The organism is Lysinibacillus sp. G1-3 (assembly GCF_056322905.1).
Genome location: NZ_JBWHYQ010000012.1, coordinates 1 through 57,671, shown reverse-complemented (window position 1 = coordinate 57,671; position 57,671 = coordinate 1). Strand labels below are relative to the sequence as shown.

Below are 57,671 nucleotides of genomic sequence, written 5' to 3'. Positions count from 1 at the left end.
AAATGTATGATCGATACCTAGAACAATATATCCTTGACTAGCCAACTCCTCAACTTCAAACGTGTTTTGATTACGAAAACCACTTAAACCATGGGAGAAAACTAGTATCGGATAATGATTCTCTGAGTCTGATAGTTGTACATCCTTAAACGAATGCGATTTTACCAAGCCCAGGTGGCTGAATGCAAATGCAGGAATGGACAATGCTTTTTCCAGTCCGTTAGCAAGCTCTGTCATGTTCCCAATATAAGGTTCTCGATTTCCATTGCTTTTTTCAGCTGCAGGATACCAAATTTGCACCATCAGTTCACGTCGGTCAGTTGGATTTTTTGAATATGGTTCACTTCTCTGATCATCGACCCAATGATATAGTTTCGTACCGACCGTATGTGGGCCAGTTGGTTCTTCAAATGAAAATACTGGCATTAGTAAGGGTAATGTAACTGCTACAGAAATATAGATAAACAACAACAAAGACTTAACAATGAATATACCCCTGTTTCTGAACCCTTTTTTCCGCTCAGCTAATAAATAGCATATAATCAAGATAACCGGGGTTAAATAAACCGGAATCATCTGCCATCTAAAACCTTCTGCCAATAGCTGGATTATAACCATTCCAATAGCAACCAAAGATGCGAATTTAGACCACTTTTTTGTTTCCTTGCTCACTAACAAAATCCAACTTAATATACTAAAATTCACAACTATTAAAACAACTTCCCAGAAATTCATTGGCCTATCTCCTTTGAATGCATTTTACTTTTAAATATAGTGATTAAACATTTAAACGCTTTTTAATTCGGTTCTAACAGATTTCTTCTTATTCGGAATTTTACTCCAATATGTAAAATATCTTAATATCCATTCAACTGGTCCCATTTTAAAATACCTTAACCAAACAATACTAAAAGTAATTAAAATAACGTGGATTACGAAGCACACCATTAATGAATTAATAGGTGTAAAACCAATTATGATATTAAACACAATTAGTAAAACACTTTGTGCAAGATAATTTGTTAAAGACATTTGTCCATAGAACTTTAATGGTGTTAATATCACTTTTGCCTTGTCCCATTGTAAAATAATAAGAAAACTGCTAGTCATTATAAAAGCCACCAAATAATCTTCTAGCATTTCAGTTCCTGCAGGAGTAATGGCAATTAACTTCTTTACATAAAAAAAAGATACATAAGTACAAATATTAACGATTAAAAAAATCAAAATATACTTTAATTTTCCATAGACATTTTCAAAAAATTTAAATTGCCCCATCGTAAAACCTAGCATCATTAATACAAACCATTTACTTATGTTGGATAGCAATTCCATCCATACAATTCTCTCACCATAATACGGTTGACAAAAAGCAGTAACTATAGATAAGGCTATTAGTGTAATCGTTACGATTAAGTTGGTCCATTTACTTCTTTTGGAAAATATTACAATGAACAAGCCTAGTACAGCATAAAACATTAATACATCATTAATTCCTGGTGGTGCATAAAATGTATGGATAAGCCCTAGTACAAATAAAAATGAGATTCTGCGTAAAAACAAAAGGTATCTATTGTTTACTTTTTGTTTGGATCGATTCAAAAAAAGATAACACCCGAATCCAAATAAAAAGAATAAAATAGGATAAAATTTCCTGTTAAATATATCATATAATACTCCGTGTAACTCGCTAGAAGAAAAACCACTCAAAACCTGGTAACTATTTACAAGAAGTACCCCCAGCAAAGCAAAACCTCGTAAATAATCCATAGTATCTATTCTTGTATAAGAGTTTAATCTATTCATTCCAAGACTCCTAATATAAATATATTTTATAGCATTATTAGTAGATAACCTAGAAGCCAAGGAATATCCAATTGACAGGTAATTTTCAGTCTGAGCTAAAGCAGATGAAACCTAAATACCTTTGGAGTATTGCTACTAGTGAAGCTCAGGTATCGTTTCATCTGCCCCACTCCCTTCTTCCTATCAAAAACTTAAAATGCCCAGCTACCTTTACGGAAAATTGGCTCTACAGTTCCATCTGGTAAAATACCGTCAATGTCCATCTCACTGCTACCAATCATAAAGTCCTCATGTGTTACTGAAATATTTGCACCTAACGCTTCAAGCTGATCGTTTTCTAAATCTCTTCCACCCTCTAAGCAAGTTGGATAAGCTTTACCAATCGCTAAATGGTTCGATGCATTTTCATCAAACAATGTATTAAAATATAAAATCCCCGATGCTGAAATTGGCGATCCATGTGGTACAAGTGCTACCTCACCTAGATAGCAAGAGCCTTCATCCACATTCATAAGCTCCTGTAATAAATCATGTCCTATCTGTGCTTCAGCTTGAACAATTTTTCCCTCTTCGAGTGTCAGTTTAAAGCCATCGATAATATTCCCCTGATAAACTAATGGTTTAGTATTGCTGACATAGCCATTCACACCTTGTTTCATCGGTAACGTATAAACTTCTTCTGTCGGCATATTAGCCATAAAGATCGTATCATCTGGTGTTTTACCACCTCCAGTAATCCATTTATGCTGTGGCGCTAATGCAATTGTTAAATCCGTACCTGGCGCTGTATAGTGAAGCTTCGCATATTTTTTATTGTTCAGTAGGGCCGCACGAGATTCTAAATTTGTTACATGTTCACGCCAGTTTTCAACAACATTACCTTCACCGATATGAACAGTTTTAAAAATAGCCTCCCATAATGCTGGTACTTGATCCTCAGCCGCTAAGTTCGGGAACACCTTCGATGCCCACTTTGGTGAAGGAACTGCTATCATCGACCAGGCTATTAAATCCTTCATTACTGCGTTGCGATTGTTGCTCAGAGCAGCTCCTGATACCTTTTGATAGGTAGCTAGACGATCGGCTGAAATACCTGCAAATTTATCAGGGTCTGCAGCATCTATCATTAATAGTGCTCCTTTACGTTCGATCAGCTCATCATTCATTTTGACTGTCCATTCTGGGAAACGATTAAATTCTTCATCTGTGGCATGTTCAAAGTAAGCACGATCCATTTCATCATCCGATAAATTAACATGAACACGTCCTGCCCCAGCCTTATAAGCTTCTTTCACAACTAAACGGGCGAAATCCAATGCATCCACTGATGTATTGACTAATAAATATTGCCCTGGTTGAATATTGACACCGACTTTTACCGCAAGTTCTGCATACGCTTGTAATTTTTCTTCAAAAGTCATATTATTTACCTCACTTTTTTCTAATTGTTTATTATTACCTTAAAGATAAACATTTTCTATATTTAAATGAATAACTGTTCCCTTACAATTTGAAATATAATCTTACTAAATTGTAACTATAGAAGTTCCTTTAATATTTTTCCTAATCATGAAAAACTAAATCTCGAATTAAACCATGAAATTAATTGCTTATTTGCATCAAGAGTATGATAATGATGATTTTTGGTTTACCTAACTAAATTAGTTAGGTAATTGTTATTATAAATCTCACTCTTGTATCCTTTATAGTAAAGAGTCTCTAATACACTGCTGATACTTGAATATTAAAACTCACTTAATCTTTAATCAAAGGGGTAATACGGTACAACTTTTTTATAAATGGTTGCAAGGTTCGACATTTTTGACCATTCTGTACAACGATAACTTTGGTTTATTGATTTCACCTGTAATCTGGTATCCTATCCTCTGATACAATTTAATGGCAAGATGGTTCTCTTTCTTTACCGTCAAAGAGCATTTGGCAAAGCCTTGTAGACTGGCCTGTTCCTCGGCAAACTCAAGTAGCCTAGTACCTAACCCCAGTCCCCGGCTTTCGGGCAATAAGGCGATTGTTCCGATGTGAAACTCGTCATCTTCTCCCTCCTTCATGGTGATCATGGAATAAAACATTTTGAGATTCAGAATGTTATAAACAACAAGATCCAGCTTTCGGAATGAAAGCAACTGTTTAAAAGTGGGCCAGGCAAGACGATTTAAAACAGATATGGGATAGCAAGTAATCATCCCTAAAGTTTTCCCGTCCATTTGAGCTTCGTAAGCGTATTGATGACTAAAACGGTTGTTCTCCTGCTGCCATAGTGTACGAAATGTCCCTTCGATCGTGTTCTCCTCCTCAGATCCTGCAAGTGAAAACGCCATGTATTCCAATGCCATTACATTTAGCTTAGCGCTGACCATCGATCGATGATCAGCCTTTACAATAGATATTTGATTCATTTCCAAGCACTCCTTTTCTCTTTCTATATTATTGATGTTAATTATCATCCTTAGCTTTGAAACCGTAATAAAACGTATTTAAAACAAGCTCTGCAGCCGATTTTTTAGCCACGTTACCTTCTTGTACCTGTTCCCAAGTATGGAAAAGCAGGGCATAAAGCGTATTCAAAATCCATTCGCTGCTAACCGTTTGCTGAAAGTAACCTCTTTGTTGTAACAGCTCAATAACGCGTCGTAAGGGTTCCCTCAGCTTCTCTTCGGCTTCACCTAATTCTTTGTTGTTAAATACAGATGCATCATGACCTAGAAAATAGATTTTGTCACCTAAAGGGATTAACGCTTCAATGAGTTCCGGAATATAGTTTTCGCTTCTTTCCTCATCCAGTGGAATCTGGTTTACGGTATCACTTACCAGTTGTATAGCCCGATGGCCCAAGAACAGCATCAATTTCTCTCTGCTTTCGACGTAGCGATGAAGTGTAGCAATGCCAATTCCCGCATATTCCGCAATTTCATTCATCGAAGCAGTAGGATTTTCAACAAGCAATATAGTAGCCGCATCAAGAATTGCATTAAATCTCGCTTCCTTCAACGCTGACAAGCCTTTTCCCATTGTAAATCTCTCCCTCATTTGTATAAAGTAATTATTTTTGATAGATAAATGTATCATTTGATATTAATATAAACCATTTTATGCAAATTATCAAGCAGTTGAATGTATATTTTTCTAAAATTTTATAAAATAATGGCAAACACAATTTTACAGTAAATAAAAAATCCATTTTAACAAAGAGATTAATCAAAATGGATTCTTTTCTTTTTGAATGAACATTCCTTAAAAAGTTTGCAATATCACCTTGTCCGATATTCCAGAAAAAGGGTATTTATGAGAAAAAAGACGGTTGCAATGTAGACGGTAGAGTTAAGGTGTTTTGTTCAACTAACAGGTGGTTAGTTGAACAAGGTTCATTTAATTGATAGATGATAAAAATAACCTATTTAATAAAATTTAAAATTTAATAAAGGTAATAGTAAACTTTGTATAAACATTTTTCTCACTTTCAACTTTAATTAAGGCTTGATGCGCTTCAATAATCGCTTTTGTTAGAGCCAAGCCAATCCCAGTCGAGTCATGTTTTTTAGAAGTGCTTGCTTTGTAGAACCGATTAAAGATATGTGGTAAGTCTTCAGCAGTAATCCCTTCTCCAAAATCTTGAATTATGAGCTCTGTATAAATCGGTGTATCCTTAACTTGAATAGTGATTGTATCACCAGGCTTGGAATGCTCAATCGCATTCTTTAGCAAGTTCATCAAAGCTTCTTGCATCCATAATTTATCGTGGGTAACCACTACTTCCTCCGTCCCGTCCCAGTCAATTGACAAATTCCTTTCATTGATTATATTTTCCAAACGGTTCAAAACTTCATGAATGGTCTCCACCAAGTTTAAAGATTCTTTATCAAATGAAACTGCTTTGGCATCTATTTTCGCTACTTTTAATAAGTTTTGAATCAAGACATTCATTCTGGAGATTTGAACTTCATTATTTTGCAATAATTGAATTTGTTGCTGACGGGGCAAGTCTTCATTCAATAACAATTCATTATAGATTGATATAGTTGAAAGTGGCGTTTTTAATTGATGGGATATGTCTTGCAATATTTGTCCTAAGAATTCCTTCTCACCCAGTAAATCCTTTATATTTTTTCTAATTATGTCTTTCATAGAGCGAAATGAAACCGCTAATTTGGCGATATCCCCTTCTTTATTTTCATTTATTGAAACTGAGTAATCACCATCAATTATTTTCTTAGCAGTTGAAGTAAGTTGCTTGATTTTATTGAAAATAATCTTGTATTGCATATAGTTTGCCAAAAACAGTATAAATCCGAAACAAATCAATCCCCAAAATATTGTTTGATTAAAGCTAAAAATATGGTTATTTAAAAGTGGAAACAGTTTTGTCTCCAAATCTTCATATAATCCATACTGTCTAAAGATTTCTCGCCCTTTTTCCTGATACTCACTCGAATCAGAAGAATTACCTGTTAAGACTTTCATAATTTCTGCTTCATTCTCAGGATTTTGTTCAATTAATCTAGCGGTAATTTCCCCCCAGGCTGTAATAGAATCCGTTTTTAAATGATTGTAAAATATTTGGTGTGCAATTAACTGATAAACCATAAATAGAGAAAATAAAACCACCAGTATTATCATATAGCCTTTCAATTCGGTATTTTTCATCATCTATTCTCGGTTCACATCCTTATTCCAATGATATCCCAATCCTCTCTTAGTGATGATATACTGTGGATTTTTGGGGTCGTCTTCAATTTTTTCTCTTAAACGCATAATGTATACAGATAACGTATTTTCCCCAAAATAAACATCATCTTCTTCTGTTATTTTCAGTAGGATTTCATCTCTTTCTAATATTTTGTGAGCGTTTTTCATAAAAGTTAACAAAAGCTTATATTCTAAGCTTGTTAATGGAACCATTCCTTGATTTTTATATACCTTTACTTGGTTCATATCCACTTTTATATTTTCAGATATTAAAATCATTGAAATTTCTTCTATCCTAACTTGTTTGCGTAATTGTACTCTTACTCTAGACATAAGTTCTCTGACTCGAAAAGGTTTTGTTATATAATCATCTCCGCCAATATCTAGACCCATTACCACATTTGCTTCTTCATCAAGAGCCGTTAAGAAAATAATTGCTGTTGCATTATTTTGGTTTTTGAAGTGTAAACATAAGTCATAACCACTTCCATCTGGAAGGTTAATATCTAAAATAGCCAAGTCAAAAGTATTATCATTAAATTGGCTTTTTGCTTCTTTTACACTAGTAGCTCTAATCACCTCATACCCTTCATTTCTTAATGAAAATTCAATGGCTAGACCGAGTGCTTCATCGTCTTCTACAAGTAATATTTTATTCAAATATATCTTCTCCTTCCTCTCACTCCATATTAACATTTACCACCAAATCAGAATAACCTGACTATAAGTAGCCAGGCCATAGGTATTACTCTTCTCTTATCGTATCTATAATATTATCCTGTTGGATTCTTCTCAGCGGTAGCAGAACAGATAAATAACTGATTAACAATGCTGCAACAAACGTAATGATGCAAGCATTATAGGGAATAGACCATTCAACTTTAAAGAGACCCGATGCAGCAGTGTACAAAATATATGAAAGTATACAACCATAAAAAATGCCTTGCAAGCTTCCAGAAAAACCGTAAAACAGTGCTTCATAAATAATCATTTTTTTCAAATCCCTTTGGGACATGCCTATGGATTTTAATGCAGCCAGTTCTTTCCGTCTAATCATGATACTTATAGTAATTGTATTAAGTATATTTACACTGCCAATTAAAGAAATGACCACAATAAAAGCATATACAAGAACTTTGATCGTGAGAGCTTCTTCATGTTTGGCTTTATTCTCTTCAAAGTTATTGACCACTGCAATATCGTGTTTTTTTCCAATAGTCTTCTGGATGTCTTCAACAGTCGCGAGAGATTGATCTGTATCCTTCAATTTAATTTTAAAACCTATGTCTTGTTCGGAAGCCTCGGATACATTTTTAATCAACTTTAATTGTTCTAAAATTTCCAGATTCTCAGAAGAAACATTATTTTCTTCTTGTAGATAGATTGTAAGATCCGATTCGGACGGATCGTTTACAAGTTTGGATGAAAATGCGATATCCATTAGAGATGAAAAAGTAATAAACAATACACTACTTATAACGATCGATAAAATAGTTACGATATAACGATTTTTATTTCTTTTTACATTTTTAATGGCCAGGTTTAATGGGAATGAAAAAGGTTTTCTTAGCACCTTATTATTTTGTTTTTTGATTCTCTCTTTTTTTATTGACAATCTACTACTAATCGCCAACAATGGTGATATTCTTCCTGCGAAAAAAGCAGGGAAATAACTGGATACTAATACAGCTATCAGAGTAAGAATCGAACTGGCCAATAATATCTTCCAATCTATATTGAAAAAGAAAATATCTGAACCTTTGTCTAGTAAAATCACGAAAAAGGCTTGGAGAATAGCAAGCGCCAATAAACTGCATACAATTCCAATTGGTATGGCTATGAAAGCAAGCACGGCAGCTTCTTTCATTACAATTTGTCGAATTTGTTTTCGTGTAGCACCGATGCTTCTCAACAAACCGAACTGCTTCATTCGCTCTACGACACTGATTTGAAAAGCGTTGTAAATAACAACAATTGTAGAAATTACAACAATACTGACAACTATAACTAGCATAATCAGAAGCGATTGATTCGTTTCCGGTTTCAAAGCTTGAATCAATTGAGTATTAATAACAATGTTATTATCTTCAGTAATAGATTTAAGTTCGTCTATAACTTCGTTAAAGTCTGCCTTCTCGTTAATTTCAATTAATATCCTTCCCTCTCCAATAGCAAACTCACTTTTATATGTTAATAATCTCCCCTCTTTATTTTTTTGTGTAAACCCACTATTATTCAGTAAACCAACCAGCTGATATGTTTTTCCGCCCAGTTCAAATGAGTCACCGATTTGAAGATCTTCTTTAATATAAGGAATTAACCAGGAATCGATAGCTGCTTCATGAGCATTGGCTGGTAATTTTCCATCTAAAAGGCTGTAAGTTAGAAAGCTTAAGGCGTGATGATCCGCGAAATTCATACGCACAGATACCTCTCCAACCGGAACTGCGTCACCCTGAGACATCAGACCAAACGATTCAATTTGGGGATTAAATCTGACTTTATTTAAAATCGCCTCATCGTAGTTTGAAATGCCAACGTGAAAAGAAATTCCGTTTAACTTTTTGGTGCCTTCTATTTGAGAGAGTTGTGTTCCTTTCATAAACAGACCAATAGTTGAAATTAACGATACAGAGAGCACGATTCCAACCAAGGTCAGAATTGTTCGTTTCATATTCCCTTTTAAATACTTAGTACCAAGTTGCTTATAACTATTGATCAAAATCATTCCCTCCGGTCATTGACTCTTTCGCAGTCAGTCGTTGGTCAGAAATGATTTCACCGTCTTGTATTGTTATAATTCGATCCGAAGCTGATGCTATCGTTAGATCGTGAGTAATTATTACAATAGTTTGATTGTATTTTTTTGCAGTTATTCTTAATAGATCCATAACTTCTTTCGTATTTCGAGTATCCAGATTACCTGTAGGCTCATCAGCAAGTATCAAATGTGGACGATTAATTAGCGCCCTGCCAATTGAAACCCGTTGCTGTTGCCCTCCAGAAAGTTCAGAAGGCAAGTGATTCTTACGTTCTTGAAGCCCCAGGATAGTAATAATTTCATTTAAATACTCCATATCTATAGATTCACTGTCCAATAACGTAGGTAAAGCAATATTTTCTTGGACATTTAATACTGGTATCAAATTAAAGAATTGAAAAATGAACCCAACTTTTCTTCTTCTGAATACCGAAAGATCATTATCTGAATATTTATAAATATCATTATCCCCAATGAATACCTTCCCTGAACTAGGGCGATCCAACCCACCTAAAATATGTAGCAGTGTACTTTTTCCAGAACCAGAAGCACCGACGATTGAGACAAACTCGCCTTGCTGAATAGAAAGATCAATTCCTTTTAACGCATCTACCCTGTTATTGCCTTCCCCATAACTTTTCACTATATTCTCCATACGTACGACTTCCATATAACCCATCCTCTCACTATTAAAACTCAATCCTGTATGTCTACAAAATTCACTTTGCGTTTGCTATCTGGATAAACGTTCTCAATTGTTTTGAAAACTTGTTCTACTTCTTCTTTATCTTCTTTATAATCAAATTTATTATCCTTTAAGTGAATCACTGTCATAATGGAATCTGGGTCAGCTAACTCATCATAAGTTTTGTCATTTAGAATAACAAAATCCATACCCATATATCCGACCCATATTTGATTCTTAATATAACTTACAGGTATCATTTTTCCATTCAAATCTATCTGGCTATCTACCAAATCATAATCACTTATAGAATAGAACAAATTTAGTGAACCAGGTAATTCTTTAATTTCATTAACAGGTTCTGAAATGATAGATGCACTGCCTGGTTCTTTTCTTGCTCTAATAATTCCTTTCTTAACTAATTGTTCAGCAGTAGTTTTGTTAATAACCAAATACTCACTTTCTGATTCACCTTTTTTTGTTACTACGAACTTCGCTTTGTAATCAACAGTTCGTTCGGCTTTATGTTTATATTCCTGCTTAACTTTATTCACATCTTTTTCTGTGCCGATAACTAATATTCCATTGGCCGGTTGTGGTGGACCTCCAACATAACGTTTTACTCCGTATCCTACACCTAAAAAAATGGCGATAACTAAGGCTAATCCTATAATTTTTTTCATTATATATTTCTCCTTTTTTCTTAGTGTCTAAATTATAGACTAGATATACTTTATATTTGAATAACTGTTGTCTTACTATTTATTCTCTATTCTTACTCATTCGTAAGAATAAACATTTTCAAAATAGCAGTTCGCTTTTTGTAGGAAGAATTCCGATTGAAAGTGCTTTTGTAGATGCGAACAATCTTAATTTTCAACAGCGACTGCAAAAAAAAAAACTCCATTTCGAAAAAATTTAAATCAAAATGGAGTTTCTTTATTAGATTTTTATAAATGTCTTCACTGCCATACTTTTAACGAAAAAAGAATATCCTCCGAAGGGAACTTATCAGCGGAGTCCAATAGGAGTGCATCCTACAATAGGGAGCCAATGGGATTCCATTGTTCTTACCAAGTTGTCGTAATCCACCTAATTAAAATTTGTTAATGGTAAAAAGCTGTGGCAATTTCAAGAGCTTTAAGTGGCTCTTTGATTGAATCAAGCGTATAGACCAGTTTTTCGTTCTGCCAAACAATCGAATTCCCTGATTCATAAACATCTAAGCGCGCAAAACCGTTTTGTTTTGGAATTGGGAGCATATGTGTTTCTAGAAATTGGACTGCCTGTTTTGCAAGCTTCATACCTGCTTCTGGATTGTCTGTTCGTGTATGTGTCGCAATTGCCCATCTACCCTCATTCCAACCAGTCCATAAAGAACCAGCTCCTGCATCCTGATAACCTTTAATTTTATAGCCAAGATCAACCTCTTGACCACCATTTTGACTAAAGTTCACAAAAGAAATTTGCTCATTTGCTTCTTTAACATTCTGATATTGTTTTACCACTAGTCTTGCAATAACAGTAGCTGACTGTGAATTTTTAAGCTTCCCATCATTGATTGGCAAATACTTTTTACTTTCAAAAAATAGTATTTCAACTTGGTTAGCTTCAGCCTTCGTTATTGCAGATAAAAATGTACCTTCTGTTATCGGTAGCCCTTTTGGTAAAGTTATAGATAAATTAGTTTTAAGCTGGTTCTTAATATTTTTTAGTACATCAGCCTGTGTAAGAGATGCTTCTGTGTTTCCCTTATTTGTTTTGGACGACTCCTGATTTTCATGTGATTGATGCTCTTCTTGTGGCTTGTTCGCCACGTTAGATTCCTGTTCCTCTGGTGGCTTGTTCGCCACATTAGGTTTTTCTTCTTTATCAGAGCATGCACTTATTATACTGAAACTTAAAAGCATGGAGATAAAAAGTATTTTTTTCATGGCATTGCCCCCTAATTTCTTTCTTCCTGTCCTTAATCAACTGAAACTTTTTGTAATATAACCTTATTAATTAGTTTCGTCAAATCATTAAACTTTTGACCGAGCATACCATTGTTACTACCGCTAATGGAATTAGAGTTCTTGTAAAAGCTCACTTGTTTCTTCTCAGGTTACTCTATTCTTTCACTTCTTTTAGGGTTACTTTAATACGAGGATAATAGATACTCGTAACACCTTCAAACGCGGAATCTGTGCCAATAAATAACCACAATTCGCCTTTTTTATCAGTTTCAACAATAAACGGGCGTTGTTTATTATTAAAAGGTTTTAACTCATATTTCTTATCTATTGCCATTTTTGCCAAGTCACCAATCATAAATGCATCTTTACCTTCTTCTTTTTGATTTCCTTTATCAATATTCATCAAATAAAATCCCGTTTTATCTATAAATGGGATAGGTTCCGTATTGGTTGCACCAATTTTCACAAATACACTTTCACCAGGCGATCCACCTACGCCCATTTTATCTCCAGCATTAGTGGCAATATCGAAATCAAACGTCACACTATATTTTGTATTTGGTTTTAATCGATCATTTGTATCCAATTTCTTCTTAACAAACATAAATAAATCGTCACTTCCATTATATCCACTTAAGTAAAGACCTTTTTGTTTATTGTTTATCTCTTTAGGTAGTAACTTAAGTGAAAATCGGAGCTTATAACGAAGTTTATCTTTATATGGATAATCAGAAAACCCACCGATCCATCCATTTTTATCCTTGCTAAAAGTTGATTCAACAATGATATCATCGTAATTCGTTACTACCTGGTCTAAATCAATAAGTGTGACAAACGCATTTTTGTTTAACAATAAAATTTGCTCTTTGGTTAAATCTCCAGCAAAACCACTAATAACGCTATCATAAGTATATCTTCTTGAAAATTCACCAATTTCCTTTTCAAGTTTCGCATAGTCTTCTTTGTTGAGCATTTTATTAAAACTAACAATTACTGAGAATACATCCGATGTCGAAGCTCCCTCAATCTTTCGAGTAAGTTCTTCTGATATTTTATAAGGAAGAATATTTACAGCGTGTACATTACTGTGTGCTGCTAATGCTGGTTTAGTCAAATTTAACCCTGAAACTGATCCGCCAAATACGAACGTTGTTGCTACTACTAATGAAATTTTTTTAATATTCATTTATTTACCTCCTTAAATTAGATTCAGTTAATAGACGAGAATAAGATTGGATTTTTTTAATAAAAATCCAATCCAACTGTATTAAATGGAACCATAAAGTTATAGAACTCATTCACCTAACTAAATTAGTTAGGTGAATGCTATTATAAACATTTATTCTTGAAAATTCCCCAATTTTCTTTTCGACTCATAGTCACATAATCTTCTTTATGAGCGTTTTATCAAAATAACCATTACTGAGAATTTGTTTAATGTCGAATACTTTCTCGAGTTAGTTCTTCTTCTATTTAATAAGGGAGAATACTTAATCTTGAACCTTACTGTGTCTAATAGCGGCTCAGTCAAATTTAATCCTGAAACTGATCCGCAATATAATACATTGTTACAACTACTAAGGATTTATTTCAATTCATTATTTACCTCCTAAAATGATAATTCAATTATTAGACGAGAATCAATTACAATAAGTTTCAATGTTTTTCAAAAAAAACCAATTCAAGGATGTAAAACGCTAACATAAAGTTATAGAGTTCTTTATTGAAAGCCCACTCATTTCTTCCCAATTTTTAATGAGGCTGCGCCTAAAGGGGTTCTTTCATCAACCGGAGCCCACCTTCGAAGACATGGGTCAACATGTTTTTTGTAAGAAAGCAGATAATGGGCGTTTGCGTAAGCCTAAAATAGCTTTGTACATATTCTGTGCTTAAGACATGTATTGAAAATTAACTAGAGAAAGGATGTAAGTATTAGCTCAAATATTGACTATACTTCACCGTCAACACAGTTCACCTCTGATGTCAATGACAACACACTTTTTAAAAGAGATGATCGGAATTTTATAAACATTCTAGGTGTAGAACAATTAAATACGTTAGAAAATATATCTTTGCTTGATATTTTTCTAAGTAAGAATAAGATGATAGAGCCTCACTATCATCAAAATGCAGCAGAACTTGTTTATTGTATTTCCGGTGCCGCCATTGTTTCTATATTTAATCCCTTTACAAAAGAGATTAAAAACTATCCGATCGAGCCTGGCCAAGTCGCCAATGTACCGCAAGGATGGTGGCATTATGAAATAGCAACTGAGAATGACACGCATTTACTGGCCATTTTTGATGCTCCAACTCCTGATGTTATTTTAGGCTCAGATATATTGAAATTTACACCTTCCAATGTAATGGCTCACGCGTATTGTTTAGATGAAACTCAGTGGAAGAAAACAATTGCGCCTGTTGTACCATCAACATATATCGGTCCACCTAAAGACTGTAACCGTGTAAAATCAACCGCTGAAAATCAAAAAGATCAAAAGGAGCAAAAAGATCCTCATCATAAACATAAAAATAAATATATGCCTTTGAACCCATATCCGCCATATCGCTATCCAAATATGAATCCATATATGAATCCTTATGGCTCAAATCCTTATGGTTCATATTATTAATTAATAGTAAAAAAAAACGAAAAATCATAAATCGTTCATACGAGTGTTTGACTCGACATCATAAGCTCTACACCTTTCATTGCATAAAAATAAATAAAAAGGAAAATCTATATTTTAAGTCATAGCTTCGTTATTACTAAAAGAGGTGTAGAAAATGGAATTATTTCCAGTGATCCATACAAATTTTTGGGATGCTGTAATAGCCGTTCCAGCAGTGTTACTTATTACACAGCTAATTAAGGTATTTATGCGTGTTCAGCCTAAATATGTTCCTGCGATTGCCCTTGTTATTGGCTTGATTATTTCTATCTTCATTAGCCATAGACATAATCTTATTGCTGGAATATTTATGGGCTTTTTTTATGGTTACGCAGCTATCGGAAACTTTGCAGCATTAAAAACAACTATAAATAGCTATAAAAGCAAGAAATTAAAGGAATAAAACCTTAGCTCATAACGGGAAGCAACTGATCCACAGACAAACGTTTTTACAAAATGACTTCCAACTTTTTAGTTTTATCGGAACACTTTCAGAAATTATCGCCCAACTTTTGAATTTTATCGATCAACTTTCACATTTTATCACCCAACTTTCACATTTTATCACCCAACTTTTAATTTTTATCGACACCCCACCTTCTAAAGAGCAAAAAAAGGATTCATACACAAAACTGTCTGTGAATCCTTTTAATTTGTCATCTTTAGCAATAAGCCCTTTTATTGTAAAAGATGATTAGAATTTCATTTAATAACACATCCTAATCTCAAATAAATGAACGAGAACATGAGTTAGGATGTGTAATAATGGAATTGGCAAATGGAAATCTAACATCATTACGCTATAAGGAGATTTTTAAGATTTGGACGCAGATTGGCGTTAATAATGGCTATATAGCTTCAAATCATGCATTTTTCAAGCACGCTGTTGATAAAAAACTGAAGGCTATTATTGTGGATTTTGTGCAATGTTTAAAAGAGGAAAATAAACAACTAACATCGTTATTAAAGGAAAATGGGGTACTTGCCCCTACTACATCGATCGACTATGGAAAATTGAAAATGAAAAATATACGAGGGAAACGAGCTATTAATGATCCAGAAATCAGCACCATTTTATCGATGAATATAGCTTCTTCAGTTATTTCAGTCAGTCAGGCTTTAGAAATGTCTGTGAAGAAGAAGCATACAGCAAAATACGGAGAGCTTCATATGAGGTATGCGATACTTGGCGCAAAGCTAATACGGCTCAGTAACGACAAAGGCTGGCTACTAGCTCCTACAACAATTTAATGTTTCTTAAACGAGGGAGATTCCAGTTAAAAGCGTCTAGGAACGTAAATCAACCCCTCATTTTGCCCAAGACTATACCTTATTAAAGTAAGATATCTTCATTTCATTACACAATAGATTTTTAAGCGCCTCATTCAAAAAAATTTCTGGTTTTCAACACTAAAAAGCTCTCGTTTCAAAAAAAACGAGAGCTTCAATATTTATTCCTCATTATCGACTTCTCACGAACAACAGCTTGTACCATTGATTCACGATAAACGGTAACACAGACAAGCTATAAATAAAGCCTAATTGTGCGGTACTTAATGTGGCAACTTCAAACACACCTGTAAGCATTGGAATAAACAATACTGCGTGTAAACTTAAAAAACCAATTAAGAATGCAAGCCAAGTATATTTATTCGAAAATAGTCCAATGGCGAAGATAGATTCTTTAGCTCTGGAGTTAAAGCCATGCACTAATCGTGACAAGCATAATGTTGTAAATGCCATCGTACTTGCCGTTAAAGTATCTCCCGTTGACAAACCGATTTCAAAGGCAACCGTTGTCGAAATGGCAATTAATATTCCTTCGAGCACCACTTGAGTAGTAAATGCTTTATTTAATAATGGTGCATGAATATTTCGAGGTTTGTCCTTCATTGTTTTTTTATTATTCGGCTCTAAACCAATTGCAATCGCCGGTAAACTATCCGTTAGTAAGTTAATAAATAATAGATGCACAGGTGCAAAAGGAACTGGCAAACCTAATATTGTGGCATATAAAACAACAAAAATGGCACCCGCATTCCCAGATAATAAGAACAAAATAGCGTTTTTGATATTCGTATAAATACTTCTACCGTTTGCAATAGCCTTTACAATCGTTGAAAAATTATCATCCGTTAGTATCATAGAGGAGGCATCCTTCGCGACCTCTGTACCGGTAACTCCCATTGCCACACCAATGTCGGATTGTTTTAGTGCAGGACCATCATTAACACCATCTCCTGTCATTGCGACGACATGCCCTTTTTCTTGCCATGCTTTCACGATACGAATTTTTTGAGCAGGTGTTACTCGGGCATAAACAGAAAAATCGTTAACCTTTTCTTGAAGCTGCTGATCTGATAAGCCTTCTATTTCATGCCCTTCAATCGCTTCAGAGGGATCATTTAAAATCCCGATTTGATTGGCAATAGCCGTTGCCGTAATTTTATGATCACCTGTAATCATCACCGGCTTGATACCAGCTTTTATACATTTTTCAACCGCACCTTCTGATTCTTTTCTTGGAGGATCCATCATCGCGATTAAACCAACAAAGATTAAATCTTTTTCGGCTCTTACATCGATTGCTCGATGTCCCTTTACCTCTTTGTAGGCAACCGCTAGTACCCTTAACCCCTTCATAGAAAAATCACGATTTACTGCTTCGATTTTTTGGCGTTGTTGTTTTGTAATATTAAATATGCCTTTTGAAGTTTCAATCTTTACAATTTTAGGAAGAAGGACATCTAATGCTCCTTTTGTAATCATAATAGATTGCTGATTGATCGTATTCACAGTACTCATGAGCTTTCTATCTGAATCAAAAGGGATTTCGGCCACTCTTGGATAATAATCTCTTACTAATAATTCGTCAAAATCATATTGTTTCCCTAATTTTACGAGTGCAACCTCAGTAGGATCACCGATTTCCTTACCGTCCCTTTCCACTGCATCACTACATAATATTGCCTTTAACATAAGATCTTTCTCAACTGCATTTTCAGTGTATAGCTGATCATGTGGAATCACTTTTTCATCCACATAAACCTCTTGAACAACCATTTTATTTTCAGTTAAAGTTCCCGTTTTATCTGAACAAATGACAGATACACTTCCAAGACTTTCAACAGCATAAAGCTTTCGAATAATGGCATTTTCCTTGGCCATTTTCTGTGTCCCAAAAGCCAGCACAATAGTAACAATCGAGCTTAACGCTTCTGGAATTGCTGCCACGGCAAGTGAAACAGCAAACATAAACGATTCTACAAGCGCACGTCCTCTAACAAGGTCAATCACGAAAATAGCTAGACAGATTAACGTAATCCCTAAAGCTAATTTTTCTCCGAAATGATCTAAACTTACTTGTAACGGTGTTTTCTTCTCTTTGGCAGTATCTAGTAAATTTGCAATTTTGCCGATTTCAGTCTGCATACCGATAGCTGTAACCATGACAATACCACGACCAGTTGTCACATAGCTTCCAGAGTATACCATGTTCTTTTTATCAGCAACTGTTACATTGCTTTCCTTAATGGCATCAACACTTTTCCCTACAGCGATTGATTCACCTGTCAGCGAACTTTCATTGATATGCAAATTATGACTTTCTAATAATCTCCCATCTGCATTGATATAATCGCCAGCCTCCAAATAAAGAAGATCTCCAACGACTAGATCTTCTGAAGCAATCTCTATTAGCTGATTATTTCGCATTACTTTGGCAATTGGGGAGGTTAAGGCTTTTAAATTATCCAAAGACTGTTCTGCCTTGACATGCTGAACAGTACCTAGGATAGCGTTTAATATAACGACAACCATAATGACAACGGTGCTTCCTACTTCTCCTAATAGAAATGAAACGAAAGCAGCAATGATTAAAATAATGACTAATAAATCTTTAAACTGTCCAAAGAAAACGGCGAATGCACTTGTTTTTTTCCCTTCCGCTAATACATTATAGCCGTATACTTCCTGCCTCTTTTGAACGTCATAATCACTCAATCCTTGATCTGTCACGTTCAAAGTTTTCATCACTTCAGCTGATGATTGTTGATGATATTCTGACATTCGATTCCCCCTCCATGTGAAATTATTAGACAATCATGCCAATTAAGTAACTCACAGCATCCTCCCTTTCCTGAGAAAATGCTGTTATTAGTTAACAAGTTAGATTCCCATTAGTAGACCCCTTTGAATTATCTATCTTAGGCAGAGAGCACATAATATATCCTAAAAATAGTATTGAATCATCAGACTCCCGATCTATTGAGCCCCTAAAATACTTTAACTACAACAATCTATTCCTTGTCCTATTCCAGTATGATAATAATCGATATAGAAATTAAATATTTGTTTAATATTGAACATATAAAATAAATTGAAACTTGAATCAGTATGGTTTTACGGGTAGTCCATGCGAGATAAATCGCGATGAAAATGAAGCGATATCGAACATAATAACCTCCGCTTACTAGCTATGTGAGCAAAAAAAGACATTTGGAATATAACTATTCCAAATGTCCTTCACCACATGCATAGACTCCCGATAGGCCAGTCTTGCAAATATTATATTATTTTAGTTATCTTTCTTTATTTGCGGATAATAAATAATCGAGTGCATTACGAGTTGTTATGTGCCGATTTCATCCCTAACTCAGCCCCATCTGAAACTGGCGCTCTTTTTATAGAAAAAATTGCACAGCCTAGAGCACATAAAACTAAAATGGCACCGAAGCCAGCTAGATGCTTAGCGGATCCTGTAACAGCAAACATAGCCCCACCAACAGCTGAACCAATAGATATACCGATTTGTAATGCAGCAGTATTTAAGCTTTGTTGAATATCAGACGTTTTTGGATCAGTTTCTATTAAATAATTTTGTAATGGAGGGGTAAGTGCCCAGCTAAGTGCACCCCATAAAACTGTCACGACTAAAAAGAGTGGAAAAGCAACAATTGTGTAAGGAATACTAAACAATACAACGGCAAATGTAGAGACAACAATTAGAATGGCTTTACCGGTACCAATTTTGTCACTCAGCCAACCACCAAGAGCATTCCCACTGACGGACGCTATTCCGAAGATTAGATAACAGATACTAATCCAAGAAGCACTCATATCAAATGCTTCTACTAAAAATGGTGTTAAATATGCATAGAGCATATAATGACCAGCAAGCATAAACAGTGTTGTTAATTGTGCACTTAAGATTTTTAAATTCGCTAATGATTTAATTTGAGTCTTTAATGGGACAATTTCTACAACTGGCATTTTTTCAAGCAATAACGCAATAAGCATCATAGATATAGTTGAAAGAAGTGCGATTCCTAAAAATATAGCTCTCCATCCAAATGCTTCCGAAACAAATATCCCAATTGGTACACCGATGACAAGTGCCGAACTGACGCCTATGAAAACAAGCCCTAACGCTTTTGCACGATGTCTTGGTTCAACAATTTTTGTTGCAATCGTTAAGGATAAGACGATGACCAATGCAGTACTCATCGCCGTGAAAATTCTAGCAATCATGACGATCAAGAATGTCGTACTAAAATACGTCATAAGATTACCTAAAGTAAAAATAAATAAAGAAATAAGATAAAGGCGCTTCCGTTCCACTTTTGCGGTTAATGATAAAAGGACAGGCGCAGATATCGCATAGACGAGAGCAAATATTGTAATTAATTGTCCCGCTGTTGATAAGGACACATTTAAATCTTTTGCAATTGTTGGTAATATACCACCTACAATTAATTCCACCAATCCTACCCCAAAGGTAGTAACGGCCAGAATGTAAACTCTCCAATTCATAATTATCACCCTTCTGTTCCACTTTCATTTTTGTAGGGAGATAAAAGAAAAAAATCCTGACTACAAAAATGAAGCACGATTTTTGTAGTCAGGATTTTATGGTTCCTGGTAGAGACCCTCAATCCATATTATTGAGGTTATACATATCAAATATTTACGTTAGCTATATTAGCATATTGAATTTTGCATGACAACATTTTTTTATTATTTCTTTCTTGTCATCCATAAACTTAGTTCACTATAGCACTCTCATTCATTGAAGTACAACCGCTTACCTACTAAAAAATCATATTAAAAGAAAGAAATTTCAGATTTTACTTATATTTTTTCAAGTTTGACCATACATACTAATATAACAGAACATTGTGAGGTGATTGTTTGCGTATAGTAGGTTTAGTATGCTATTTTTTATTGTTGTTTTATGGTGTGGAACCAGTAACAGAAGAACTCTCAATCAATCAACAAGCAATCAATTCTCCTAGTCTGAGCGAACAGCAAATCCCGATAAAAGAAACGGTTGAAAATTCAACAGTTTGTACCTATTATTCCACTTATAAAGTATGCAAAGATTTATCAGCGAAATAAAAAAAAGAGGCTACTCAACGAAGGGCACTGAAAAACTTATGTTTTCATAAAAGCGAACTTTTTTCAGATAAAAATAAGGCACTTCTTGTTCAATTTTGAACAGGAAGTGCCTTATTTCTGTCTCTATTCCTTATTCATTTTCGTTTAGTAGCTTTAATATCCGTTTCAAATTGACAGCGAATATCGTTGTAGCAACTTGAATTTCCATGCTAAATAGACCCGCAGCCGATGCCGTATCGTACCCGTGTCCGTTTTTTAATTCACTATTCTTCGCTTCTACTTTGTAGCGATTTACGGCTAATTGCTTAAATGCTTCCGTATTTTGAAATGCCTCTTGTTCGGCATGTGTATCCGACTTAATTGTGACAGAATATGTTTTACTTTTTGCGCCTTCTTTATAACAGCCCTTTCGACTCCTGCGGGAAAGCGAGACAGACGAGACCCCGCACGAAGCGAAGCGTAGGAGGGGGCTCGGCGCTCGCCCGCGGAAAGCGAGCGGAATGCTACGGGGAAAACAACAGTAGAGTCACAGTGCCAAATGAAAAAAGCGAGGTATTCAACGATTTAATCGTTGAATACTTCGCAATGTGAGAAGATATAGACTTTTTCAGTGCCCTCTACTCAACGTAGCCTCTTTTTCACTGCAAGTCCAGATTTAATTTACTTTGAACCAATATGGAAACGATTAAACGGATATATTGTTAATTTAGCTTCACCATAGACGGCATCTTTAGAAATTAAGCCATAATGGCGGCTATCAGAACTTCTTAAACGGTTGTCCCCGAGTACAAGATACTTACCCTCAGGTACCTTTTTCTCATTTACTAATTGCTCTAACGTAAAATTTTCTGTAATTCGTAATTGCTTCGGATCATCTGTTTGACGATTCACATAATCCTCTTTATAAGCTTTTCCATTTACATACAAAACATCGTCTTTCATTTCAACTGTATCACCTGGTAGGCCAACTACTCGTTTAATATATAGCTCATCCTCTGTTGGTGATTGAAAGACAATTTGATCAAAGCGTTCAATTTTACTCATTTTACTTACAATAATAATATCCTTATCATGATAAGTTGGGTACATAGAAGCCCCTTGTACTTTAATCGGTGCAAATAAAAATTGCTTACAGCCTAAAACAACTATAGCGGTAATTACAATAATTTTAAGATAGGATATTATATCCTGTTTGAAACTACTTGTTTTCTCTTCTTGCATGCTCATACCCCGATACTGTTTTTTTATAGTATAACATTTTCTACAGTATATGGACGAATTTTCACATAAATTGTTTCATGTTCATAAAAAATAGACAAAGCTATTTTATAACTTTGCCTAGATGCATTTTCAATTATGAGTGGTTACTTTACGTAGTAGTAGAGTGTTGCTGATTATTTAATAAGTCAACTGTTAAAACAATACCTACATGTAATGCAACTGCTAAAAAAAATGTACCTATAATCATCACAATCACTCCTTCAACCATTTCTAACACAATTATACATCAATTTTCTGATATTTCAAATAAATAAATCGATAAATTAATTATGTCTCGGCATAATTGCGTTCGGTATCGGCTTTGTGCTTAGGCCTGCGTGAAGAAGGGCACGATGTCGGTCATTTCGGTATGCCACAGGACATGGCGTTCTTAGACTAAGTACCTCTATTTCAGCGAATCTCTTTTGTACCGAAAGCGTAGCTGCAGGTACAGGTGTTTGGACACCCACTGAAAGTAGTTAAAATAAAAAAACCATTCAACTAGGCATGCACCCTACCTGAATGATTTTTTATGTTTCACATGAAAATTTTTAAGCACAATAGTTGTAGATGACGCATAGCTGAACTGAATGAATTTTTTTGAACTTTATGCTTAGGCACATAGCTTTGCATGCAATTGTTTACAGCTGTATACCTAAGCACCTGGGTCCTTCCATTCATGTATCTCCCTCCCCTCATTGTCAAAAAGTTTACAACTATCGTACTCAAATTGTTACTCTTTTATTGCAAATGCGCTTTTAATTCCGATTTTATTTTTTCTAGTTCGGTCTCTTTAGGGATGAAATACCATATGTTATCAATTCTTTTGCCATCTCCCTCTTTAAATGACAATTGCTCAAGATTACCATCCATATTTTTATAAATACTTTGTAATTGAATTAAATCCTTCATCGTAAAATTCATACGAACATTATCTCCTACTACATCAAGCATATCTGAAGCCTTTAATAATATAGAAGATTTCGATGAGGCTTTTTTCAAAACCGCTTCAATAATTTGTCGTTGGCGAATTTGACGACCGAAATCACCACGAGGATCTTCATAACGAATACGTGAGAAGATCAGTGCATTATCACCATCTAAAGTTATCTCACCCTTCGGATAATGATAAGAATCAAAGGTTAAGTCCATGTCATTCTCAATGGTCACCCCACCAATCGTGTCAATAATTTGCAGGAAGCCATCCATATTAACAAACACATAATAATCAATAGGTATATCTAAAAAATGCTCCACCGTATCGACTGCCATTGGGACACCTCCAAATGCATAGGCATGGTTGATTTTATCGACGGAATTATGTCCAATAATTTCAGTACGAGTGTCTCGAGGTATACTGAGCATCTTCATCGTTTGTTTTTCAGGGTTCACTGTAATGACAATCATCGTGTCAGAACGTCCACTGTCATCTTTTCGTTCATCCACTCCAAGCATTAACACGGAAAACGGGTCTTTTTTCGTAACTATTTTTTGTTCTTTACTTTCATCTGTTGTTTCAATTAATGGTGTATTTATTTTATTCATTGTTTTTTGGATAGTGTAATAAGCAGTACCTATAAAAATTAAAAAAATCGTTAATAAGCCACCTACTATCCAAAGCAAAATTTTCTTCTTGCTCTTTTTTTCTTTAGTGCGTTTTGTGTTTTTTTCCATACATAAGTCCTCTCTTGCAAAAATTTACCCTACTTTTTGACGTATTAAGTTGGAAAAAAGTTAATATAGTCTAATTATATGCATATCGGACGAAAAAAAGACGTACACTAATATTTACTAATAACACATAATATTACTTTATTTGTAAAATAAACTTCGATTATTTAATACCAGCTAACATTACGATAAAAGGACTTATATGATGCCACTTTGTTTTTTTAACTAGCACTCTTAATCACCTTCAACCTTTATTTATCAACAAGTGCAAAAACTCCATTTAAAAAAATGGTAACAATAGAACAATTAAACCAATACGATAGTTACAGATACAGAAACCCCGATGATAAAAAAATTCTAGCACTCATTTTGGGTGGATATAGTGTATTTAATTTAGGCTCGCACTTAAAATCTGAACATGTTGAAAAGAAGAAAAAAGAAAAATAAAAGCTCTAGCATTTTTTTAAACTAGAGCTTTTATTTTTCTTTTGACTGTATAAGATGACACCGCTTTAAAGCTAATTCTTACGTGAATTCACCTACATCAAGTGATGTCAATACTCAACCGTTTTAAACCCATTTTTAGTCAACTATATTGCACTGTTAATTTAAACAGAACAGCGACGCTTATTAAACAATCGCGCCATTTAATGGAATATCTATAATTTGACCTCCGTCCTAAAATCACTAAGTTCCTCTTTTACTAAATCTACCATGAGTATATTGATTCACAGTCTTTAATTTCGAAACTTAATCTTGTTTATAAATTGACTGCCTTTTATAAATTAAATGCAGCAATTAGAATATTCTTCTTCTCCATAGTGCCAATCCAATCCAAATAACAAAAATTAATGCTATTACCAGAGTAATGATCCAAGACACTGGATCTTTATCAGCAATAGGTAAGGTAACATTCATACCAAAGAAACTAAATACAAGTGTTGGAAGAGTTAAAAAAACTGTAAATAACGTAAGAGTTTTCATTGTATTATTCAATTCATTAGATATTAGTGAAGAATACGACCCTGTTATACTGTTCAAAATTCTTGTATATAATTCTGTGGTTTCAATTCCTTGATTATTTTCAATTATTACATCTTCTAGAAGCTCTTTATCATTTTCATAAAACTTTATTGAATTGATACGAAACAGTTTGGTTAAAACATCCCCATTAGCCTTTAATGATGTGAGAAAATAAACTAAACTCTTTTCAATCTCCATTAAATTATAGAGTTGCTTATTCGTTAATGAATCACGTAAATTATTCTCTATTTTAAGACGTTGTTTGTTGACCTGTTTTAATTTTTCAATAAACAGAGTTGAAATTGACATTAATATTTCTAAAACAAAACGACTCTTCATTGAAGTATTAACATTTTTCTTGATTAATTGTTCTAAAAAGTCGCTCGCTCGGTTACATACTGTAACAATGTAATCCGTTCCTAAAACTATTCCAATAGGAATGGTAATATATGAATCAAATTGATCGTTATTAACATCTATAGTCGGAAAATCAGTAATAATTAATGTATTTTTCGTTACTTCATCATACTGAATTCGAGCGCTTTCTTCTAAATCCAACGGGTCCTCTAAAAATTCAATTGGGATATCACAAAGTTGTGATACCTCAATAAGTTCTTCTTTCGAAGGAGCAATAAGATTTATCCAGCAACCCATCTCAATTTGAGCAATCTCATTTGTTTTTCTAGCAAAATCAGTTTTATATATTTTCAACATGTTTTTTCCATCCTTTCGATTTATTAACGATTGTTTTAGATAAAAATTTCTTCCTGTAAACTGAGATCGTTGCTAAATCGAAAACTGCCATGTACCTTTAATATGTTAAATAAGCATCTTTGAACATTACATGTTCTACATAATTTGGTAAATATAAACTAAAACAGGAGAACATGTTGAAGTACCGTAGATTTGCAGTCTCACTAAACAGAAAATTAATAGAAGATAAACATTTTTGACACCTTTCACTACTACTATCCAATGTAAATGTTCCCCCTTTCAAAATAAAAAACCCTCTAGATAAATTCCTAGAGAGTTAGATTAGCAAACTAAAAAATACTTTTCTTCTCCCCCACAGTAGAGCTTTGGCACTATACAACGTAAAGGAAAAATCCTTAGCTACCTTAAGAAAAGCCTTAATTCGACAGTTCCTGTTCTACCCATTGGCATCTTTCGATATTTCCGGGCAGTAGCCTATGTTTGTATAGGAGCCTCACCTAACGAGGATTTACTTTTAACTTTGAAATCATACACCTGCCATTAAGATTAGTCAACATTATATTTCTAGCCCTATAATTATTAGGCTATTAATGTGCTTTTATTTTAAAAATCCGAGTTTCCTTTTAATTGCCATTCAATTCAATGGCCGATTGTTGAACACAAGTTAAACAACACTCTTAAACTAACCTACTCCGTAATTCAATAAGAAAAAAAGAGCTGCCTACGCAACTCAATTGCAATAAATTCGCTGGGCTTTCCTTTTAACTCACAATTTGATCCACGATAAATGATAACCATTTTGGGTCGCTCTCAACAAGAAGCTGCAAGTTTGTACGTTCAAACTGAAGACGTTTTGCAATAAACGTCTTGGCATATTTTTTCATACTAGCTCCCGTCACAGTTTCTAACGAAATTGCTTGAATAAAATAATCTTTTGAAAAAGAATCAAGACGCGAGTAATACAGTGCTTGATCGACAAAATGATCAATTTTCCCTAGTTCGTCTTCTAACTTACCCATTAAAATATCTGCAGATTTACCACTACGCATCAATAACTGACTTGCAGCAATTGGTATTTTAACTTCGTGAATCCACGATTGATGTGTGAAAGAAATTGAAGGCAATATTTCGGGCAACTTTACATCACATTTAAAATGATTTTCAAATTCATTTACTGCTTTTTTCACAGATTTATATCTAGCTTTTGTGAACCCTTCCTCAAAAGAAGTTGGTGTGTCGTTTGGATTAGCATTTACTATTCCGTAATTCCACCCACAAATAAAAACCAATAGAGGAGGAATGATTTTATTCAATTTCATCACCCTAAATTATATTTAGGATTAGTGTGTCCTGTTCAGTTACATTAATTCCTTCATCAACTATCCTGCGCCGTTAATTGAATAACGGGTAGAAAAAATTACCAATACTATACTTTTATTAAATATACTCAAACTTTATCTTAAAACACAAATAAAAGCTGAACTAATATCAAAATTATTTCAGCTTAAAAAATAGCATATTATAATGTTGCTCATTTCTTGACTTTTAACAAATACATTGCTCTGACGCTTCCCTTTCGCTACAAAACATCTGCTGAAAGAAATTAAACTATATTGTTCAACATTTTTACATTTCATTTGCAATCTGTTTGACAATTTCATCAATAGTTGGGATAGCTGAAGTTTTATTGGCCTGTGTCAAAATACTAAAGATATACCACTTGCCACTCTTTCCTTTTACATAGCCACACAAAGCATATGTTCCAGAAATATAGCCTGTTTTAGCAGATACACTATAGCCCTTCATACGATTTTCTAAAGTCGCACCAACAAGGTTGCCCTTTCTTCCTGCATGCGGTAATGCATCTAAATATGAGGAATACCAGGATTTATTGCGAACGTTATATAATAATAGACTTACTTGCATACTGCTTACTCGATTTTGATGACTTAAACCTGAACCATCTTCAATATACCAATGCTCCATATTAAGCCCAATATCATTACCATACGACCGAATTGCTTTAATGCCAGCCGACCAGCTTCCTTCACCAAGTAACTTTCGCCCGAGTTGTTTAGTAAACATATCACCCATCCCATTAATGCTTAGCTTTAAATACATAAAGTTAATATCCTGTAATGGCTTTGAAAATGAAATAGCTACTTGTTGTGCATTCTCAGGTACCTTTCCAGTTTCAAGAGGCATTGTTTGGATACCTTTCGCTATTAATTTTTCTCGGAATACGTCAAGTGTATATAGCGTTGGATGATAGACAGCTACATTTGTACTTTCCTGTGAATCTGCTGGTAAGTTACCTGTTACAATGATTTGATCTGTACCGTATTCTCTTGTAATTTTCACTGTACTTTTCTCGTCCTTGTTCACAACTTTTGTTTTGTTGACTACCGGAATAGTACTTGCAAACGGAACAAGCTGGACATTACCCGTAGTACCAACCTTTGAGCCTGTCACTTTCACTTGCACAGTTGCAATATCATACTGATCATTTGGCGAAATCGTTAATGCCGAAATGCGCGAAGCATAAGATTGATCCTCTTCTTCAGGTACAATTCCCTTCGGTAAACGATCTGCATCAAACCAAGTATCATCCCCGATTAAGGAACCCGTAATTTTCGAAATACCCATCTTTTTCAGTTCATTTGAAAACGATTCTAAATGAACAGGTAAAAGCGTTGGATCTCCCCCGCCTTGTATATAAATATTACCGTGAAGAACACCATCTTCAATTGTACCATCGACATATGTCTTCGTAGCAAAGCGATAGTCAGGCCCTAATAAATCCAAAGCAGCAGCGCTAACTAAAAGCTTGAGCGAAGAAGCAGGGCGTATCATTTTATCTCCATTTCTATTGTAAAGTACTTCCCCAGTTTCTATATCTCGTACTGTTATACTATACTCATTGTTCTTCCAATTTCCAGCAATGACGCTATTCACTTTTGTTGTCATCGTTTGCTTTCGAGCTCTTTCCTTCACAAAAAAGGTGATTGGCAAACAACAAACCATTAAAATAATCATAAAAAAAATAATTTTCTTTTTCATAGACCCTCCAATTGGCAATTTTTACTTCAACACTTTATCCCACAGGAAAAATCAGCATTTTTCACAAAAAATAATATGTCAACTTTTTTATTCGACAAGAATAAACTGTAATAGCTAGCTAAATCATTTCGGGAAAGGAGTTGTTTATAAATGGGTGCTAAATGGATAAAGATTTCAGTCTTATATTTAGTGATTGTTTTGGCTTTTGGACTGTTTATGCATTATACAATTCAACTCGAATGGACGGCGACACACGCCCACATCGGTGTAGTAGGTTGGCTTACAACTGGTTTAATCGGTTTAATTTATTCAATATATAAAGATGCAGCCGAGACTGGACTGGCAAAAGCACAATTTTGGTTCTACAATCTCGGATTGCCGTTCCTCTTGGTCGGTATGATGATGGTTCATATAGATGTACCAAGCTGGTTATTTGAGCTCTTTGTATCTGGTGGCGGTATCTCAGTAGCAATTTCCGTACTGTTCTTTTTTGTCAATGTCTTTAAAAATGTAAAATCTTAAATAGAAAGCCTCACTTTTTCTCAAAGTGAGGCTTTCATCTTGTCGGAGTTTAAGTATTATTGCAATGAATTCGCCTGCATTTGATACATTTTTTCATAAATGCCACCTTGTACTAATAGCTCATCATGTGTGCCACGCTCGACAATCTTGCCTCGATCTAACACAAGAATACGATCGGCATTTTTAATAGTAGAAAGTCGGTGAGCGATAATAAATGTTGTACGTCCTTTTTTCAGTACATCCATCGCATGCTGAATAATCTCCTCTGTTTCCGTATCTATATTAGAAGTAGCCTCATCTAAAATTAAAATTGCCGGGTCAAAGGCAAGGGCACGCGCAAAGGAAATTAACTGACGTTGCCCGGATGACAATGTGCTCCCCTTCTCAATAACAGGCTCATCATAGCCATCTGGCAAGTTCGCTAAAACACGTTCTCCCCCAACAGCCTTTAATGACGCTTCTATTTTTTCTCGTGAAATTTTAGGGTTATTTAGGCTAACGTTCGAAGCAATAGTACCTGTAAATAAGTATGGATCCTGTAAAACAATACCCATATGTTCACGCATCGTTTGACGAGGAACCGAAGTGATGTCGATTCCATCAATCGTAATTTTCCCTAGAGATGGGTCATAGAAACGGAACAATAAGTTCATAATAGAGCTTTTCCCAGATCCTGTATGGCCTACTAAGGCAATTGTTTCACCTTGGTGTGCTTCAAATGATAAATTTTTCAATACGTAATCATCATTTTTATAGGCAAAGGAAACATCTTTGAATACCACATTTCCTTTATATCGAGGCATACTTTTTTCAGCTACTGGCTCCCCGTTCGTATCTAACACTTCAAAGACACGCTTCCCTGCAACGAGTGAGCGCTCAAGCTGAGAAAATTGATTGACGATATTCGTGATTGGATTAAATAATCTCGTTAAATAATCGACAAAGGCATATAGTGTCCCCGCAGAAATAACTTCCGTGGCCGTAAATGACTGTGTACTAAAGTAGAAAATAAAGACCGTAAACATAATTAGTCTTAATGTATTAACAAGGTTGAAAGACGTTGCAGAATCAAGGAAAAGTAGCTTGCGTTCATATGCATAATGCTCATTATTCATATCATCAAATTCCTTCGTCATTTGCTGCTCACGACGGAATGCTTGAATAATTGTCATTCCTTGAATCGATTCATTAATCATTGCGTTAATATCGGCAATTTTCGTTCTGATGACATCATTATATTTCGAGGCCACTTTACGGTATAAAATCATCCAAAAATAAACGACTGGTATCATTGTCAATGCTAACAATGCCATTTTCCAATTTAAAATGAAGAGTGCGATATAAACACCCACAATAGAAATAAAACTCGTAACGAAGTTTGACAGTACTTGAACGTATAAATTACGAACAGCCTCGGTATCATTCGTTACACGGGCTACAATTTTCCCTGCTGGTAAATTATCGAAGTATTGAATTGGCAATGTTTGAATATGCTCAAATACATCCTTACGTAATTTTTGTACAACACGGTTGGCACCCATTTGTAAATAAATATACATAAAATAGCGTAAAACAGCTGTAGCTATTGCTAAAAGTAAGTAGACAAGTAATAACCAAGTAATTGGTTTTAATTCAATGTGACCAATTGTCATGTAATTATCAATAATATGCTTTGCAATAAACGGCCCAACAAGCTCCGTAAAGACGGCGATTGTTAAGAAAAATAATCCTAGTAGAATCGTCTTTTTAAAATACATTGCATAGCGTGTTAAACGTTGACTTGTACTCATGAGGCACCTCCTTCAAGCTGCTGACGGTCAAATTGCTCTTTATACCATCCTTGTTGTGAAAGAAGCTGCTCATGTGTTCCCTGCTCTACAATTTGGCCTTCATCTAGCACGATAATTAAATCGGCATGTTGAATTCCTGATAAACGATGCGTAGTAATAATCGTCGTTTTATCTTGTCGTTCTCGCTGTATATTTTCAATAATTCTTGCCTCCGTCTTGGCGTCTACAGCAGAAAGCGAGTCATCAAGCATTAAAATTTCAGGGTCTTTAATAAGAGCACGCGCAATGGAAACACGTTGCTTTTGACCACCTGAAAGAGATACACCCTTTTCACCAACAAGTGTCTCAAGGCCCATTGGTAAATTTTTTAAATCTTTTTCAAAGTATGCAGAACGAATCGCCTGATGCAATTCAGACTGTGTAGCATCTTCTTTCCCAAATAAAATATTTTCACGAATAGTACGTGAGAATAGAACATGATCTTGTGGAACATAACCAATCCAATCGAGTAACTGTTCCTTCGTTTGTGCAGCAATATCTACTCCATCAATCGATAGCTGTCCCTCGCCGATTGGATACTCACGTAATAATTGTCGCAGGAAAGTCGTTTTTCCCGCTCCCGTTTTACCAACAATCCCAAGTGTTTGCCCCTTTTTCAACGACAAAGAAATTCGCTGAAGGTTTTTCACCTGACTCAGTGGATATTGAAAAGTTAAATCATCAAAGCCAATCGCATTCGGTGTCGCAATTGTTTGTGGATTTGCAATATTTCGAACATCCGCCTCATAGTTTAGTGTTTCCTGTACGCGATCAAGAGAGGCGTTACCTTGCTGCATCACGTTTATAAGTTCCCCAATTGCAAATATTGGCCAAACTGCTAGCCCTAAGTAAACATTGAACGTTACAAGTTGCCCAACTGTCATAGCCTCAATTGCTACTAAATGAGCACCGTAGCCAAGCGCTACAACATAACTAATCCCAGTACCGACCTTTGTAATCGGTCCAAATAAGGCATTAATTTTTGCGGTATGCATATTTTTTTCATACACGATCTCGCTCATCTCTGCAAAATTTGCTTCGTCCTTTTTTTCTTGTACGTATGCCCGTACAACTCGCACACCTGCAACCGACTCTAGAACACTATCATTCAGTTCACCAAAAGCATCCTGCGCCTTCATATAGCGTTCATGCACTATTTTCCCTAAATATTGAATAAGGATGGCCATGATCGGTACTGGCAGCATTGCAAAAAAAGTAAGTTTCCACGAAATCATATAACCCATGGCAAAAATAATAAAGCCCATGTAGATGGTAGAATCGATCAATGTCATAATCCCAAACCCAGCAGTCATCGACACTGCGTTTAAATCATTCGTCGCACGGGCCATTAAATCACCGGTACGATTTTTTTCATAAAACGTTGGTGTCATGCGCAAAAAATGCTGCATAAGGTTTCGACGCAAAATTTTCTCTAGGTTAATAGCCCCTTCAAATAGTCTGAATTGCCACACAAAATTAAGGGTATACCCCCCAATAATGATACATACGAAAATCAAAATATACTTCGTTAAAAGAGCTGGCGTCATTTCACCAGCAGTCAATAAATCGATAATTGACCCTAGCAAATACGGTGGAACAACTTCTAAGCCACTCGCGATCATTAATAACACAACAGCTATTGTATATTGCTTCCAATACTCCTTAAAAAACCAGCTTAATTTACTTAAAACATCAAACATACGTTATAACCTTCTTTCTCTAGTGCTGTTAAAGCTTTGCTACCCACTATCCAGAAATACCTTGATGAAAATCATTCTTTGTACTTCGTTTAGCATACACATACACTCCTTCTTCATGTTCACTACAACCCTTTTTTGCAACAAAAAAGACACATACCCAAAAAAAGAGCATGTGTCTCTTAATAAAAGGCAAGGAGTAACCCATGCCTTTTATTGCAATGTAAAATAAAATGTTAGAAGACATGGACAATGTATGCAGTTGTTATTTGAAATGATACTGATAAAATTAACATCGTCATGCCCTCCTTTACTTAAGTTTGTTATAGTGTTCTTGAAGATTATCACATCTTAGAAATATTTGTCAACTAACTCACTGTTATTTTTTACGTTTTTCAGGAAATAATTAGCGCTTTAAAGCAATGAATTAAGCGAGACCAACTAACTTTGTTTATTTATCACCTAACTTTTAAACTTTATCGCTTCAAGAGGTCAAAATTATGTGGTTTTAACTCTTTTTAGTATATTTGATTCCATATAACTATAGAAATATATCTAAATGGATTCTCTCATGATACACTTTTCAATATAGACATTTTAGTAAGGAGTCTTTACTTTGAAATCATTTTTAGCTGTTGGGATCGGCGGGTTTTTGGGTGCCATCTGTCGATTTAACCTTGGTCAAGCATTTCAAAATACAGGTGGTTTTCCAATTGCAACACTTTGTATGAACTTAATTGGCTGCTTTTGTTTAGCGTGGCTATTTACTATGTTTACAAAGCGTACGCCTATTATTTTAGGAATTGGCACTGGTTTTTTAGGTGCCTTTACAACCTTTTCGACCTTTTCTTTAGAAACGCTATTACTTTTGCAAGATAGTAAGTGGCTACTAGCTATTCTTTATATTTTAGTAAGTGTTTTTGGCGGTTTAGCATGTGCATGGCTAGGATTTAGACTTGCGAAGGGGCGCAGCGTATGATAGTTATTGGTATTGGTGGGTTTTTGGGGGCATTAACGAGATTTTATCTTGGAAAATTGATTGCTCATACATACCCATGGGCAACATTTTTCATTAATATAACAGGTTCTTTTGCACTGGGCCTTCTATTTGCAATACAGCCAAGTGATTGGATTTGGCAGTTTATTGGGCTTGGTTTTTTAGGAGCCTATACGACATTTTCAACATTTGGTTTTGAATGTTTGCAGCTCTTGGAACAGAAAAAATGGAAGCAAGTGATTATATATATATGCACTACTGTTTTATTCGGTTTACTTTTCGCTACACTTGGCTTTTTCCTTGTGTAGCAGCATTTATGACATACTAGAGGTGATTTTTTGACACAGCCATCTATTGAACAATTACAAGCGCTCGAAGCTGAAATTGAACAAACATTATATTCTTTAATCGACTTAGAACTAGAAGAAAACTTTCCAGAAATGAATACCCGCTTTGCACAATTACTTGCAAAGGTCCAGGATGCTCAGTTAATTGATTATAAACTTGACGTCCTCGTTGATCCTCAAACATTAGCAACTGAAACATCCACTCTTCTACAAAGTTTAATAGAGGCGAAAGCTAGACCACAAAAAAGACAACGACTACTAACACACCGTATGATTTTAAAAATATGGCTACGTAAAAATCAACGCTTTATGACCGAATTTTTACCACAAATGTTTTAGGCGCCTCTTGATGTCTCAAGGGCGCCTCCTTTTAAAGTGGCAATTGCTGCAACACTTCTTTTACTTTTCCTTCAATTGTTAAATCAAATTGTACTGCATGGTGCGCAATATCTAAATTAATATAAGCAGTTTTTCCTTTTGTCATCATTGGAAGTTGATTGACAGGATACACTTCAAGGCTCGTGCCGATAACAAGAACAAGCTCCGCTGCTCTGATTGCTTCCATTGCATTGTTCCAGCTCACTTGCGGTAAGTTTTCTCCAAAAAGCACTACATTAGGGCGTAGTTTACCACCACAATGTACACAACTCTCTTTGTGTAAGAAACTTTCAATTGGAGCAGCTTTCTCGCAGCGATGACAACGAATGGAGCGTATCGAACCATGTAACTCCTCTACCATTTGACTTCCTGCTAGCTGATGAAAACCATCAACATTTTGCGTAGCAACTAACGATACAATCCCTCGCTTTTCCCAATCAGCTAAAATTTGATGGCCTTCATGCGGTGCTACCTTTTCCAAATTTTCTATGCGCATTTTATAAAACTCATGAAACAATGAATAATTTTGTGCCAATGCTTCTGTAGTAGCTACTGTTCGAGGATCAATATTTTTCCACCAGCCAGATGTCGATCGAAAATCTGGAACTCCACTTTCGGTTGACATACCTGCACCCGTTAAAATGACCGTGCTGTTTGATGATTGTAACCACTCACTTAAAAGTTCAATTGTCATATTTTCCTCCCCCCATCCTTGGCATCACCATAAGATGTATAGGTCATTGTATGGACTTTCATTTTCACAAAAAACACGATAACTTAATACTTCGACAACAGATCAGTTTTTCCTGTAGTTCAGTGTAGCTATTTCTCCCCTGCTTTCCGTCGACGCTATTTCTATCCGTCACCTTGAGGTTTCTTTCCGTCGGTGCCCGAGTTCTTTCCGTCGCTCCGAGACTTCTTTCCTTCGTTGAGACCTTGCTTTCCGTCGTTCTGAGATTCCTATACGGCGGCCATAAAAAAACAGCTGAAAAGCATCAGCTGTTCTTACTTTATATATGCTTCGATTTTAATCGTAGGTTTTTCCACATATGATAGTAAACTCCACCAGAGGTCATGAGCGCTGGGACAGTAAATATAATGGAATATGTAAATCCTTGCTCTGCAATATGTTGAATTGTCCCAGAGGCAAATATCATAAATATCCACAAGACCAAAGTGATAGCAAGAGCAATTGATGCTACTAGATTTACAGACTTTGCAAGACGAACTAATTTATCAATAGAAGACTCTGCATCACTATAAATAGGTGTCGTTTCTGGAGCTGCTTTAAAAATATGCATGTTAGCGCTTGAGCATACATGCGTCCAGCCACCGTAAGCAAATAGTGTAAAATACTCCTCTTCTTCATCTTTCCGTAATTTACGATAATCAATACTAAAAACAGCTTCTTCTGGCTCACCCTTTTCTAGCCCGTAGCCAGCAAATCGAAATCTTTTTAAATGCCAGCCCTTCGCCGCTTTTTCGCTTATTTTTTTCATATCGCGTGCCTCAGAAAAAGCTAAACCAATTGATGGCATATATCTCTTATTTCGCACTATTTTTCCCCCTTTGTAATCCCTGCTCTGCCAAATGAATCATAGTCTTTCTTCGTTCAATATCTTCGAGCAATATTTTACGACCTTTATCCGTTAAGACATAGACCTTTCTACGAGAATCTGAATCATCGTGTAGCTGAATAAGCTGTTCAGCTACTAGTTTTTTTATAATTGTATAAAGGGATGCTGGACCAACTACGAAAGTACCCTTTGTCGTTTCCTCAATTAAACTCATGACCGCATAGCCATGTCTCGGCTCAGTTAAGGCAGCCATAATATAAAAAACAGAATCTGTTAACTGCTCTAATGATTTCATTATTACACCTCCAATATATCAAAAAGTGATATATCGTAAAATAATATATCATTTTTTGATATATTGAGCAACCTTGATCCAAAATAAAAAAATCCCCGCAAGCCATTACTTGGAGGGGATAAATAATACATGCTTTTTAATTTTTACCGAACGGGGCGATTCCACCGTAGATGATATCTGAACATTACTTTTTTCGTGTTCTTATCTAACAATAGAAACTCATCTCCTGCTTGAATCGCATAATAGTTCTCTAATGTACGAACACCCGGATTTTTTTGCTCAGTATTCACAACACCTATATTTTCTTCCCACAAAATGTGATGGTTTTTCATATCATAAAGTAATACAATACGGTCTGCACTTTCTCGCTTCGTTTGTCGATAGGATACAATGGCTGTTCGTTGTTGCAGATCCACATCTAATACAGCCGGCTCTAGATTCTTGTATGTTTGAATAGCAGGTTCAGCCAATACATGACTACTAAATTCTCGAACTTCTTCGTAATCCTCTAGCGGTTGATTATGCGAAGCAAAATAACCTGGAATATCGGATTCTATGAAAAACTTTGTAGAAAGATATTTTTCTGCTTTATTATCTTCCATTAATTTGTTGCCATCAAAGCGATAAAATTTCCCATCGACACCCTCTAAATAAAGATTATTTTGCAACAAGACTATGGTATGCGAACCATTATTTAAAACATCTATTAATTGTTTGTGTTTTTTCGCAAATTCCTTTTTAGATAGTTTTTCATTTCCCGTGTGTATATCTAATAATGAAAGATTCCCGTACTCACCGTCACGATGATGAATAAGAAGTCCTCCCATGAAATGGCCAATTAGTGCCTCTTTACTTGAAGAATATTTGGACCACTGTTTTTCACCTGTTTGCAAATTAATTGCTACTAGTTGATGATGTGAAATAATTTGAGTAATCCCATTAGTTGTACCGTTATTTTCAGATCCTTCAACCATTTGGACGGCAATTTTCTGTGCATCATCTGTATAAATAGGAGACTCGGAATTGATTGGGAAGCTTCGACCAGCTAAGCCAAAAACAATCATCAAAAGATTACCCAAAAAAGTATAAAGGATAAAAGTTATGACAAACGCAGCTTTTAGTCGGCGTTTAAACAAAACATACAATACAAATAAAAGTCCAACGCCAATGATAACGCCTAAAAAGATATCGTGGACTAGCCAACCATTAAAACGCCACGAATCAATATATCGTTGAAAAAAATTGTCCAATTCTCCTCCTCCTCAATTAATTCCTTCTATACTTGAAATAATAGTATTGAAGTTCCCTGCCTTTAATTACATTATAAAAGAATAATCTTTTATGACCTTACAAATTTCCACATTATATTGCTTATACCATTTTTCTTTTCCAAATTGCTGTGCAACTAAGTGTTTTGAATTTTCTTTCCATGCTTGAATAGCCTCTAGTGATTCCCAATACGATACAGTAATCCCCTTCCCTTCGGTATTTCTAGCACTTTCTATACGAAGAAAACCTGGCTGTTTTTGTGCTAATTCATCCATAACTTCTGCCATATTCGCATAGCCTTCTCCATCCTCGTCTGTCCGTTGGGATGTAAAAATAACAGCATAATATGTTTTCATAATTATTTACTCCTTCCTAAATATGTATTATTGTAAACGATAAATACTTTTATGAATATCGAAATGTGGAATGCAGAAAGGATCGTGACGAATGAGTATTAATCCAAACATGGCTGAAATTGGTTCTCTTCTTGGAGAAACTTCAAGAGCTACGATGCTTGCTAGTATGATGGATGGTCGTTTTCATACTGCCAGTGAATTAGCCTATATGGCTGCTATTAAACCTCAGACTGCTAGTTTTCATCTCGCTAAGTTAGTAGAAGGTAAACTTGTTAAAGTAGAGAAACAAGGTCGTCATCGATATTTTCAATTAGCCGGCGAAGAAATTGCACAATTACTAGAATCCTTCCTAGCGATTTCTCCACCACCTGAAGTACGCTCTTTAAAACAATCAAGTCAAATGAAATTACTACAGGATGCAAGAACTTGCTATGACCATCTAGCTGGTAAACTAGGCGTTCAATTAACAGAATCATTGCTTAACGCTGGTTTTCTAAAACTAGAAGAAAAACAGTTTCTCATAACAGCTGAAGGCGCACAATTTTTTACGGATTTCGGTCTTGATTTAGATGATTTAAAAAGAAAGCGTCGATCATTTTCCCATGCATGTTTAGATTGGAGTGAACGACGTTATCATCTAGCTGGCGCACTTGGTGAAGGAATGCTGACACATTTTTTAAGCTTGGGATGGGTGACTCGTGTCCCAGCTATTCGTGCCATTAAAGTGACTGAAAAAGGACGAGCAGGCTTTAAAGAAGTTTTTAAATTTGAAATTTAAAATGGTCTATCTTCTTTCGCGGGAAGGCTAACATTCAAAGTCTCACCGCGAATATTTTTATTAGATTTAGCTGCAAAATTACGGTTCACTAAATAGATACCAGCAATAATAAACAGCCCTCCGACAACTAACGATAGTTTTAAAGGTTCATCTAATAGTACCCAACCTGTTAACACACCGAAAAAAGGAGCTAAAAACAAAAAGGCACTCGTTTTTCCAGGGTCACTGTTTTGCAAAAGATAATACCAGCCCGCAAATTGAACAATTGACGAGAAAACACTGAGCCAAAATAAAATAAATAAAGAATGAACATTTACAGTAAAAAATGGTTGTTCTAACACGAAGCTCGCAATAAAAGTAATATACCACCAAAAAGCATTTGATAGGCTGATAGCACCCATGTATCAAATAACACACCCCATTTTTTTGCTAGTAGTGTCGCAATGGCCCAAAATACGGCCGAAAGAATGCCGAAAATAATTCCAATTTTAATTTCAACTTGTGCGCCCATTGTAATCATAACACCAATAATCCCCAACAAAACACCACACCATTGATACAATCGGTAACGCACCTTCATAAATATAGTAGCAAATATGACTACAAGCAAAGGATTCGTAAATGTTAAAATAGAGGATTCACTCGCCGTAATTGTACGTAAGCTTAAAAAAATACAGCCCATTACACCAGCAGTTTGAAATGCCCCTATAGTTAGAATTTTAAACCAGCCTTCTTTCGAAGTCGGATGAGGCCTTTTTAAAGCGATTACGATGACACCCATTATCATCCCTGCTAGTATAAAGCGGAGTGCAGCCAATAACAGTGGAGATGCGTACGGCAACCCCAATTTGACAATGGCAAATGAAGACCCCATTAGAAATGTTGTCAAAACTAATAATGCTATGAATTTATAAATATTCATTGTTGTCCTCCTATTTCTATGATTATTGATCATCACTAAAAGTCTGGGATGACATATATAAAAACGGAAATCAAACCCACGTTATTGTGATAATCTTTGTTTAAGGACATTATAGACAGGAAAAACTTCAACTCTTATCGAAGTATGGAATACATAAGTTTTAATAAAGTAAAAGCGAAAGGAACATTTTCAGTTTCATTTCATTTTTTATACGTATACTTAGCAGAATATAATCATTAGGAGGAAGCTGCCTTGAAAATATTACTAGCAGAAGATGATGCACGATTAAGAAAAAATATCGTTCATATATTAAAGAAAGAATTTCACAATGTGACGGAAGCGGAGAATGGGCAGGAAGCGCTAGACCAGACGCTTACTGAGAAATATGATCTCGTTATTTTAGATTGGATGATGCCTTACATTAGTGGCATTCAAGTATGCCAACAGCTACGAAGCACTGGATTCAATGGTAGTATTTTAATGCTAACTGCGAAGGACGACACAGACGACATTATTAAAGGACTTGATAGTGGCGCAGATGATTACATAATAAAACCATTTAAAATAGAGGAACTTTTAGCAAGAGTTCGTGCATTACTACGAAGAAAAGATAAAGTAATAGAACAGGTCATTCAGATCGATCAATTACAGCTGAATGTAGATTCCCGAGTAATTTTGTACAATAATGAAGTAGTGGGTCTTACTAAAAATGAATTTTTACTGTTAGAATATTTATTTATCAATAAAGGACGTGTATTAACTAGAGAACAAATTTGTATTTATATATGGGGCTACGATTACGATGTTTCGAATAATTCCTTAGATGCTTTAGTCAAGCTCGTGCGAAAAAAAATTGATGGTAGTCGATCCAAATCACCTATTCAAAATATCAGAGGCATTGGCTATAAACTGAGGGAAGACTAATGTTTCATAAAACAAAAAAATATTTATCCTATTTGTATGCAACGCTTTACTTTTTGTTATTTTCACTTTTCGTTATTGTTCTATACTTTTCACTCGTAAAATTAATGGAAAATCAACAAATAAACGAACTGGAAGACTTTTATGGTAGGCAAGAGCATGATTTCTTTGAACATGTTCATGCAAACACTAAAACTCTAAGTTATGACCCCAATCGCAATTTTTTTTACTATATTTACACAAAGGATCATAAGTTTGTCCATGGTGACGAATCTTACAAAGGACTGAAGAATCAGATTGAAAAAGCATTTGGCAATAAGAAACCAAGTGAGGAAATCGTACAGCACTATGAATGGCAGGAAGAGCATTTCCTACTTCTAAAGAAGCCCATTTTCAACGACGATTCTGTAGTAGGCTATATTATCGTTGGTAAATCTGTGACGTCACAGCATCACTTTTTCCAAATGACAAAGTATTTACTAATAGTATTAACTTGTATTTCTACGGTCTTAATCGGTCTACTGGCCTATTATCTAGCAGGTAAAGCGATGGTTCCTATTCAATGGTCGTTCGATAAACAAAAAAAGTTCGTATCCGATGCCTCTCATGAATTACGAACTCCACTAAGTATTTTTTATAGTTCGCTAGAAATTTTAGAAATTGAGGAAGCACATCAATTAAGACCTTTTGGAAAAGAATTGATTGCGGATTTAAAAGATGAGGCTGAAACAATGAAGGAACTCATAGATAAACTATTGTTCTTGGCAAGGCATGATCAGCAGCAGGTTCCCATTCAAAAAGAAATCATACCACTATCTACTCTACTCGAAAAAGTAAGCTCGAAATTTCAAAGGATTACGCCTCCTGAAATACAGTTTTCTTCTGAAATTCAGGAAAACATCGAGCTGCTAGGCGATGCTTCAAAAATACAAGAGCTGCTTTATATTCTACTAGACAATGCGATAAGATATACAAATATCGGAACAATAACGCTTTCGCTTTTAAAAAATAAAGACTATGTAAAAATTACTGTTGCAGATAGTGGAATCGGTATGACTGAACGAGAATTACCTTTAGTATTCGAGCGGTTCTACCGAAGTGATGCTGCTCGCCAACGAAATGGCACTGGTTTAGGTCTTGCCATAGCAAAAGCAATAGTAGAGCAACACGATGGAAACATTTACGCGACAAGCACAGTAAACAAAGGCACTACAATTCATATTGAAATCCCTATTTAATAAGGAATCGGGGCTTTTTAAACAGCCCCGATTTTAGTTAATTATTGTGGAACATTGGAAAATTTACTTTTTTCATGAACCCACTTAATGTTCTTACAACCAGTACTAACAGGGTCACCCCTCCGGAAATTACATAAAACATTTTAATCAACGTAATTTCTGTATCCGTTCCTATAAGCACTCCGTGAACAAGTGATAATACCCATGCTGGTAACACAAGAAAGTGAAGCTTTTTCCATAAGGAGCGATTCATAGTTCGAATCCATAAATCTGATGTCATGATGACCATTAAAAACAAATAAAATGCGATTGTTCCAAGGGTCGACGGTAGAGACCGATAGTTAGCTGAGAAAGGGATTAAAACCCCAACTATACTATAAGGCTCATAACGATCGATTAAAAGCACTACCATATGAGCGATTACGGTAATTAACCCTAGCCACCCCGCATTTTGATGGATATGATAAATTAAGTTTTTATGTGATTTAATAAATGAGGATTTTCTCAACAAACCAAATATAATGGAAATTGTGAAGTAAAAATACGCTAACAACCCTAATAACCGAATCCATCCCCACGTACTTATGATCATTTATTTCACCCCTGTCATTTTCCAATTTGCTGCTTGCCCATCTTTAACAATGAAACGGGCACTTTGTTGACAATTATTTTCAAACCATTGCTGCAATTCATACTCATCCATAAGAAAGCAAAGTTTCGCCCCAACCTCTGCATCACATAAAGAGGACGTTACGACTGAAGCTTGTAATACTTCTGTATTGGCGATTTCACCTGTTTGTCCATTTAATACATGATGTTTCTTCATTGTTCCTTGCATCCAGCTTCGATATACCCGATTAGATGTAGCAATCGCGCCTGTTTTCATTTTAATCGAGCTAATTTCCTTGTCTATATTCAAGACATCTGCAACACCGATTGTCCATGTCTTTTCCCCAGAAGACCACATTTTCATATCCCCTCCCCCGTCTATTAATCCGAAATCAGGCGATACCTCTTGCTCAAGCCAATTCGCCAATTTTTCAATCGCATACCCTTTAGCAAATCCACCTAAATCAATTTCCTGCTGTGCCACCCTCAGTATTTGCTCATTGCCTAGAAATTCAAATGGTTGCTCTGCCATTAGGAGTTTGTTTTGAAATGCCTTACTTTTAGCTGAATCAAATGGGAAAGAATGATGGTAGCCATGATGTTCTAATTGGCGTTTAAGATATGGAGAAAATAAACCATTAGAAAGTTGATAATAGCGATTCGCTTGCACTAAACAATCATATAGGAACGAACTAACGCGAAGCGTTTTTCCAATTTCTAAACTATTAAGTTGTGATAATTCATTATTTGATTGAAATCTTGACCATTCTTTTGCTACGTATTGAAGCCAATTCTCTGCTTTTTCTTTCCATACAAAATGAGCCACTTTTGGCATAGCAATATAAAATTCAGTATTCATTATTTGTAAAGTTAGTGTATCCACACGCCCCACTCCATTATGTTCTTTTCGTTTTGCGCTCGCTTTTGCCAGAAGATTGCCTTGTCACTTCAAAGTTTGACCAATCTAGCTGTACTAGTTCTTTTTCTTTTTTTGTAATATTTCCCTGATCTACTCCCTGAATATTATTTGTGCGTGTAGAATCGGCTTCTGCTGGGCTGTTGATTTGAGATAGTATCGCTGCTGATAAAAGTAGCCCCGATGCCCCTAATATCCATTTAGCTTTTTTAGGATCTTTCATAGTGCTTCCCCCCTAATTCGTAATTGGCTGGCAGACAAACGTTTGGTTACTTTCTTGCCATTCAGCTATATAACCTAAGCCATTCGTTATTGTACTAATAGGTATATATAATTCTTCATTCACATAAAACGATTGTGCAGGTGATGGTGTTTTCACATTGTTATCATATACAACGTTAGTTCCTGCACGGTAAATCAATTCATTTTTTTGATGTTGGATATTTAAAATCTTACTTGCTTTATAAAAGGTTGCTTTTGCTCCTAAAACTTGAGCTATTGCTTTTCCTGGCACAAAAAATTCCCCGTCTTTTGGTATTACAAAAAAGCTCAGCTCCTTATTCGTACCTTCTACCTTGAACGTAACCTTTTGGGAGCTTGTAAAAGGTAATACTTCTTTATCAGCTGCGACTGTTCGTGTCCAAATATTCCATGTCCCTTGTACACTTACAGCATCTTGAAAATAGTAAGTTTCACCTTCTTCTTCATCGTCATCGTAAAAGTTCTCATCGTCATCGTCATCATCGTCGTCTTTATAATCCTTATATTCTTTATACTTTTCATGTTTATGATCGTCTGCATGTACGACAACATCATTTGTAAAAAAACCCGCTAATATAAGAACTACAACAAGGCTTATTTTTTTCATCCTCATCTATAACACTCCTTTCCTTTATCTTCATTCTAGGTTTTAAAAATGATACGAGACTGAATTTTTAAAACAAATTTTTACAGACAAAAAGCCATTTCTATTGACAGATTCCTCTGCACTTAGAAATGGCTTTGTTCATAAGGCAATTATTTCAAGATTCCAATCAGAATACTTAAAATCTTTTAGTCAATGAAAATAGAAATACATTCACCCTTTGATAATCTTGAACTAGGTTTAATGATTTGAGCATTTAATTGAATCATACCTTTTTCAATTTTTTTGATGATCTTTGATCGGCTCCAATCCTCAATTTGGTTTGCAAGCACTTTATCAATTCGATGTTTTCCTGTCACATCATCTAGTACAATGTGTATTATCTTTATTCCTTGTTCTGCTAAGCTAGATATCGCAATCGTTGACAAAATTGAAAAATCCTCTTTCTGGTCTTCCATTTCAGCAACATGCTTTGAGAACGTTTTATAAATAGTTAACTTTTTATTCCAAGTATGATTGTTTTCGCATTTAAAAATTGCATATTGATAAATATTTTTTCCATTTGCGTTATGCCTTCGTACAGTTGTATCCGTAAAAACAGATAATGTTCCACACATTTTACAGTGCTTCTTGACAGTTCGTTCTGGTAATTGAGAAAGCTTCCAGCGGAATGTAATATTTAACATTTATCCTTCACCTCTTAAGATAAAGGTACGCAAGCATCTATTTGGATATTTCGCAGTACAATGTGGAATTTCGTAAATAAATAAAAAGGAGATCCTGCACAAGGACCTCCTGACACATTGAGACCACAAGGTTGCTCGGGTCCTTTGTAATGAAAAAATGGGCATACTACCCCCTTGAAAAAAACATTGTTTTTTGAGGGGTATGCTATCCAATTTATTGATCATTACAAAGTAAAGTTTGGCATACGTGTTCTCCTGTATCCTTTCCATTCAAATAGAATTATCCTTATTTTACTATACAATTACATTTATATACAATTAGAAGGGTATTCAATATTTTATCTTCACAGAGCAAATCTTATCACACCTAGCCTATTGTCTAGCCCTAATTCTAAAAAAAATTTAAGTAGGATAATTACCCCCTTACTTTCTATAACCATACATATTATAGAAATAGAAAGGAGGAATATTTCATGGGATACAATTGCGGTGGCTCTTCAGGCGGCTATGGCGGTTCATCATTCGTTCTAATTGTCGTTCTATTTATTCTTTTAATTATTGTCGGCGCTAGTTTCATGTATTAATCTTCGGAACCTTTTTGTTCACAGCATAGAAAAACAGGATTAAGCTAATTAACCTTACAACTCCTTCTTCTAGGGTCACTTTTACCAAAGTGATCCTTTTCATCATATTAACCTCTGTGTGGAATTCAGAAAAAATTTATCCCTCTGTCTTCTTTATGTTCATGTAAGAGCATTTAATTCGATTAGATTTACTATATTGTTAAAATGAAATGATTACTAATCACCTTTTAATTTCAAGTGTTATCACGTTCATTTCTATAAATATTTAAGCATTGTATAGTTAATAATCAATATCCCTTTTGATGACGATGCATAAAATAAATTAAAGAAAGGGGGGAATTTATCATGTCTCAAAATTGTGGTAGTGGAAGTGGCGGCGGTTATGGTACAGGTTCAGCATTCGCGCTAATTGTTGTCCTATTCATTCTTTTAATTATTGTCGGTGCTAGTTTCATGAAATATTAATATCCAATACCGCCATTAATGCTCATAACTAATTTAACCTTACAACTTCAAATCTGTACTAAGGGTCACTATCCTCCAGTGGCCCTTTTATACTTCCTCATCCAATGTTCAGCGCCTAATGTTACGTTCTTAATCATCTAAATCTATTTTTTTCAACATTTTACAAAGGCATCCTAAGATAAATATCGCAACTCTTTTTGACAACTATACATAGTATAAAGTATAAGAAAGGAGGGATTTACTATGTCTGAATACTATGGTAATGGCTATGGCAATGGCTCAGCATTTGCGCTAATTGTTGTTCTATTCATCCTTCTAATTATTGTCGGCGCTAGTTTCATGAGATATTAATACCTAATACCGCCACCTATACTGCTCATAACTAGTGTAAGGTAATACTAATTTAACCTTTTATATCTTGACTAAGGGTCACTATCCTCCGGTGACCCTTTAAACATTTTCCCTATCGATGACAAATTTAAACTTTAAAGGAAATATAAAAGCCGTTCAGCGCCGTAACGCGGCAAATACTCTCGCAGTCCTTGGGCGCTAGAAGCCTATAGCCTTTTTGATTGTACCAAACTACGACATATGTAAATAACGCCAATTTAGCTGTTTCAAAACGTACATATCGTGTTCGGTATACTTCTACTTATTTCAATATCGCAGTCATAAGTATTTCTCACATACTAACTTTTAAATCTGTTTCTACTTCGTCTTTATGTTTTTTTCAAATCTCAAGATAATAAACTACGAAACATAACTTCCTAATCATATTATAGAAATGTAAAGCAAATATGCTTTGCACTCCGAATTCCTTCTTAGGGTCACTCCATCCCAAGTGACCCTTTTAAAATTTCTAAGAGGAGTGAATTATCATATCCCTCCATAGTATCCATGTTTAAAAATGTTCAAAGTAAAGAGGATCAATTACTAAACGTTTCTGGTGAATAAATAGTACTTCTTGTCCTTTTAAACCATTGGTAAAATAGTAAATAAACGAGTCCGATTTCAATTGCATCCCCGCCGTAATACATAATCATACCTCCAAGTTCAGCCTGTTCAATAGGTACATGATTAGGAGGATTCGCATAAATATGTTTGGACAATATTGAATGAGCCGTTACAGCTACTAATAAAACGATTGAGCGAAAGACATAAGATACTTGATGTGGGGTTGGATCGATATAGATAAAGGCAATGGTAAACAAATAACCTGCTAGAAAAATATGAATGTGAATCAAAATAAATATAAGCGAGCTTTCATGCATCATGGTAAAGAGTGGTGTAGTATAAAGCAACCATAAACCACCTACATTAAGAATAGACGCTACGATAGGATTGCGTATAAAACTAAAGTAAGAATTTTTTAATATGGAGGAAATAAGACGAGCCCTTTTCACAGGGATTGATCTCAACAGTAGAGTTATCGGAGCCGCTAGAGCAATAAGGAGCGGAGCTAACATTCCAAGCAATAGATGACCGATCATATGTGCTGAAAAATTAACGTGAGTGAGCTCTGCAAATGGACCGATTAATGTAATGATTGCGCATAAATGCCCTAGAATCCAACTTAATGTGCGAGAACGTGACCATCTTTTTTTATGCTGATTAGAATAAATAACCGCAACAATATATGAGATAAGGGAAATAAGAAACGGCAAAACTAATATTAGCTGTACAATTATGGAGAAATTTTGGGTGTAAGTTTCATGTGAATGCAAAGTTGAATCCTCCTAATACTTTTGTTGATTAGTTTGTATTAGTAAAACAATACCTATCACTATTAAAATTGCTGCTAATACATTCCATACTAAATCATAAGGAAGAATATCGACGTTGTAGCGGATTTGATGTAACTTCATGAACTTGTGCTGAATGATTCCATCGTATAGTTGAAACGCTCCTGCTCCAAGAAAAATCCCTCCAAGCCATCTTTTTAACCAAAATCCATGTTTTCGATGAAGATCGGCGAGTAAAAAGGCTGACCCAATCGTGGCAAAAAAGCTAAAGGCATGAAATAGTCCGTCTGAGACTAATCCAATATTAGCTGTAGATTTATCATAGAAATGATGCCAATGTAATAATTGATGAAAAAGTACTTCATCTATAAATGCCACGAAACCGAGACCAAATAATAAGCCCGTCCACATATTTTGTTGCCCATAATGAAAACGATTTTCGTGTTTATGATTATTTCTTTCATTCTTATTTAATATGGTCAACCTAATCACCTCAGTTTTTTTATTAGTTTATCCATGAAGTTAAGAAATTCAAACAATTTACAGAAGTGTTTTCTATCCCCTTCTATTTTACATCCATTTCTTCTTAGATTACCCAAAAATAGAAATCACCAACACTTACTGTAACCACATTTGTGGATTTTCTTTAAAATCCACAGTCATTGTTTGTATTTTTTTCAAAATTCTCTAAGTATACTTAATTGCTAATTAGGAAATTCTATAATTATCAATACTTTACCTGACATTATATTTAAAAGGCTGGGGATATTTTTAATGGAGTCAATATGGTTAGAGTATGCCTGGGCATTGCTAATTCTAATAGGTTTAGAAGGATTATTATCGGCGGACAACGCTCTAGTACTGGCGGTTATTGCCAAACATTTACCCGAAGAACAGAAAAAAAGAGCTATAAATTACGGAATCCTTTTGGCTTTCATTTTCAGATTTGCTGCACTTTTTGCGATTTCCTTTATTGCGAACGTCTGGCAAATCCAAGCAGTAGGAGCAGCCTATCTGCTTTATCTGGGATTAAATCATGTCATTAAGTCACTGTTTGGGAAAGATAATAAGAATGCTCATAACGACAAAGCAAAGGAAGTCGCTGGAAAAGGTTTTGGTCCAACTGTTGGGAAGATTGCATTAGCTGACCTTGCTTTTGCAATCGATTCAATACTAGCTGCAGTTGCTCTAGCTCTCGGTCTTCCCGATTCTCCCCTAGATGATTTTGGAGGTATGGATGGAGGGCAATTTATTGTTGTTGTTCTTGGAGGGATTGCTGGACTTGTCCTAATCAAATTCGCTGCAACATGGTTTGTGCAACTACTTGAAAAACGTCCAGCATTGGAAATAACAGCATATGCAATAGTTGCATGGGTTGGTGTCAAACTAGCTATAATAACTCTCTCCCATGAGGATATAGGTATTTTAGATCCCCACTTCCCTCATAGTACTACCTGGACTACGATTTTCTATGGAGTATTAGTAGGTATTGCCCTAATCGGATGGTTTGCACCTAGGAATAAGTCAAAACCAAATGGGTAGAAGATCAAAATTGAAGCTCTTTTCCAGAGCAGTTTTTCTATATTGAGTTAACGGGAGATTAGTTTGAAAAATATTTGCATTTAGGATTATGAGCATATTTTCACATGTGGATAATCCTGAAAATTGAGTCTCCCACCACTCAAGGGACAAGCTGACTCATGTCAGTAAGATGGCTGAGTAACTAAGCGTTCGCAGTCCATTTCTGTTTTGAACAGCTCTCAGGACTGGGGAATCCTATTATTCCCCCTCCCTATCCAGTGCAAATAGCAGCTAGGGCTACGCTACTGTTACCAGAGCGTAAAGTTGGTCTCGTTCGATATGTTTAGCGCTCTTTCCTTGACAACACATATTGTTTTACCGTTAGCATGAATTAGGCTATCGAACCTTACACAAAAATTCATTATCAAAGAACGAGTTCGTTTTAAACGACTATGGCTTTCTCGTTCAGAAAATCTGTAAAAGGTTCTTGATGTTCATGCATTATGAGTACCACGGTCGGGATAAAACTGGTTCAAAACTATAAAAACGCGAGAAATCAATTTTAGAAACATTGATCTCTCGCGCTTTTCTGATGTGACATTTTTAATTTTTCTTTAAAAATATAACCCTTTAATATCAAACTCATCTTCTTGAAATGCTTGCAAATGGCAATAATTAATTAGATTCTACATCCTCATCTTTGGAATAATTATACTTAGAACGATCAACTGGCGTATAATCTGTTGGCTTATGGAATCTTAATAAATCACCATTCACGACTTTATCTGATAGATGCAATTTAAGATCTACTTGATCTTTGATAGTTTTCGCAAACTCTAATTGACTATCATCTAGTAGTAAACCTGTTTTATTATCATAAAATTTTTCATTAATTGAATAAATCGTAGGACTGACAAAATTGCCATTTCTAAATGGTACAATTTCCTCGTGCTCTTCTGATAATAAGTCTGAACCAAATTGAACAAATTTTTGCGTATCAATTCCCAGTAAATGTAATAGCGTTGGAAGTAGGTCTATTTGACCACCATAAGTATGGTTAGCTCCACCTTGCATTCCTGGAACATGTATAAATAATGGTACGCGTTGTAAATTAGCATTTTCATAAGGTGTAATTTCTTTACCAATGACTTGCTCCATCGCATCATTATGATTATCTGAAATACCGTAATGGTCACCATAAAGAACAATCATCGTATTATCATATAAGCCTGATTCTTTTAATTGGTTGAAGACTTGTTCGATTGCTTCATCTGCATAACGTGCTGTTTGGAAATAATTATCTACACTTGCATCTCCAGTATTAGCTTTATCAATTGTTACTAAGTCTTGATTCATTTTATACGGATAGTGGTTCCCTACCGTAATTAATTTCGTATAAAAAGGTTGTGGTAACGAACTTAAAAAACTTTCAGATTGATTAAAGAATGGTTTATCTAGCAAACCATATTCAGCCATGTTATCTGTAGAACCAGTATCATAATAACTTGCATCAAAGAATTTGTCATACCCAAATGATTTATAAATCTCATTTCGATTCCAGAAGCTTCCGTTGTTACCATGGAATACAGCAGATGTATAACCATAATCTTTTAAAATACTAGGAGCTGCTTGGTACGTATTTTGTGCTTTTGTAATAAAGGCAGATCCTTGTGGTAACCCAAATAAAGAATTTTCAAGCATAAATTCTGCATCAGAAGTTTTACCTTGACCTGTCTGATGGAAGAAATTATCAAAATACATTGTATTCTTATCTTTTGCTAATGAATTTAAGAACGGTGTAACTTCTTCACCGTTTAACTTATAATCGATCAAAAAGTTTTGGAATGATTCTAAATGTAAATAGACGACGTTCATTCCTTCTGCTGCACCAAAATATTCTGCATTAGGTTTGGCGTAGTTAGATTTTGTATAGTTCATTACTTCTGTAATATCATTACTATCCGCCAAAGCTCTCTGTGAAGATGCTTTCATCGTTTCTACTGAATCATAAATCGTATAGTTATACATTCCTAGATATTTAACAATATAGTTTCTATCGAAACCTCGAGATAATAATTGCGGACGATCAGCTTCAGCTAGTCCTAAATTTAGGACGGAAATTGCCAATGCAAATGCAATGATTGCCGTTGCTTTTTTATATCCTAAACGATTAGACTCTTTTTGTATTTTTCTTGAGAATCGTAGGTAAAACATTACAAAAACATCTACAAAGAACAAGATATCATAAGGTTTTAGTAAAGAAAGAACACTACCACCTAAATCTCCGAAGTTCTGCGTTTGGGTAACAGTAGGTAATGTTATGAAATCACTAAAAAATCGGTAATAAACAATATTAGCATATAAAACAATAGACATCAGAGTGTATACTACAACTAGTGATGTATATTTTCTCTTTCCACTAAATAAAAATGACAATCCTAGAAATAGCATTGCGGAACCTAGTGGATTTATTAGTAAAAGGAATTGTTGAAGTACTCCTTCTACTCCTAGTTTAAATTGTGCTGTTTGAGCGATGTATGTTTTCATCCATAACATTAAAACAGCTAATAAATATATCCCTAAAAATTTATTTAAAAGGCCATCTTTTTTACTTAATAAATTTTTCATTTTTACACCTACCTTAAACTTACTTACTTATATCTAGATACTTATTAATTTAGATTATAAGTATTTCATTGAAAAATGTTACTTCACAATAGCTTTTTTCGCAGCTAATGTAGCTTACTCCCCATTTAGATTTCTGTCAAGTTATTAAATATCAAAAAAATCATGTTCTCTTGATTTCCGACAATAGTAATTTTAAAACACAATTTTAATTTTAACAATTTAATTTTGGTGACATGAAACTTATAATTTTGTAAGGTTTAGTTTCAATATATATAAACAAGTATTACTGAACACTTTGAAGAAAGAAACTATAAAAAGGGTCACTTGGGATAGGAGTGACCCTCAGTAACAAAATTCGGAGGTGTAAGGCTAAGTTAGCTTTACATTACTATTAATATGTCGCGATAGCGTTTTTGAATAGTTCATAGCCTGAGAAAATAGAATTAAAAATAAAAAAGCAGCAATATGAACGCCAAAATAATAATTTACTTTTATAGAACCATTTTTAAACAGGTAGCTTAATTGTCAGCTGTTCTTTTTATTGCACATTAGAAACGCTCATATCAAATATCAGCTCTCTACTATAAACGGTCATTTTTTAATAAGATTTTTTAAGGTATGTATAAAAAGGGTGTAGCTTTAGAATGAAGATTGATAGAAATGACGTTAATTATGAGTCTTATTCAACGAAAGCGGCCGTTAGTGATGAAGAATTTTTTAGTCAGAAATTACGATTACATTTTCTGCAACTTGCTTTTGGTCAGTAAAATTTGGGTTTTCAACTAAATCAAAGGATACTTTTTGACCTTGTTTAAGGAATCTGAATCCATTCAGAAATCTTTCTTTATCAGGTAAAATCGAACTAAAATGAACATAAACATGGTTTCCATCCTCACCGTCAAGCATGATACGACCATAACCCTTTTCTTCTTTAAACCATTTAACAATTCCCTCTCGTTTCATATCTGTTCGGCCTCCAATTCATTTTTTTAACTAAACTACTTCGTTACCTGTTCTCCCCCTTATTATTACTTTCTTATAGCACTAAACTTCATCTTTATTTGAATAAGAAAAAAGAGAAATCTGTGCAACTCAATGTAACTTCAAGTAAAGCACCCATTAATAAGCCTATTTTATTGAACGTCGTCAATTCTTCCCATGAATTTTGGTATGGTCCTCAAAGTAGAACAATGAATAATCTTTTCTAATGTCTACTGTAAACGAGAAAATTTCCTTTGTTGATATATCCTCAAGAAGAATTTCAAATAACCCCATACCTCTACGGTAATTAATTTCCACAGCTTGTATGTTCTCTCTACTTATTTCGTAATTTGTTTCAACATAGCTTGCTGCATAATTATATGCAACAGCACTTCTCGATTTAGAATCATAATATGTGTTACAAATAAAAATAACAAGTAGACAAAATATTATATTGAATATTATTACTTTCTTCATTTTACACCCCTATTCTCATCTTAAACTACCCTCCCCCGTTAGCACAAAAAGAAAAAGGTGCCGCAACTACAACACATTGTTTAACTCTTTCACCCGTTAGCCATCCATGTCGCTTAAAATCAACAATACACCACAGAAAATGAAAGATGATTACGTTCTTTCATGGGAGTTTAATAAGAACAGAGACGCTTCCACAATCGCGCCCGATCGCTGAAATCGTTATTCAACTAATGCAACCGTTAATTAATTTTTATTAACAAACTTGTAGACTTCTTTAACCGAATTACTTGATAGTGTGTAAATAGTGTGCGTGTCTTTTGTATTCATGATGGTTCCAGATTCCTCTGTAATCCAAAGAAAATAAATTTCTTTGCCACTACTAAATTGATACTGTGGTTCTGTTGCTATGTTGACTACACCAGGCTCTTTTTTTGATTTTCTTACTGCCTTTTCAAAGATAGCTATTTCTTCCGATTCTTTTAATTCTAAATCAATCGTTTTAGTGTTAATATACGCTTCCTCTTCTACATTCTTTTTAGTTATTGGTTCGCTTGTTTTTGTTTCTGGCTCTTGAGAACAGCCGACTAATTCCAAATTAATTATTGCAAATAATAAAAATATCTTTTTCAAAATATCCTCCCCTTTAATAATTTGGACATTAATTTTTGAATAAAGTTTCAAATCTTCCAAGCTTTTTAAATATAAACATAGATGCCTATTAAAGGTGTTATTCCGCAATATGGCCCTTTCCATGAATAAAGAAGCTTTCCCTATTACGGAAAAGCGCTGTTGTATAGCCCCTGTAATTGAAGTATAGGAACGATAAAAAATGCTGGTATACAGCTTAATAAATTGTCTCTATATACAGGTTTTTATTCTGATAACACACTCTGAAAAATCTCGAAAAGTCCTATCGTAGCTTTGTATATATAGCTTTGCATAAAAAGCTGTAAAAACAATAGTCCTCGTAAAAAGGCACGAACGTTGAATTAACAACATTCGTGCCTTTTTGGTGTGTTTCCAAACTTTCATTTGGGAACGTTTATTATATTTATTTTGTATGCTTTATAGATATTGTTGCAATAAAACACAGGTTAATTTATTGACTCTAATTTTTATGTCTATTCTTTACAAAAATCTACAAATTTTTTTGCCTGTATTAAGGACATACCTGTTTGCTCTCTCAAAAACTTCACCGCTTTAATTTCACCGACTGACTTTATTTTCTCTTTTACTAAGGCAATCAGTTCCTCATTATAGATTTTAGTATAATCCATTTTTTCGCCCCCCTCGTGTAATTAAAGTTTAACATTTCCAAAGCGTCGTTTGGTCACAATTCTTCCCTTAACGTTGTAAATCCGCATAAATCTGGCGAGACCCCAAAAAGACAGATTATTTTAAATCTCCTTATTCCAAAGCACCCCGTTAGTTTAATAAGAAAAGCAAATCCAATAAAGAATAGTACCTACTTATGATACGGTCCACCTTAATGTAGTTAGTTTCCATTTTCTCTATATATCCTTATCAGCGATTCTTTCGCTATTTTCACCAAGACAACGTATAATAAGAGAAGCAGAAGAAGAATTCATTTTTTCTCTAGTTAAAAAAAGAGGTGCAATTACTTGAAACAATTTGAAACAGCATTACCTGAGCAGTATGAAACATTAAAAAAACAGGCCAATTATACGTCTAGCTGGCGAGAGCGTTTAGGCGCAGTCGAAATGTTATCTGCTTATCAACATGACAAAATCATAGATTTATTAAAAAATCGTATGCAGCATGATACTGTCTACAAGGTGCAATTAGCAGCCTATGAAGCACTTGTGGCGCTTGGCGAGGACGTAGAGAAGCCATCACCTGCACGTTTTGATATTATCAAAGGAACAGACAAAATTTTCCTTCGAGTTAAAAAGAGCTTGCCGAAGGACCATACAGTGGCAGACTTTGCGGATAAACTAAAACGTATGCGTTTAGATGTCTTTGATGCGTATGAAGGCGACAAAGGTGTACAATTTATGAACTGGTTAGAGGAACGTTGGGCAAAACTGTAATCAGTAGTTTTGCGATTTATGAAGGAAAGTCATTCTCTTCGCTTGTGGAGGGAATGGCTTTTTCTGTTGATTTTGAATAAAGTTTGATTAAAAAAGTTCCACAAACACTAATAAAAAGACGGGATTGCTGTGGAATCCATCTTGAAGTAAAGTCTTCGTTAGTGAAGTAAAAATTCTATTTTAATGCCTTTATCTTTCAGTTTCGTAATCATTAATAATTACGTTTATACTATTACATTGTTCATCCGCAACTGCTTTGTTAGATTGTTTATTATAGTCGTAGGTTATCAAAGCCTTCCATAAAGCCCAACCTCTTGCTCTATTCCAAGTTTCTTCATCAACATTCAATGCATTCTTAAATGCCTTTCTGCTTTTATCATCAAAGAACGTCCAAGCAATTGCAGCAACACAAGAAGGATCTCCTACTCCCAATATCCCAAAATCAATACCCACACGTAATTACCATCTTTAATTAATATATTTCCTGGCGCTATGTCACCGTGGACCCAAACAGGTTCACCAGCCCACTTTGAAGTTAATGCCAATTCCCAGATTTCCTTCAATAAGTTTTATTAAAAGCAGTTACATTATTATTAATGGCATCTCTACACTCATCATCGTATACAACAATACCACCGCCTCTATAAAAATTATATTCCCCAGCTATGGGACCTCCACTGGCGTCAATAGATTGTAATTCAACTAAACCCCTCCAATTCATTCGCAAATTGATTTTTAATTTCTAAATTAGACCTCTCTGGAAATTGGCTATTTATTAACTTCGAACCTAAATCTACGTCTATTTTTATCATTTAATTTCTCCCTTTAATTTGATTACATTTAATGTACCATATACTTACTACTACAAGGATTTCTTATTCCACTATCTTGCACTGTTAGATCCATAAAGAAAAAAGAGCTGCCTAGGCAACTCTTTTTTCTTTAATTACGCACCCGTTAGCCATCCATATCGCTTAAAATCAACACTACACCATAGAAAATGAAAGATGATTACGTTCTTTCATGGGAGTTTAAGAAGAACACAGTGGCATTCTAGAATAGGAAAAAGTCTTAGATTGCCACTAACTTTTTGAACTACTGCCCTGAACTATGGGACTCTATATCAAAATCCACATCTTGAATAAATTCGATAACCTCTCCATTAGGACTGTGGACTAGAGCGTTTCTGATAATAAGAGGAGGCTCTCCGAGAGTTAGATAGTCTGCTTCCACACAAGGTTTTGCCCCATGGGCAAGTGCCGTTTGAAACGCTTTGTCGACATCTTCCACATAAAACGCTAGGTGAAGCATAGCTCCGTAAGCAACTTCCTCTTCCGACCGCGCTTTCTTCCCTTGTGCTGGAATGATAGCTTCGTCATCAAAAACCTCGAGACATGTTCGGCCGTCGGGAGAGATCAGCATCGAAGCTTCCTTGATTTGAAACGAAGGAAGGCTCCAATGATGTCCACGCTTAAATCCCAATGCTTCAATGTAAAACCGGATTGTTGCCGGATAATCTTTTGCCTGAATTGCAATATGAGCAAGACCTTTGATATTCAAATATAATTTCCCCTTTCTAATGAATTTAGTATAGAATAGTGTTGCAAGGAAATACATACAATATAAAAGGAAATTACCGAATTACACTTTCCAAAAATAACGAAAATCAATTAATTTTATTTATTTTCGAAAATGCAGTAGGAGGAATTATATATGGAACATTGGATGGATGAAACTGATTACCACATCTTGGGTCTTCTTCAGCAGAATGCACGTATCTCCATTTCACAAATAAGTAAAGAAGTGTCCATGTCCCAGCCCTCGGTAAGGGAACGAATAAAAAGGCTTGAGGAGAAAGACATCATCTCGGGTTATACGGCAACCTTTCGCCATCAGGCACTAGGTCGAGGGACCACGGCATTCTTTCTTATTAAAACAGAGCAATGTCAAGCACTGGTGGATTTTTGCGAACGAAATCCCGTTGTAACCGATATGTTTCGAATTAGTGGTGAATACAATTACATGGTCAAGATTCAGACTGCTTCCATAGAGGATATTGGTCAATTTCAAGATTCTATTATTAAGTTCGGACCATCCAAGTCCCTTATCAGCTTGAAAAACCTGATTGAGAGTCGGATTCTACTATAAGCGCCATTCTCAAAATAACAAAAGAATCCTACTTATGTTAAACTCCCTCTATAAACATTGATGTATCAACGGTTTCCGCCATTTCATGATGAAGAGAAAATATTTTTTCACTTCATTTACAAACAGTGTTTTGAATTTATTGTTATAATTTACAACTTAGGTGTA

The 57,671-nt window shown here is 35.0% G+C and carries 57 protein-coding genes, 3 pseudogenes and 2 riboswitches (1 of these 62 running past the window's edge); of the genes and pseudogenes, 17 read left to right on the top strand and 43 right to left on the bottom strand.

Annotation, left to right across the window (positions count from 1 at the left end):
• From ACVYAD_RS14205 to ACVYAD_RS14150, 12 genes are all read right to left on the bottom strand, one after another.
• A protein-coding gene (locus tag ACVYAD_RS14205; protein ID WP_476426884.1) for an alpha/beta hydrolase family protein crosses the window boundary here: on the bottom strand, positions 1-735 show its 5' portion. It extends 648 nt beyond the left edge of the window; only the first 735 of its 1,383 coding nucleotides appear in the window; its start codon is at positions 733-735; its stop codon lies beyond the left edge, outside the window.
• A gap of 51 nt (positions 736-786) precedes the next feature.
• A complete protein-coding gene (locus tag ACVYAD_RS14200) occupies positions 787-1,806 on the bottom strand; it encodes a DUF418 domain-containing protein (protein WP_476426883.1) in 1,020 nt (339 codons plus the stop codon).
• A 191-nt stretch (positions 1,807-1,997) separates the two neighbouring features.
• Positions 1,998-3,227, bottom strand: coding sequence for an aminopeptidase (locus ACVYAD_RS14195; protein ID WP_476426882.1), 1,230 nt, complete (start codon positions 3,225-3,227; stop codon positions 1,998-2,000).
• Between the two features lie 372 nt (positions 3,228-3,599).
• Positions 3,600-4,223: a GNAT family N-acetyltransferase gene (locus ACVYAD_RS14190; protein WP_476426881.1), complete on the bottom strand. Its 624-nt coding sequence runs from the start codon at positions 4,221-4,223 to the stop codon at positions 3,600-3,602.
• A gap of 37 nt (positions 4,224-4,260) precedes the next feature.
• Positions 4,261-4,836: a TetR/AcrR family transcriptional regulator gene (locus ACVYAD_RS14185; protein ID WP_476426880.1), complete on the bottom strand. Its 576-nt coding sequence runs from the start codon at positions 4,834-4,836 to the stop codon at positions 4,261-4,263.
• Between the two features lie 396 nt (positions 4,837-5,232).
• Entirely contained in the window at positions 5,233-6,468 is a 1,236-nt protein-coding gene (locus ACVYAD_RS14180; protein ID WP_476426879.1) for a HAMP domain-containing sensor histidine kinase, read from the bottom strand.
• A gap of 3 nt (positions 6,469-6,471) precedes the next feature.
• On the bottom strand, positions 6,472-7,170 hold the full coding sequence (locus ACVYAD_RS14175) for a response regulator transcription factor (protein ID WP_476426878.1): 699 nt from the start codon (positions 7,168-7,170) through the stop codon (positions 6,472-6,474).
• An 85-nt stretch (positions 7,171-7,255) separates the two neighbouring features.
• Positions 7,256-9,232 carry an ABC transporter permease gene (locus ACVYAD_RS14170; RefSeq protein WP_476426877.1) on the bottom strand — a complete coding sequence of 659 codons (1,977 nt, stop codon included), beginning with the start codon at positions 9,230-9,232 and terminating at the stop codon, positions 7,256-7,258.
• Positions 9,222-9,941: an ABC transporter ATP-binding protein gene (locus ACVYAD_RS14165; RefSeq protein WP_476426876.1), complete on the bottom strand. Its 720-nt coding sequence runs from the start codon at positions 9,939-9,941 to the stop codon at positions 9,222-9,224. The genes ACVYAD_RS14170 and ACVYAD_RS14165 overlap by 11 nt, the downstream gene beginning before the upstream one ends.
• 26 nt (positions 9,942-9,967) lie before the next feature.
• Positions 9,968-10,639, bottom strand: a complete 672-nt coding sequence (locus tag ACVYAD_RS14160) for a lipoprotein BA_5634 family protein (RefSeq protein ID WP_476426875.1) — start codon at positions 10,637-10,639, stop codon at positions 9,968-9,970.
• A 423-nt stretch (positions 10,640-11,062) separates the two neighbouring features.
• Complete coding sequence (locus ACVYAD_RS14155) at positions 11,063-11,890, bottom strand: hypothetical protein (protein WP_476426874.1); 828 nt, start codon at positions 11,888-11,890, stop codon at positions 11,063-11,065.
• A 175-nt stretch (positions 11,891-12,065) separates the two neighbouring features.
• On the bottom strand, positions 12,066-13,097 hold the full coding sequence (locus ACVYAD_RS14150; RefSeq protein ID WP_476426873.1) for a protease inhibitor I9 family protein: 1,032 nt from the start codon (positions 13,095-13,097) through the stop codon (positions 12,066-12,068).
• A gap of 745 nt (positions 13,098-13,842) precedes the next feature.
• Between ACVYAD_RS14150 and ACVYAD_RS14145 the strand changes: the two genes are divergently transcribed.
• From ACVYAD_RS14145 to ACVYAD_RS14135, 3 genes are all read left to right on the top strand, one after another.
• A complete protein-coding gene (locus ACVYAD_RS14145) occupies positions 13,843-14,544 on the top strand; it encodes a cupin domain-containing protein (RefSeq protein ID WP_476426984.1) in 702 nt (233 codons plus the stop codon).
• A 154-nt stretch (positions 14,545-14,698) separates the two neighbouring features.
• Positions 14,699-14,986, top strand: coding sequence for a hypothetical protein (locus tag ACVYAD_RS14140; RefSeq protein ID WP_476426872.1), 288 nt, complete (start codon positions 14,699-14,701; stop codon positions 14,984-14,986).
• A 362-nt stretch (positions 14,987-15,348) separates the two neighbouring features.
• Positions 15,349-15,834, top strand: a complete 486-nt coding sequence (locus ACVYAD_RS14135; protein ID WP_476426871.1) for a DUF3231 family protein — start codon at positions 15,349-15,351, stop codon at positions 15,832-15,834.
• 210 nt (positions 15,835-16,044) lie between these two features.
• On the opposite strand, the gene ACVYAD_RS14130 is transcribed toward ACVYAD_RS14135, so the two are convergent.
• On the bottom strand, positions 16,045-18,651 hold the full coding sequence (locus ACVYAD_RS14130; RefSeq protein WP_349658258.1) for a cation-translocating P-type ATPase: 2,607 nt from the start codon (positions 18,649-18,651) through the stop codon (positions 16,045-16,047).
• Positions 18,652-19,203: 552 nt separating this feature from the next.
• Positions 19,204-20,394, bottom strand: a complete 1,191-nt coding sequence (locus ACVYAD_RS14125; RefSeq protein ID WP_476426870.1) for an MFS transporter — start codon at positions 20,392-20,394, stop codon at positions 19,204-19,206.
• Positions 20,395-20,459: 65 nt separating this feature from the next.
• Positions 20,460-20,559, bottom strand: a riboswitch (purine riboswitch).
• A gap of 213 nt (positions 20,560-20,772) precedes the next feature.
• Here ACVYAD_RS14125 and ACVYAD_RS14120 point away from each other — a divergent pair.
• Positions 20,773-20,979: a hypothetical protein gene (locus ACVYAD_RS14120; protein WP_386830288.1), complete on the top strand. Its 207-nt coding sequence runs from the start codon at positions 20,773-20,775 to the stop codon at positions 20,977-20,979.
• 130 nt (positions 20,980-21,109) lie between these two features.
• Here ACVYAD_RS14120 and ACVYAD_RS14115 read toward each other — a convergent pair.
• The 7 genes and pseudogenes from ACVYAD_RS14115 to dacB form a co-directional block, all read right to left on the bottom strand.
• Positions 21,110-21,391 (bottom strand): annotated as a pseudogene (locus ACVYAD_RS14115) (transposase); the annotation flags it as partial.
• Between the two features lie 248 nt (positions 21,392-21,639).
• Positions 21,640-22,200 carry a signal peptidase I gene (lepB, locus tag ACVYAD_RS14110; RefSeq protein WP_197143477.1) on the bottom strand — a complete coding sequence of 187 codons (561 nt, stop codon included), beginning with the start codon at positions 22,198-22,200 and terminating at the stop codon, positions 21,640-21,642.
• Between the two features lie 148 nt (positions 22,201-22,348).
• Positions 22,349-22,447 carry a transcriptional regulator gene (locus tag ACVYAD_RS14105; RefSeq protein WP_476426869.1) on the bottom strand — a complete coding sequence of 33 codons (99 nt, stop codon included), beginning with the start codon at positions 22,445-22,447 and terminating at the stop codon, positions 22,349-22,351.
• A gap of 533 nt (positions 22,448-22,980) precedes the next feature.
• Complete coding sequence (locus ACVYAD_RS14100; RefSeq protein WP_349658261.1) at positions 22,981-23,913, bottom strand: LCP family glycopolymer transferase; 933 nt, start codon at positions 23,911-23,913, stop codon at positions 22,981-22,983.
• A gap of 795 nt (positions 23,914-24,708) precedes the next feature.
• Positions 24,709-25,647, bottom strand: coding sequence for a magnesium transporter CorA family protein (locus tag ACVYAD_RS14095; RefSeq protein ID WP_476426868.1), 939 nt, complete (start codon positions 25,645-25,647; stop codon positions 24,709-24,711).
• Positions 25,648-25,990: 343 nt separating this feature from the next.
• Positions 25,991-26,159, bottom strand: a riboswitch (M-box (ykoK) riboswitch).
• A gap of 249 nt (positions 26,160-26,408) precedes the next feature.
• A complete protein-coding gene (locus ACVYAD_RS14090) occupies positions 26,409-26,960 on the bottom strand; it encodes a hypothetical protein (protein ID WP_476426867.1) in 552 nt (183 codons plus the stop codon).
• A gap of 313 nt (positions 26,961-27,273) precedes the next feature.
• Positions 27,274-28,707 carry a D-alanyl-D-alanine carboxypeptidase/D-alanyl-D-alanine endopeptidase gene (gene dacB, locus ACVYAD_RS14085; protein ID WP_476426866.1) on the bottom strand — a complete coding sequence of 478 codons (1,434 nt, stop codon included), beginning with the start codon at positions 28,705-28,707 and terminating at the stop codon, positions 27,274-27,276.
• Between the two features lie 150 nt (positions 28,708-28,857).
• On the opposite strand from dacB, the gene ACVYAD_RS14080 reads away from it, so the two are divergent.
• Positions 28,858-29,229, top strand: coding sequence for a hypothetical protein (locus ACVYAD_RS14080; protein WP_476426865.1), 372 nt, complete (start codon positions 28,858-28,860; stop codon positions 29,227-29,229).
• 56 nt (positions 29,230-29,285) lie between these two features.
• On the opposite strand, the gene ACVYAD_RS14075 is transcribed toward ACVYAD_RS14080, so the two are convergent.
• Positions 29,286-31,019, bottom strand: a complete 1,734-nt coding sequence (locus ACVYAD_RS14075; protein WP_476426864.1) for an ABC transporter ATP-binding protein — start codon at positions 31,017-31,019, stop codon at positions 29,286-29,288.
• A complete protein-coding gene (locus ACVYAD_RS14070) occupies positions 31,016-32,758 on the bottom strand; it encodes an ABC transporter ATP-binding protein (protein WP_386830295.1) in 1,743 nt (580 codons plus the stop codon). The genes ACVYAD_RS14075 and ACVYAD_RS14070 overlap by 4 nt, the downstream gene beginning before the upstream one ends.
• Positions 32,759-33,371: 613 nt before the next feature.
• Between ACVYAD_RS14070 and crcB (ACVYAD_RS14065) the strand changes: the two genes are divergently transcribed.
• Genes crcB (ACVYAD_RS14065) through ACVYAD_RS14055 form a run of 3 tightly spaced genes read left to right on the top strand, consistent with a single transcriptional unit; the run spans position 33,372 to position 34,438 of the window.
• Positions 33,372-33,734, top strand: a complete 363-nt coding sequence (gene crcB, locus ACVYAD_RS14065) for a fluoride efflux transporter CrcB (RefSeq protein WP_476426863.1) — start codon at positions 33,372-33,374, stop codon at positions 33,732-33,734.
• A complete protein-coding gene (crcB, locus tag ACVYAD_RS14060) occupies positions 33,731-34,060 on the top strand; it encodes a fluoride efflux transporter CrcB (RefSeq protein WP_476426862.1) in 330 nt (109 codons plus the stop codon). Before crcB (ACVYAD_RS14065) ends, crcB (ACVYAD_RS14060) begins: the two co-directional genes overlap by 4 nt.
• Positions 34,061-34,090: 30 nt before the next feature.
• Positions 34,091-34,438 carry a hypothetical protein gene (locus ACVYAD_RS14055; protein WP_476426861.1) on the top strand — a complete coding sequence of 116 codons (348 nt, stop codon included), beginning with the start codon at positions 34,091-34,093 and terminating at the stop codon, positions 34,436-34,438.
• 31 nt (positions 34,439-34,469) lie between these two features.
• Here the strand turns inward: ACVYAD_RS14055 and ACVYAD_RS14050 are convergent, their stop codons facing one another.
• The 5 genes from ACVYAD_RS14050 to ACVYAD_RS14030 form a co-directional block, all read right to left on the bottom strand.
• Positions 34,470-35,171, bottom strand: coding sequence for an SIR2 family NAD-dependent protein deacylase (locus ACVYAD_RS14050; RefSeq protein WP_476426860.1), 702 nt, complete (start codon positions 35,169-35,171; stop codon positions 34,470-34,472).
• Positions 35,172-35,487: 316 nt separating this feature from the next.
• A complete protein-coding gene (locus tag ACVYAD_RS14045) occupies positions 35,488-36,033 on the bottom strand; it encodes a DUF2812 domain-containing protein (RefSeq protein WP_476426859.1) in 546 nt (181 codons plus the stop codon).
• A complete protein-coding gene (locus ACVYAD_RS14040) occupies positions 36,023-36,349 on the bottom strand; it encodes a PadR family transcriptional regulator (protein ID WP_349658273.1) in 327 nt (108 codons plus the stop codon). Before ACVYAD_RS14040 ends, ACVYAD_RS14045 begins: the two co-directional genes overlap by 11 nt.
• A gap of 143 nt (positions 36,350-36,492) precedes the next feature.
• Complete coding sequence (locus ACVYAD_RS14035) at positions 36,493-37,599, bottom strand: PA2928 family protein (RefSeq protein ID WP_476426858.1); 1,107 nt, start codon at positions 37,597-37,599, stop codon at positions 36,493-36,495.
• A 66-nt stretch (positions 37,600-37,665) separates the two neighbouring features.
• Entirely contained in the window at positions 37,666-37,974 is a 309-nt protein-coding gene (locus tag ACVYAD_RS14030; RefSeq protein ID WP_476426857.1) for an antibiotic biosynthesis monooxygenase family protein, read from the bottom strand.
• 91 nt (positions 37,975-38,065) lie between these two features.
• Between ACVYAD_RS14030 and ACVYAD_RS14025 the strand changes: the two genes are divergently transcribed.
• Positions 38,066-38,752, top strand: coding sequence for an ArsR/SmtB family transcription factor (locus ACVYAD_RS14025; RefSeq protein ID WP_349658277.1), 687 nt, complete (start codon positions 38,066-38,068; stop codon positions 38,750-38,752).
• Here ACVYAD_RS14025 and ACVYAD_RS14020 read toward each other — a convergent pair.
• Positions 38,749-39,674, bottom strand: a pseudogene (locus tag ACVYAD_RS14020) (DMT family transporter). The gene ACVYAD_RS14025 and the pseudogene ACVYAD_RS14020 overlap by 4 nt on opposite strands.
• A gap of 252 nt (positions 39,675-39,926) precedes the next feature.
• Here ACVYAD_RS14020 and ACVYAD_RS14015 point away from each other — a divergent pair.
• Both ACVYAD_RS14015 and ACVYAD_RS14010 read left to right on the top strand, forming a co-directional pair.
• Positions 39,927-40,598, top strand: a complete 672-nt coding sequence (locus tag ACVYAD_RS14015; protein ID WP_476426856.1) for a response regulator transcription factor — start codon at positions 39,927-39,929, stop codon at positions 40,596-40,598.
• Positions 40,598-41,833: a sensor histidine kinase gene (locus tag ACVYAD_RS14010; protein WP_476426855.1), complete on the top strand. Its 1,236-nt coding sequence runs from the start codon at positions 40,598-40,600 to the stop codon at positions 41,831-41,833. The genes ACVYAD_RS14015 and ACVYAD_RS14010 overlap by 1 nt, the downstream gene beginning before the upstream one ends.
• A gap of 37 nt (positions 41,834-41,870) precedes the next feature.
• Here the strand turns inward: ACVYAD_RS14010 and ACVYAD_RS14005 are convergent, their stop codons facing one another.
• The 5 genes from ACVYAD_RS14005 to ACVYAD_RS13985 form a co-directional block, all read right to left on the bottom strand.
• Complete coding sequence (locus tag ACVYAD_RS14005; RefSeq protein WP_476426854.1) at positions 41,871-42,425, bottom strand: ferric reductase-like transmembrane domain-containing protein; 555 nt, start codon at positions 42,423-42,425, stop codon at positions 41,871-41,873.
• Positions 42,426-43,325 carry an FAD:protein FMN transferase gene (locus ACVYAD_RS14000; RefSeq protein WP_476426853.1) on the bottom strand — a complete coding sequence of 300 codons (900 nt, stop codon included), beginning with the start codon at positions 43,323-43,325 and terminating at the stop codon, positions 42,426-42,428.
• A 13-nt stretch (positions 43,326-43,338) separates the two neighbouring features.
• Positions 43,339-43,581, bottom strand: a complete 243-nt coding sequence (locus ACVYAD_RS13995) for a hypothetical protein (protein ID WP_476426852.1) — start codon at positions 43,579-43,581, stop codon at positions 43,339-43,341.
• Positions 43,582-43,593: 12 nt separating this feature from the next.
• Positions 43,594-44,232 (bottom strand): stalk domain-containing protein, encoded by a 639-nt coding sequence (locus tag ACVYAD_RS13990; RefSeq protein ID WP_476426851.1) that lies wholly within the window; start codon positions 44,230-44,232, stop codon positions 43,594-43,596.
• Between the two features lie 179 nt (positions 44,233-44,411).
• Positions 44,412-44,909 (bottom strand): DUF1062 domain-containing protein, encoded by a 498-nt coding sequence (locus ACVYAD_RS13985; protein ID WP_476426850.1) that lies wholly within the window; start codon positions 44,907-44,909, stop codon positions 44,412-44,414.
• A gap of 473 nt (positions 44,910-45,382) precedes the next feature.
• On the opposite strand from ACVYAD_RS13985, the gene ACVYAD_RS13980 reads away from it, so the two are divergent.
• The 3 genes from ACVYAD_RS13980 (at position 45,383) to ACVYAD_RS13970 (ending at position 46,309) form a co-directional block, all read left to right on the top strand.
• Positions 45,383-45,493 (top strand): YjcZ family sporulation protein, encoded by a 111-nt coding sequence (locus tag ACVYAD_RS13980; RefSeq protein ID WP_349658285.1) that lies wholly within the window; start codon positions 45,383-45,385, stop codon positions 45,491-45,493.
• Between the two features lie 345 nt (positions 45,494-45,838).
• A complete protein-coding gene (locus tag ACVYAD_RS13975) occupies positions 45,839-45,958 on the top strand; it encodes a YjcZ family sporulation protein (protein ID WP_079561272.1) in 120 nt (39 codons plus the stop codon).
• Between the two features lie 243 nt (positions 45,959-46,201).
• The gene (locus ACVYAD_RS13970; protein WP_476426849.1) at positions 46,202-46,309 is read left to right on the top strand and encodes a YjcZ family sporulation protein; all 108 of its coding nucleotides are present in this window, start codon (positions 46,202-46,204) and stop codon (positions 46,307-46,309) included.
• A gap of 575 nt (positions 46,310-46,884) precedes the next feature.
• On the opposite strand, the gene ACVYAD_RS13965 is transcribed toward ACVYAD_RS13970, so the two are convergent.
• Both ACVYAD_RS13965 and ACVYAD_RS13960 read right to left on the bottom strand, forming a co-directional pair.
• Complete coding sequence (locus ACVYAD_RS13965) at positions 46,885-47,682, bottom strand: cytochrome c oxidase assembly protein (RefSeq protein WP_476426848.1); 798 nt, start codon at positions 47,680-47,682, stop codon at positions 46,885-46,887.
• 12 nt (positions 47,683-47,694) lie between these two features.
• Positions 47,695-48,111, bottom strand: coding sequence for a DUF2243 domain-containing protein (locus ACVYAD_RS13960; RefSeq protein WP_476426983.1), 417 nt, complete (start codon positions 48,109-48,111; stop codon positions 47,695-47,697).
• Positions 48,112-48,474: 363 nt separating this feature from the next.
• On the opposite strand from ACVYAD_RS13960, the gene ACVYAD_RS13955 reads away from it, so the two are divergent.
• A complete protein-coding gene (locus tag ACVYAD_RS13955) occupies positions 48,475-49,242 on the top strand; it encodes a TerC family protein (RefSeq protein WP_476426847.1) in 768 nt (255 codons plus the stop codon).
• A gap of 654 nt (positions 49,243-49,896) precedes the next feature.
• Here ACVYAD_RS13955 and ltaS read toward each other — a convergent pair.
• The 5 genes from ltaS to ACVYAD_RS13930 form a co-directional block, all read right to left on the bottom strand.
• Complete coding sequence (gene ltaS, locus ACVYAD_RS13950) at positions 49,897-51,849, bottom strand: lipoteichoic acid synthase (RefSeq protein ID WP_476426846.1); 1,953 nt, start codon at positions 51,847-51,849, stop codon at positions 49,897-49,899.
• 717 nt (positions 51,850-52,566) lie between these two features.
• Positions 52,567-52,812: a cold-shock protein gene (locus tag ACVYAD_RS13945; RefSeq protein WP_349658290.1), complete on the bottom strand. Its 246-nt coding sequence runs from the start codon at positions 52,810-52,812 to the stop codon at positions 52,567-52,569.
• A 183-nt stretch (positions 52,813-52,995) separates the two neighbouring features.
• Positions 52,996-53,307: a histidine kinase gene (locus tag ACVYAD_RS13940; RefSeq protein ID WP_349662327.1), complete on the bottom strand. Its 312-nt coding sequence runs from the start codon at positions 53,305-53,307 to the stop codon at positions 52,996-52,998.
• Positions 53,308-53,550: 243 nt separating this feature from the next.
• On the bottom strand, positions 53,551-53,937 hold the full coding sequence (locus tag ACVYAD_RS13935; RefSeq protein WP_476426845.1) for a YhfM domain-containing protein: 387 nt from the start codon (positions 53,935-53,937) through the stop codon (positions 53,551-53,553).
• 491 nt (positions 53,938-54,428) lie between these two features.
• Positions 54,429-54,584, bottom strand: coding sequence for a hypothetical protein (locus ACVYAD_RS13930; protein ID WP_169786300.1), 156 nt, complete (start codon positions 54,582-54,584; stop codon positions 54,429-54,431).
• A gap of 345 nt (positions 54,585-54,929) precedes the next feature.
• Here ACVYAD_RS13930 and ACVYAD_RS13925 point away from each other — a divergent pair, with 345 nt between their 5' ends.
• Positions 54,930-55,358 carry a HEAT repeat domain-containing protein gene (locus ACVYAD_RS13925; RefSeq protein WP_476426844.1) on the top strand — a complete coding sequence of 143 codons (429 nt, stop codon included), beginning with the start codon at positions 54,930-54,932 and terminating at the stop codon, positions 55,356-55,358.
• 189 nt (positions 55,359-55,547) lie between these two features.
• Here the strand turns inward: ACVYAD_RS13925 and ACVYAD_RS13920 are convergent.
• Together ACVYAD_RS13920 and ACVYAD_RS13915 are read right to left on the bottom strand one after the other, a co-directional pair.
• A pseudogene (locus ACVYAD_RS13920) lies at positions 55,548-56,143 on the bottom strand (phosphotransferase); the annotation flags it as partial.
• Positions 56,144-56,453: 310 nt separating this feature from the next.
• Positions 56,454-56,918, bottom strand: a complete 465-nt coding sequence (locus tag ACVYAD_RS13915; protein WP_349660914.1) for a VOC family protein — start codon at positions 56,916-56,918, stop codon at positions 56,454-56,456.
• A 153-nt stretch (positions 56,919-57,071) separates the two neighbouring features.
• On the opposite strand from ACVYAD_RS13915, the gene ACVYAD_RS13910 reads away from it, so the two are divergent.
• A complete protein-coding gene (locus ACVYAD_RS13910; protein WP_349660915.1) occupies positions 57,072-57,506 on the top strand; it encodes an Lrp/AsnC family transcriptional regulator in 435 nt (144 codons plus the stop codon).
• Positions 57,507-57,671 lie beyond the last annotated feature (165 nt).

Excerpts from the sequence above, each read along its gene's own strand:
- ACVYAD_RS14050 (WP_476426860.1), bottom strand. The coding sequence starts at position 35,171 with ATGACAATTGAACTTTTAAGTGAGTGGTTACAATCATCAAACAGCACG.
- ACVYAD_RS13955 (WP_476426847.1), top strand. The coding sequence starts at position 48,475 with ATGGAGTCAATATGGTTAGAGTATGCCTGGGCATTGCTAATTCTAATA.
- ACVYAD_RS14075 (WP_476426864.1), bottom strand. The coding sequence starts at position 31,019 with ATGAGTACAAGTCAACGTTTAACACGCTATGCAATGTATTTTAAAAAG.
- dacB (WP_476426866.1), bottom strand. The coding sequence starts at position 28,707 with ATGAAAAAGAAAATTATTTTTTTTATGATTATTTTAATGGTTTGTTGT.
- ACVYAD_RS14155 (WP_476426874.1), bottom strand. The coding sequence starts at position 11,890 with ATGAAAAAAATACTTTTTATCTCCATGCTTTTAAGTTTCAGTATAATA.
- ACVYAD_RS13910 (WP_349660915.1), top strand. The coding sequence starts at position 57,072 with ATGGAACATTGGATGGATGAAACTGATTACCACATCTTGGGTCTTCTT.
- ACVYAD_RS14080 (WP_476426865.1), top strand. The coding sequence starts at position 28,858 with ATGGGTGCTAAATGGATAAAGATTTCAGTCTTATATTTAGTGATTGTT.
- ACVYAD_RS14005 (WP_476426854.1), bottom strand. The coding sequence starts at position 42,425 with ATGATCATAAGTACGTGGGGATGGATTCGGTTATTAGGGTTGTTAGCG.
- ACVYAD_RS14140 (WP_476426872.1), top strand. The coding sequence starts at position 14,699 with ATGGAATTATTTCCAGTGATCCATACAAATTTTTGGGATGCTGTAATA.
- ltaS (WP_476426846.1), bottom strand. The coding sequence starts at position 51,849 with ATGAAAAATTTATTAAGTAAAAAAGATGGCCTTTTAAATAAATTTTTA.
- ACVYAD_RS14125 (WP_476426870.1), bottom strand. The coding sequence starts at position 20,394 with ATGAATTGGAGAGTTTACATTCTGGCCGTTACTACCTTTGGGGTAGGA.
- ACVYAD_RS14040 (WP_349658273.1), bottom strand. The coding sequence starts at position 36,349 with ATGAAATCATTAGAGCAGTTAACAGATTCTGTTTTTTATATTATGGCT.
- ACVYAD_RS13995 (WP_476426852.1), bottom strand. The coding sequence starts at position 43,581 with ATGAAAGATCCTAAAAAAGCTAAATGGATATTAGGGGCATCGGGGCTA.
- ACVYAD_RS14010 (WP_476426855.1), top strand. The coding sequence starts at position 40,598 with ATGTTTCATAAAACAAAAAAATATTTATCCTATTTGTATGCAACGCTT.
- ACVYAD_RS14160 (WP_476426875.1), bottom strand. The coding sequence starts at position 10,639 with ATGAAAAAAATTATAGGATTAGCCTTAGTTATCGCCATTTTTTTAGGT.
- ACVYAD_RS13940 (WP_349662327.1), bottom strand. The coding sequence starts at position 53,307 with ATGAAGAAAGTAATAATATTCAATATAATATTTTGTCTACTTGTTATT.
- ACVYAD_RS13960 (WP_476426983.1), bottom strand. The coding sequence starts at position 48,111 with ATGTGGACGGGCTTATTATTTGGTCTCGGTTTCGTGGCATTTATAGAT.
- ACVYAD_RS13975 (WP_079561272.1), top strand. The coding sequence starts at position 45,839 with ATGTCTCAAAATTGTGGTAGTGGAAGTGGCGGCGGTTATGGTACAGGT.
- ACVYAD_RS13980 (WP_349658285.1), top strand. The coding sequence starts at position 45,383 with ATGGGATACAATTGCGGTGGCTCTTCAGGCGGCTATGGCGGTTCATCA.
- ACVYAD_RS14100 (WP_349658261.1), bottom strand. The coding sequence starts at position 23,913 with ATGGAAAAAAACACAAAACGCACTAAAGAAAAAAAGAGCAAGAAGAAA.
- ACVYAD_RS14135 (WP_476426871.1), top strand. The coding sequence starts at position 15,349 with ATGGAATTGGCAAATGGAAATCTAACATCATTACGCTATAAGGAGATT.
- ACVYAD_RS14150 (WP_476426873.1), bottom strand. The coding sequence starts at position 13,097 with ATGAATATTAAAAAAATTTCATTAGTAGTAGCAACAACGTTCGTATTT.
- ACVYAD_RS14130 (WP_349658258.1), bottom strand. The coding sequence starts at position 18,651 with ATGTCAGAATATCATCAACAATCATCAGCTGAAGTGATGAAAACTTTG.
- ACVYAD_RS14030 (WP_476426857.1), bottom strand. The coding sequence starts at position 37,974 with ATGAAAACATATTATGCTGTTATTTTTACATCCCAACGGACAGACGAG.
- ACVYAD_RS13945 (WP_349658290.1), bottom strand. The coding sequence starts at position 52,812 with ATGAAACGAGAGGGAATTGTTAAATGGTTTAAAGAAGAAAAGGGTTAT.
- ACVYAD_RS14190 (WP_476426881.1), bottom strand. The coding sequence starts at position 4,223 with ATGAATCAAATATCTATTGTAAAGGCTGATCATCGATCGATGGTCAGC.
- ACVYAD_RS13930 (WP_169786300.1), bottom strand. The coding sequence starts at position 54,584 with ATGGATTATACTAAAATCTATAATGAGGAACTGATTGCCTTAGTAAAA.
- ACVYAD_RS13985 (WP_476426850.1), bottom strand. The coding sequence starts at position 44,909 with ATGTTAAATATTACATTCCGCTGGAAGCTTTCTCAATTACCAGAACGA.
- ACVYAD_RS13970 (WP_476426849.1), top strand. The coding sequence starts at position 46,202 with ATGTCTGAATACTATGGTAATGGCTATGGCAATGGCTCAGCATTTGCG.
- lepB (WP_197143477.1), bottom strand. The coding sequence starts at position 22,200 with ATGCAAGAAGAGAAAACAAGTAGTTTCAAACAGGATATAATATCCTAT.
- ACVYAD_RS14105 (WP_476426869.1), bottom strand. The coding sequence starts at position 22,447 with ATGATTATAGGTACATTTTTTTTAGCAGTTGCATTACATGTAGGTATT.
- ACVYAD_RS13990 (WP_476426851.1), bottom strand. The coding sequence starts at position 44,232 with ATGAGGATGAAAAAAATAAGCCTTGTTGTAGTTCTTATATTAGCGGGT.
- ACVYAD_RS14070 (WP_386830295.1), bottom strand. The coding sequence starts at position 32,758 with ATGTTTGATGTTTTAAGTAAATTAAGCTGGTTTTTTAAGGAGTATTGG.
- ACVYAD_RS14095 (WP_476426868.1), bottom strand. The coding sequence starts at position 25,647 with ATGTTGAAAATATATAAAACTGATTTTGCTAGAAAAACAAATGAGATT.
- ACVYAD_RS14200 (WP_476426883.1), bottom strand. The coding sequence starts at position 1,806 with ATGAATAGATTAAACTCTTATACAAGAATAGATACTATGGATTATTTA.
- crcB (WP_476426862.1), top strand. The coding sequence starts at position 33,731 with ATGATAGTTATTGGTATTGGTGGGTTTTTGGGGGCATTAACGAGATTT.
- ACVYAD_RS14185 (WP_476426880.1), bottom strand. The coding sequence starts at position 4,836 with ATGGGAAAAGGCTTGTCAGCGTTGAAGGAAGCGAGATTTAATGCAATT.
- ACVYAD_RS14025 (WP_349658277.1), top strand. The coding sequence starts at position 38,066 with ATGAGTATTAATCCAAACATGGCTGAAATTGGTTCTCTTCTTGGAGAA.
- ACVYAD_RS14195 (WP_476426882.1), bottom strand. The coding sequence starts at position 3,227 with ATGACTTTTGAAGAAAAATTACAAGCGTATGCAGAACTTGCGGTAAAA.
- ACVYAD_RS14180 (WP_476426879.1), bottom strand. The coding sequence starts at position 6,468 with ATGAAAAATACCGAATTGAAAGGCTATATGATAATACTGGTGGTTTTA.
- ACVYAD_RS14165 (WP_476426876.1), bottom strand. The coding sequence starts at position 9,941 with ATGGAAGTCGTACGTATGGAGAATATAGTGAAAAGTTATGGGGAAGGC.